Here is a 54,763-nt window from a genome sequence, read left to right as displayed (position 1 = left end):
CTATGAAGCCTCGCCGCTGCATGAGGCCGCAGCCCGCGAGCAGCTGGGCGCACGCTGGTGGCAGCCCGCGCGCTGGACCGGAGGCGCCACGCGCTTCGGCGAGCCCGAGCCTGCCGGCGTGGACATGCTGTGGGCCAACATGGCCCTGCACCAGCAGGCCGACCCGCAGGCGCTGATCACGCGCTGGCATCAGGCGCTGTCCGTGGACGGCTATGTGATGTTCTCCTGCCTGGGGCCCGATACGTTGCGCGAGCTGCACGCCATCTACGCCCAGCTCGGCTGGCCGCCCGCCGGCCAGGCCTTCACCGACATGCATGACTGGGGCGACATGCTGGTGCACGCAGGCTTCAGCGAGCCGGTGATGGACATGGAGCACATCACGCTGACCTTTGCCACGCCCGAGCGGCTGCTGCAGGAGCTGCGCGAGCTGGGCCGCAACTTCCATCCGCAGCGCTTTGCCGCGCTGCGCGGCCGCCGCTGGCAGCAGCGCCTGCACGATGCCCTGCGCGAGCGCCTGGCCGGCCCCGACGGGCAGCTGGCGCTGACCTTCGAGATCGTCTACGGCCACGCCTACAAGCCGCAGCCGCGCGTGCGCCTGGAGTCCAGCAGCGCCGTATCTCTGGAGGACATGCGCAGCATGCTGCGCCAGCCGCGCAACACGGGTTTGCGATAGCCCCAATGTCGCTTTCCGGTCATTGATCGAAAACAAAAACGTCTACACTTTTCCCGAGCTGACAGAGACAACAGCTTTTCCCTGGGCTCGCTTTCCCGGGCCGGGAAAAGACCAGCGGTCCGCAGGCCGAAAGGGGAGACGATTTGGTGTTTCGTTTTGCCACGGGAACGAGAACGGGCCGACCCATCCAGGAGCGGCCTGCCCACGAGTTTGATCATCACCGGCTGCAGCAGTGCCTCTTCCTCTGGGAGCGGGCACTGGTCTTTCTGTCCCTGCTGTCCCCTCTTCTGTGCCGCATGCCGGGCCGCATGCGCCCCTTTTTCCAATCCGCTCCCGGCCCCCATGGCACACATGCCCTGAATGGCCGGCGTGCGCGCATTCTTCCGTCCACCTTGCTGCTGTCCTCCGAATTCATGCGCCTGCAGGCGCAGGCGGGGATGGCTGTACGCCCGAATCCTGGTCCCACGTCCGAGCTGCCGTTGATGCCGGCTGGCACGCTATTGGTGATTGCGCGCAGGCACATCTGCGGCGCTTTCATGCATGCTCGGACAGTTGAGGCCGGGAGTTGCCCTTTGGGCAGGCGTTGAACGGTCTGGCTGCGCGGCCCCCACGCCGGCGCAGCGGAGCGAGTGGATAACCCGAGGCTTAGATGTAAGTGAAAACTATGAAAAGCATTTCCACCAAGCTGGTTCTCTGGGGCTTGATGAGTGTGGCAGGGGGAGGCTCCCTTGCGCATGCGACGACAGATCTGCCAGGCGGCCCGGCCGTCAATCAGCTCAACCTTCATCCGGCGGTCACGCGCATCGCGCATGAGCAGCATTACCTGCACTGGATGATGCTGATCATCTGCACGGTGATCTTCATCGGCGTGTTCGCCGTGATGTTCTATTCGATCTGGAAGCACCGCAAATCGCGCGGTGCCAAGGCGGCGAACTTCCACGAATCGGCCACGGTCGAGGTGGTCTGGACCATCGTGCCGTTCATCATCGTCGTGCTCATGGCGCTGCCGGCCACCAAGGTGCTGGTGGCGCAGAAGGACACCACCAATGCCGATGTCACCATCAAGGCCACGGGCTACCAGTGGAAATGGGGCTACGACTACATCAACGGCGAAGGCGAGGGCCTGAGCTTCATCTCCACGCTGGACAGCAGCCACCGCGCGCTGTCCGACAGCGGCGATGTCTCCAAGGCACCCAACGACTACCTGCTCAAGGTGGACAACCCGCTGGTCGTACCCGTGGACCGCAAGGTGCGCATCATCACCACGGCCAATGACGTGATCCACTCTTTCATGGTGCCGTCCTTCGGCATCAAGCAGGACGCGATCCCGGGCTTTGTGCGCGACACCTGGTTCCGTGCCGAAAAGACCGGCGACTACTACGGCCAGTGCGCCGAGCTGTGCGGCAAGGAGCATGCCTACATGCCCATCCACGTGAAGGTGCTGTCGAGCGACGGCTACAAGGCCTGGGTGGACGAGCAAAAGAAGATCGCCGCCGCCAAGAAGGACGACCCCAGCAAGGTCTGGAGCCTGCCCGACCTGATGGCACGCGGCGAGAAGGTCTATGCCGCCAACTGCGCGGCCTGCCACCAGGCCAACGGCAAGGGCGCCGGTCCCATCAAGCCGCTGGACGGCAGTCCCATCGTCCTGGGTCCCACGGCCGAGATGATGCATGTGGTGCTGGAAGGCCGTGCCAACGGCGCCATGCCCGCCTGGAAACAGCTGAGCGATACCGAGCTGGCCGCCGTGGTCACCTTTGCAAAGAACCACTGGTCCAACAAGACCGGCCAGCTGGTGCAGCCGGCCGAGTTCGTGGCCGCCCGCACCGGCAAGTTCCCCGGCCAGTGAGCCCGCAAGACAGATGAGCGATTGGAGATAACAGCATGAGCGCCGTACTTCCCCCCATCCACAGCCCTGCGGGCGAGGGCCACGAACATGCGCATGAGCACGAGCATGGACACGGGCATGACGACCATCACCACCACGCCACGCCCACGGGCTGGCGGCGCTGGATGTTCGCCACCAACCACAAGGACATCGGCACGCTGTACCTGCTGTTCTCGTTCACCATGCTGATGGTGGGCGGGGTGCTGGCGCTGCTGATCCGCGCCGAGCTGTTCCAGCCCGGGCTGCAGATCGTCAACCCCGAGCTATTCAACCAGCTGACCACCATGCACGGCCTGATCATGGTGTTCGGCGCCATCATGCCGGCGTTCGTGGGCTTTGCGAACTGGATGCTGCCGCTGCAGATCGGCGCCTCCGACATGGCCTTCGCGCGCATGAACAACTTCAGCTTCTGGCTGCTGATCCCGGCCGGCCTGATGCTGGTGGGCTCGTTCTTCATGCCCGGCGGCGCTCCGGCCGCGGGCTGGACGTTGTATGCGCCGCTGACGCTGCAGATGGGCCCGTCCATGGACACCTCCATCCTGGCCATGCACATCATGGGCGCCAGCTCCATCATGGGCGCCATCAACATCATCGTCACCGTGCTCAACATGCGCGCGCCCGGCATGACGCTGATGAAGATGCCCATGTTCGCCTGGACCTGGCTGATCACTGCCTACCTGCTGATCGCCGTCATGCCCGTGCTGGCCGGCGCCATCACCATGACGCTGACGGACCGCCATTTCGGCACCAGCTTCTTCAACCCCGCAGGCGGCGGCGACCCAGTGATGTACCAGCACATCTTCTGGTTCTTCGGCCACCCCGAGGTCTACATCATGATCTTGCCGGCCTTCGGCATCATCAGCCAGATCGTGCCGGCCTTCAGCCGCAAGAAGCTGTTCGGCTATGCCTCCATGGTGTATGCGACCTCGTCCATCGCCATCCTGTCCTTCATCGTGTGGGCGCACCACATGTTCACCACCGGCATGCCCGTCACGGGCCAGCTGTTCTTCATGTACGCCACCATGCTGATCTCGGTGCCCACGGCCGTGAAGATCTTCAACTGGGTGGCCACCATGTGGCGCGGCTCCATGACCTTCGAGACGCCCATGCTGTTCTCGGTGGGCTTCATCTTCGTGTTCACCATGGGCGGCTTCACGGGCCTGATCCTGTCGATGGCGCCCATCGACATCCAGCTGCAGGACACCTACTACGTGGTGGCCCACTTCCACTACGTGCTGGTGGCCGGATCGCTGTTCTCCATGTTCGCGGCCTACTACTACTGGGCCCCCAAGTGGACCGGCGTGATGTATTCGGAGACGCGCGGCCAGATCCACTTCTGGGGCTCGCTGATCTTCTTCAACGTCACCTTCTTCCCCATGCACTTCCTGGGCCTGGCCGGCATGCCGCGCCGCTATGCCGACTACCCCATGCAGTTCGCCGACTTCAACATGGTGGCCTCGCTGGGCGCGCTGGGCTTCGGCCTGATGCAGGTGTATTTCTTCCTCTTCGTCGTCGTGCCCGCCATGCGCGGCAAGGGCGAGAAGGCGCCGCAAAAGCCCTGGGAGGCCGCCGAGGGCCTGGAGTGGGAAGTGCCTTCGCCGGCGCCGTTCCATACCTTCGAGACGCCGCCCAAGCTCGATGCCACCGCCACCCGCATCATCGGTTGATGCAAGCCCCGAGGGAGATGCACATGGACGCACAGCAACGAAAAGCCAACCTGAGGCTGGCGCTGATCCTGGTATCGGTGGCGCTGGTCTTTCTGGCCGGCTTCGTGATCAAGATCACCGTGCTCCATTGAGGGCAGGCAACAGGAGGGACGTCCGTGAGCGTGCGCAGTGAAAACGCGAAGATGGTGGGCAAGCTGGCCGTGGTGGCGCTGGGCATGTTTGCCTTCGGCTACGTGCTGATTCCCATCTACAAGCACATCTGCGAGCTCACGGGCATCAACATCCTGTCGCTGTCCGAGCGCCAGGTGCCGGGCAACGGCACGGCCGGGCGCGATGTGAAGCTGCCCGCCAACTCGCAGGTGGACAAGAGCCGCACCATCACCGTGGAGTTCGACGCCAATGCGCGCGGGCCCTGGGACTTCAAGCCGGCGCAGCGCTCCATCCAGGTCCATCCGGGCGAGCTGGCCACGGTCATGTACGAGTTCCAGAATGTGCAGGACCGCCGCATGGCGGCCCAGGCGATACCGAGCTATGCGCCACGCCAGGCGGCCGCGCATTTCAACAAGCTGGAGTGCTTTTGCTTTTCGCAGTACACGCTGGAGCCCGGGGAAAAGCGCGAGTGGCCGGTGGCCTTCGTGATCGATCCGCGCATCTCCAAGGATGTGACCACGATCACGCTGTCCTATACCTTCTTCGAGGTGGGCGGCAGGACGCCGGCCGCACCCACGGGCGAGGCGCCGGTGGCGGCAGGGCCGAAGCAGGAGCCCGCCTCATGAATGCGCCGCAGCCACGGGAGCCGCGCCGCCCGCCCAGCGTGTGGCGCACGGTGCGCGCCGTGGCCTGGTCGCTCTTCGGCGTGCGCAGGGGAAGCGAGTACCAGCAGGACGGGGAGCGCATCACGCCGCTGCATGTGATTGCAGTGGGGCTGGCGGCCATCTTCGTGCTGGTGCTGGGATTGATCGCGCTGGTCAAGCTCGTGGTCTGAGCGGCGCGGCCATCGGGGACAGAGAGTGATAGACGGGAAACCGAGAACCAAGAATTTCAGGAGCTGAGCAATGAGTGCAACCACCCACGGCAAAACGCCTTACTACTACGTGCCGGCCGAGTCCAGCCACCCCGTCATGGCGGCGGCGGGGCTGTTCTTCGTGATTCTGGGCGCGGGCAACTGGATCAATGGGCATGAATGGGGCATGTACAGCCTGGGCCTTGGCCTGGTCTGGTGGCTGGCCGTGCTCTTTTTCTGGTTCCGGGAAGCCGCGCATGAAAGCGAGTCGGGCAAGTACGGGCGCAAGATCGATCTGTCCTTCCGCTGGAGCATGAGCTGGTTCATCTTCTCCGAGGTGATGTTCTTCGGCGCCTTCTTCACCGCCCTGTGGTGGGCGCGCTCGCATTCGGTGCCCGCGCTGGGCAGCCTGGACAACGCTTTGCTGTGGCCCGACTTCAAGGCCGTCTGGCCCAGCATGGCGGCCGGCGCCACGGCCTCGCCGGCCAACAGCGTCGAGCCCTTCCAGACCGTGGGCCCGTTCTGGCTGCCCACCATCAACACGGCGCTGCTGCTGACCTCGGGCGTGACGCTGACCATTGCCCACCATGCGCTGCAGGCCGGCCACCGCGCCCGCACCATCGCCTTCATGTGGATGACGGTGGTCCTGGGCTTCGTCTTCCTGTGCGTGCAGGGCTACGAGTACTACCACCTGTACACCGAGCTGAACCTCAAGCTGTCCTCGGGCGTGTTCGGCTCGACCTTCTTCCTGCTCACAGGATTCCACGGCTTCCACGTCTTCGTGGGCATGCTGATGCTGTTCTTCATCACCATGCGCCTGCATGCGGGGCACTTCACGTCCGAGCGGCATTTCGGCTTTGAGGGCGCGGCCTGGTACTGGCACTTCGTGGACGTGGTCTGGCTGTTCCTCTACGTCCTTGTGTACTGGATGTGAGGGTCTGCCCGCCCCATGCAAAAAGAAGCGCCTGGGCGCTTCTTTTTGTTTGCGGGGGCAGGGGGCTTGTCTATTGCCCGGCGGTCCAGCCCGTGGGATGGATGTAGCCCAGCTTGGCCGCCAGCAGCACGCACAGGAACAGCGCGATGGACAGGCCCACGCGCAGCGCCAGTGCGCGGAACATGGCGCGGCTGCGGCGCCTGTCGTCGCCCGCACCCTCCTGGTCTTCGGGATTGCGGCGCATCATGAAGAACAAGGCGCTGCCCAGACTGGCGACAATGGCCAGCAGGGCGAGAACGATCACGAATTTCATGGGTGGATTATCCGGTGCGTGTTTCCAGAATGCCAGACCGCTGGCGGTTTGTACTGATCACCTTGGCCGCGCTGATCGGCGTGGCCATCACACTGTCCCTGGGCCGCTGGCAACTGCAGCGCGCGGCCTACAAGCAGCAATTGTTCGATGCCGTGCAGCGCCAGCAGGGCCTGCCGCCGTTGGACAACGCGCAGCTGGCGCCCATGCAGCCCGGTGCTGCCCTGAACACCGAGGCGGCGCCCTGGCTGCACCGGCCCGTGCGACTGCAGGGCCACTGGATTGCCGGGCAGTCACTGTACCTGGACAACCGCCAGATGCAGGGCCAGCCGGGCTTCTTTGTGCTGACGCCGCTGCGGCTGGCCGCGCCGCATGAGGATGTGGTGATTGCCGTGCAGCGCGGCTGGGTGCCGCGCAACTTTCTGGACCGCACGGCCTTGCCCGAGGTGCAGACGCCCGAAGGCCTGGTGACTGTTGAGGGGCGCATGGAGGCCGCGCCGTCCCGGCTCTACGAATTCGGCCGTGCAGGGGCAGACCCTGATGGGCAAAAGTCGCGCATCCGACAGAATGTGGACATTGCCGAATGGGCCGTGGCCTCCGGGCTGCCGCTGCGCGAATGGAGCCTGCTGCAGACCGGCGAAGCCAGCGAAGGCCTGCGGCGCGACTGGCCCGTTGTGACGGCCGGTGTCGAGAAACACCATGGCTATGCGTTCCAATGGTTTGGACTTGCGGCCCTGATCACGCTTTTGTATGTCTGGTTCCAAATCGTCCGACGCTTTGTCCGCCCGCGCCATGCCCGCTCCTGAGACTCCCCTGGAGATGACCGTCCATGGCCTGCCACCCTTGCAGCCGGCCCTTGCCGGCGCGCAGCGCACGCGCAGCGGCCGCTGGAAGATGCTGGCCGTGTTCGCGGTCTGCGCCGCGCCCGTGGTGGCCTCCTATTTCACCTACTACGTGCTGCGGCCTGGCCAGCAGCGCAGCTTTGGCGAACTGATCGCGGCCCAGCCGGCCCTGCCTTCGGCCACGGCCACCACGCTGGACGGCGCGCCGCTGCCGCTGCAGTCGCTCAAGGGCCAGTGGCTGCTTCTCAGCGTGGCGGGCGGTGCCTGCGGCAGCGCCTGCGAAAGCCATCTCTATCTGCAGCGCCAGCTGCGCGAAACCCTGGGCCGCGAAAAGGACCGGCTGGACCGGGTCTGGCTCATCTCCGACGACGCACCCGTGCCCGCGCACCTGCGCCCCGCGCTGGCCCAGGCCACGGTGCTGCGCGTGCCCGAGGCCGTGCTGCGCGGCTGGCTGCAGCCGGCGCCCGGCCATGCGCTGCAGGACCACCTGTACGTGGTGGACCCGCAGGGCCACTGGATGATGCGCATGCCCGCAGGCCTGGGCATGGCCGATGCCGGCAAGGCCAAGCGCGACCTGGACCGGCTGCTGCGTGCATCGGCTTCCTGGGACACGGCAGGGCGCCCGGGCGATGGCGAGTAAGGCTGGTCAGTAGGCCCTGGCAGGCCCCGCGGCGCCGGGGTCTTGCGGTTATGGGTTATGGTTTGCGGCTGTGCGAAAGCGCCTTCAGCGGACGCTTTCGCCTTTTCCCTTTCCAGCCCGGGCCGGCGCGCAGCCTTTGCGGCCACGCAGCCTGAGGCAACTACCTTGTTGAGGAAGCATGAACAAACGGACAGCGCTGCGCGTTCTGGGCTTGACCGCCATGGCATGGGGCGCCCTGGCGCTGAGCGGATGCTCGCGCGAGGCAAAGACCAGTTTCCAGGGTGTCGATGTCACGGGCGCAGAGTACGCCAAGGACATTCCCCTGCGCGATGTGGACGGCAAGCAGCGCAGCATCAAGGACTATGCGGGCAAGGTCGTCGTGGTCTTCTTCGGCTACACGCAATGCCCCGATGTCTGCCCCACCACCCTGCAGGAGCTGGTCGAGGTCAAGCAGCAACTGGGCGCCGATGGCGACAGGCTGCAGGGCGTCTTCGTCACCCTGGACCCCGACCGCGACACGCCCGAGGTGCTCAAGGCCTACCTGGGCAATTTCGACCCCGGCTTCGTCGGCCTGCACGGCACGCCGGACGAGACGGCGGCCGTGGCCAAGGACTTCAAGCTCTTCTACAAGAAAGTGCCCGGCAAGACCGAAGGCACCTACACGCTGGACCATTCGGCCGGCAGCTATGTCTATGACACGGCCGGCCGCCTGCGCGTGTATGAGCGATACGGCGGCGGCCCGCAGGTGCTGGGCGCCGACGTCAAGGCCCTGTTGCAGGAAAAGCGTTCCTGATCCTGCGCGCGCCGCAGCCAATGTGACCCCCGTCACATTGACTGCGTTTAGGTGCGCTGCAGCACACCATCCCTGATGTGCATCGCCTCAGGACTGCTTAGAGTGGGCCCCGCCTGGGGGTGTCATGCCGACGCCCCGCCCATCTCCGAGAGACCTGATCCATGCGGCGAAACGTGTACGTCACCCAGCGTGAGTACCCTCTGAGCGAAGGAGAGACGCTTCTTTCCGTCACCGACCTGAAGGGGCGCATCGTCTATGCCAACGATGCCTTCATCCGCGTCAGCGGCTTCGAGGCCGCCGAGCTCTACGGCAAGGCCCACAGCATCGTGCGCCATCCCGACATGCCGGCTGCCGCCTTTGCCGACATGTGGTCCACCATCCAGCGCGGGCTGCCCTGGAGCGCCCTGGTCAAGAACCGGCGCAAGAACGGCGACCACTACTGGGTGCGCGCCAACGCCAGTCCCATACGCCATGCGGGCGCCGTGGTCGGCTACCTGTCCGTGCGCACCCGGCCCGAGCCGCGCGAGGTGCAGCAGCATGCGGCGCTCTATGAACAGATCAATGCCGGCGTGCGCTCACTTGGCCTGCACCGGGGCTTTCCCGTGGGGCGCGGCGCCGTGGGCGCACTGCAGCGGTGGTGGCGCTTTCGGCCACTGGCCTGGCGCGTGCAGGCCGTGGTGGCCGGCCTGTGGCTGCTGGGGTCGGCCGGACTGTGGTCACCCGCGCTGCAGGCATCGGCCGTGCCGCTGGCCCAGGTCTGGCCGGCCTGGCTGATCTGGAGCCTGGCCTGCGCGGCGTCCGGGCAGTGGCTGCGCCGCCGGCTGCTCATGCCCCTGGCGGCGCTGCGCGGCCAGGCCCAGGCCGTGGCCAGCGGGCAGCAGACCGATGCACGGTTCCTGCAGCGCACGGACGAGATCGGAGCCATCGGCAGTGCCGTGCGGCAGACCGGACTCAACCTGGTCTCCCTGGTCGGCGACATCCAGGGCAAGAGCGACCAGGTGCGCCGCTGCGCGCTGGCCGTGCAGCAGGGCAGCACCGAACTGAGCGACCGCACCGAAGCCGCGGCCGCAAGCCTGGAGCAGTCGGCCCAGGCCATGCAGGCCCTGGCCAGCGCCATCGAGCGCAGCAGCGCCCAGGCCGGCGAGGCCGCCGCCCGCGCGCGGCACGGCGTGGACATGGCAGGGCAGAGCAGCCGCATGGTCGTGCAACTGGACCAGGGCATGCGCGGCGTGGCCCAGACCAGCGACCAGGTGGGGCAGATCAGCTCGCTCATCGACGGCATCGCCTTCCAGACCAACCTGCTGGCGCTCAACGCCGCCGTGGAGGCCGCACGCGCGGGGGAACACGGCAAGGGCTTTGCCGTGGTGGCCGACGAGGTGCGCGGCCTGTCCCAGCGCAGCGCCCACGCCGCGCGCCAGATCAAGGCGTTGATCGAGGCATCGCAGCAGCAGGTGGCGCAAAGCTGTGCCATGGCGCGTGAAGTGGGCGAGGCCATGCTGGCCGTGCAGGCCGATATGCGCGAGCAACTGGTGCTGGCCGAAGGCATGCAGGCCGCCAGCCAGGCCCAGGCCGGCGGCGTGCAGCAGGTGCAGGCCGCCGTGCAGCAGCTCGAACAGATGACCCAACACAATGCCGCCCTGGCGCGCGACACCATCGGGCACGCACAGCTGCTGGCCGGACAGGCGCAGGCGCTGGAGGCGGCGGCATCGGTCTTTCACGGCAGCGGGGCGTCCGCATGATGGCGGCGGGCTGGAGCATGGTTGCCGGCGATCCCGCCGCACCGGGCGAGGCGCTGGACGAAGACCTCAAGCGCGTGGCCATGGAGGCCGCGCCCGACGGTATCTTGCTTGTGGACCGCAGCGGCCGCATCCTTCTGGCCAATCCCGCCATGCAGGCCATGAGCGGCTATGGCGCCGCTGAATTGCTGGGCCACTCGCTGCACATGCTGCTGCCGGCCGAGGCGCAGGCGGCCCACGGGCCGCAACTGCAGTCCTACTTCGCCCAGCCCGCGCGCCGGCCCATGGGCCAGGGGCGCGATCTGTGGCTGCTGCGCAAGGACGGCAAGCGCCTGTCGGTGGACATCGCCCTGGGCCACTCGCCGCACGGCAGTGGCGTGGCCGTGGCCTTTGTGCGCGACCTGTCGCAGCTGCGCCAGATGGAAGCCTGCATGCACTACCACGCCACCCACGACACGCTGACGGGCCTGCTCAACCGCTGGCAGTTCGGGCTGCAGGTGGAACAGGCGATCTCGCAGGCGCAGTCTGAATCGGGCGCCGGCCCCGCGTCCTTTGCGCTGCTGCTGCTCGACCTCGACAACTTCAAGGCCATCAACGACGGTTACGGCCACGACGTGGGCGACCAGGTCCTCAAGGAGGTGGCGCGCCGCCTGCAGGTCGCGCTGGGCGGCTCGGCCACGCTGGCGCGCATGGGGGGTGACGAGTTCACCGCCCTGCTGCAGCCCTGCAACGAGCCCGATCTGCGCCAGCGCATCGACGCGCTGCTGCACGAGCTGTGCCGGCCCTGCACCATAGGCCACTACGCGCTGAACTTCGGTGCCAGCGTGGGCGCAGCCTTCTATCCGCAGGACGCGGGCGATGCGGCCACCCTCATGCGCTATGCCGACATGGCCATGTACGACGCCAAGCAGCGCAGCCGCTCCTCCTATGCGCGCTATGCCAGCGCCATGGGCGAGGCCATGGCCGAGAAAGTGCTGCTGCACGAACGCCTCAAGCGTGCCCTGGACCGGGGTCTGCTGAGCCTGCACTTCCAGCCCCAGGTGCAGGTGCTGGGCGGCCAGGTCCAGGGCGTGGAAGCCCTGCTGCGCTGGAACGACGAGCAGATGGGCTGGGTCTCGCCCGAACGCTTCGTGCCCGTGGCCGAATCCACGGGGCTGATCCTGGCGCTGGGGGAATGGGTGATCGATGCTGCCTGCCGGCAGGCCGGCGACTGGCTGCGCGCAGGCATGCCGCTGCGCGTGGCGGTCAACCTCTCGGCCCAGCAACTGCGCCAGGCCGACCTGCAGCAGCGCCTCATGGCCAGCCTGGCCCGGCATGGCGTGCCGCCGCACCTGCTGGAGCTGGAGGTCACCGAGTCCGCCGCCATGACCGACCCGCTGCAGGCGCGCGAGCTGCTGGGCAGCCTGCTGGCGGCCGGCGTCTGCGTGGTGCTGGACGACTTCGGCACCGGCTACTCCTCGCTGGCCCACCTGCGCGATCTGCCCGTCTCGCGCGTGAAGATAGACCGCACCTTCATCGGCCCCATGCTCGACAGCCCGGCCGACGCCAAGATCGTCAAGGCCGTGATCGCGCTGGCCCGCACCCTGGGCCTGCAGGTGGTCGCCGAAGGCGTGGAAACGGCCGAGCAACTGCGCCTGCTGCGCATCCTGGACTGCGACGCCTACCAGGGCTGGCTCTTCGCCCGCGCCATGCCGGCAGAGCAGATTCCGCCTCTGTTGCAAAGGCCTGCAGAGGCGGTGTTGGTACAGTAAGCGGGTGATCCGAGTGTCAGGCTGCTGGCTGCTGCGATGCGGCAGGAGCGATGGTGAGCCTGAAGCCCATGGCCTGAATCACCTTGAACAGCGTCTCGGAACTGGGCGCCCGTTCGCCAGACAGGCTTTTGTAGAGGCTTTCCCGAGAAAGTCCGGTGTCGCGAGCGAGCTGAGTCATGCCGCGCGCGCGTGCGATGTCGCCCAGCGCCGCAGCCAGTTCGGCCGGATCGTTGTCTTCCAGCGCCTGGCGCAGGTACTCCACGATTTCCTCTTCGGTGCCGAGGTAGTTGGCCATGTCGAATGGCCGCATCTTGATGTTGCTCATAGCTTGATCTCCCTGGCCATCGCCCTGGCCGCAGCAATGTCCTGTGCCTGGCTGGACTTGTCTCCGCCGCCAAGCATCACGATCAGAACATGATCGCGTTGGATGTAGTACATGCGCCAACCTGGCCCGAAAAACTCGCGCATCTCCCATAGGCCCTCGCCAACGGATTTCACGTCTCCCAGGTTTCCGCGCATGGCTTTGCCCAGGCGACGACGCAGGCGGATACGAGTTGGCATGTCACGAATGCTGTCTACCCAATCAGCAAACGTCTCGGTTTCGATGACGCTGTACATGGTTGGATTGTAGCCAGTTGGCTACAAAAGAAGCCTGGTATGGGTGTTCAGCCTCCCATCCCCTGGTACTCCAAATCCTTCACCCCACCCCCACTGATCCTCAACAACACCGCAGGCTGCAGCACGCAGTGCCATCGATCCGGCCGCTCCAGCGCGCCGAGCTGCACCAGGCGCACAAGGCTGCGCGCAATGGTCTCGCGCGTGGTGGCCAGCAGGGCGGCCAGTGCGCCCTGGCTGGGCAGGCGCACGAGCAGGCTTGACTGCAGCACGGCCAGTTGCATCAGGGTGGCGGCCAGCTGGCGCAGCACGCCGGGGATGCGGACGATGTGGGCCCATTCCGCCAGCAGGGCGTTGTTGCAGGTGTAGCTGGTGGCCAGCGCGCGCACGAAGGCGGCATCGACCAGGCCGCGGCGCGTGATGGTGGCGATGTCCACGCAGCAGATGCGCCCCGGGCCCAGTGCCTCGAAGTGCATGGCCGAGGGCTGCTGCAGCCAGCCCGGGCTGCCCAGCGCGTGGCCGTTGCCGAACAGGGCCACGGGCCGCTGCACGCCGTCGCCGCCACGGCGGATGGCCAGGACGAAGCCGATCTTGATCACCTGGAATTCATGGGCGACGCTGCCCTGCGCCTGGAGCTTCTGGCCCTTGGCCAGGCCGCGTTCGCGGATGTGCGGCAGCCATTGCTGGAATGCGGGCTCGGGCAATTGGCCCAGCAGGCAATGGGACGAACGCATGCATTCGCTGCAGCGAACCGCTGAAGGCGTGGAGGACGACGATGGCATGGGGCACGCAGGCTAGGATGCGCCGCAGCCTGGGCGGGCAGACAGCCACCCAGGGCACCGGCAGTGGACCCGGGCGGCGCGCCCCGGGAGAAGCCGTGCAGGCTAGCGGGCTATGCCGTTGAATGCAACGCGATGTAACGCGTTTCGCGCGTGATGGCGGCCATCTGCCGCTGTTTCTTGACCTGGGTCAGACGGCGGCGGTGCTGTCGGCGTTGTTGGCGCTGCCGCTGCTGTCACTGCTGCCACTGCCGTCACTTCCGTGGGCGCGGGCCGCCTCGCGCATGCGTGCCAGCTCGCGGGCAGGCAGCGGGATGTCGCCGCTGGCGACCTTCATCAGCAGGCAGTGCAGCATTTCGGTAGACAGGCCGTGCAGCACCAGGCGGTGGCCGGCGCGCAGGGTGGACAGGGGCACCAGCGGGTGCTTGTTGTTGAGCATGACCAGGTGCTCGGGCGAGGCGAGGATCTTGGCCGCATAGATGGCCACGGTCTCGTCCAGCTGCAGCGAGTTGCTGGCGCGCCAGAAGTCGTTGTCGGTCAGCAGCAGCTGGTAGACGGGCGTGTAGACCTCGATGGCGCTTTGCAAGTCCAGCAGGTTCAGGCGCCCGCGCGGCATGTCCTCAAGGCGCAGGGGCGGGTTGCGCAGCATGGCGAAGTCGGGCTCGGCCACGGGCTGCAGTTCCTGGCCTGCGGCGCGCAGCGCGTTGTTCAGGCGGATGACGAAGTTGAACAGGTTCAGGTCGTGCCTGAGGAACAGGTCGTCCTTGATGTCGTCGATGCTGCCTGGCTCCAGCGGTGTGGTGGACACGGGCGTGGGCGCGTTGGCCGCGACAAAGGCCAGGATCTGCGAGCCCAGGTGGAAATGGCGCAGGATGAGCCAGTTGGCCTCGGGCGAGACGAAGCGGTTCATGCTGAAGGCCAGCAGCCGGTGCAGCAGCCTGGAGTGCGCCCAGTTGCGCGGCAGCAGCACCTTGAGGATCTGGATGAGCACGATGCTGGTGCGTGCCAGCGGCCGCAGGAAGGGCAGCAGGTACTGGCGCGAGCCGCTGCTGCAGTCACGCAGCCAGGCGGCCTTGACGTCGTCGGGCAGCGGCGTGCTCTGGTCCAGGTACAGCGCGCGCCAGGGGCTGGGGTCGCGCTCGTCGTGGGGCGGTTCGATGAAGTCTGGTGGTTGCATCAGTGCTCCTCGGGCAGGACATGCTCGAACTGCATCAGGTACAGCGCCGCCGTGTGGCGCGCGGTGCGCACGATGGCCTGCGCCGCCGTGCCCCCGCTGCCGTCTGTGCCGTCCAGCGCCATCACCATCTGCACGGCCATGAGCCAGCGCTCCAGGTGGTGTTCGTCGTTGGCGCCGTGGTATTCCAGGAAGCGGAAGGCATCGGGCGGCAGCGGCAGGCTGGCGCGCAGCAGCGGCAGCAGGCTGGGCACGATGCGCTGGCCCGTGCCTTCGATGATGTAGATGGCGCCCAGCAGGCCGATCGGATTGGGCGTGGCGGCCAGGCCGTGCAGGTAGGCGTTGAGCGCCTCGCCGCCGGGGTTGCGGCGCAGGCGGGTGAGGTCGGTCTCGGTGCCGCCGGCCTTGAGGTAGTCCTCGTGCAGGATGCGGAAGTCGTTCTGCTCCTCGCCCGCATGCACGTCGATCAGCGCGGCCAGCGCCGCGTGCTCGCCGGTCAGCGAGGCAGCGCCCTCGCGCATCCACAGGCTGCCCTCGCGCACCTGGGGAACCCAGTGGCTCATCCAGCGCACGTAGTCGGCGGTCTGCAGCCTGCCTGTGCGTATGCGCTGCAGCAGCGGCGTGCGCCACACGCGCGAGCGGTAGTCCTGCCAGAGGCTGGCCAGTTCGGTCAGCAGCGGCGCCAGCGTGGCCGGGGCCTGGTTCGGGTCGTGGGGCGGGGCGATGGTGGAGACATCGGGCAGCAGGTCCGGGGCAGCGGGAGCTTCGGCGGTGGCACTGCGTGCTGTGGCCTTGGCCGTGGCCGTGGCCGGGGTGGCGGTGGGAGCCTGGGCCGCATCCTCCACTTCCAGCAGCATGTAGCCGGCCGTGAAGCGGCCCGATTCGGGAATGAAGCACAGCACGGTATCGCCGTGCTTCAGGCGTGCCGATTGCGTGCGCAGGAACTCGGACAGCATCACGAAGATGGAGGCCGCGCCCGTGTTGCCACGCCAGGCCAGGTTGCTCCACCAGCGCTCGCGCGGGATGCCGAGCTGGGCCTTGCCCAGCAGCTCATCGACCACGGGGATGAAGCGCTCGGACGAGTAGTGGCACAGGAAATGGTCGATGCCGCGCCCGGGCACCCAGCCCGTGTGCGCCAGGTGGGCGTATTCGTGGATGCAGACATCGAACAGGTGCGGCAGCAGGCGGATGTCCTGGCGCAGCGACAGCGCGCCTGCGGCCTCGGCATCGCCCCAGGCGGCAAAGTCCAGGTGGCTGGTGGCGCGGTCGGGCGTCAGGCCCAGCTGCATGCAGACCGGGTAGTCGCCCGCAAAGCTGCGCAGGTGCGTCCAGCGCAGCTTCAGGCGCAGGCCGGGCGCCTGGGGCAGGGCCTGCGGGCCGCCCAGCAGCACGGCGCCTGCGCCATCGGACAGCATCCAGCGCAGGAAGTGGGCGTCGAAGTCCGTGTTGTATCCCTGGGCCGCGAAGCGCGAGCGCTTGAACAGGCGCGAGGGCATTTCGCTGGCCACGGCCAGGGCCAGCGAGTCGGGCGCACGGTCCACGGCCTGGGCCGCTGCCTGCAGCGCGCCCACGCTGGCGGCGCAGACGCCGTGCACGGACAGGGTCTCCATGGGCGGCGCGGCCATCTCGCCCTGGATCATGTTGGCAAAGCCGGGCATGAGCGCATCGCCGCCCGACGAGCCGCTGGCCAGGAAGCCGACATCGCCCAGCGCACGCCCGGCCTGCGCCAGGCAGTCATGGATGGCCTGGGCGGCCATGGCCGTGTTGCTGTGGACGGTGCGGCCTTCGGAGTCTATGGCGTAGTGGCGCTGGACAATGCCGTTCTCGGCCAGGATGCGGCGCTTGAGGCGCTCGGACAGGCGGTTGAGCGGCGCCACGTAGGCATCCATGCCTGCGTTGTCCACGGGTTCACCGGGCAGGAACATGCCTGCGGCATGCAGATAGACGTTGGAATAGGCGACGGGCATGGGTTCAGGGTCGTATCAGTCGTATGTTCCGGGAGGCATTTGCGCACGCGTGCGCGCCGGCGGCCAGACCGTGCCGAGCACGAAGACGCGGGCCATGTAGGGTAGCAGTCCGCCTTCGTTGAGCGCAGGGGCCACGCGCTGGCGGTAGTGTTCGCTGTGCAGGCGCGTGAGCTCGGACCAGTGGGCCTGGGGCCGCTCGTGGTGGGCCGTGTGCAGGCCGATGTTGAACAGCAGCGGATTGACCCAGCCCTCGAAATTGCGCGCGTAGTTCAGTGGCGTGGCGCTGTCCATCCGCTGGCCGCGCGTCAGCGGCCGGCCATCGGCATGGGCGTGCTGCAGGTAGTTGGTGGCCAGCAGCCAGTGCAGGCCATGCAGCTGGGGAACGATCACCAGCAGCAAGGCCTTTTGCCAATCCAGCGACAGCAGCAGTGCCCAGCTGCCCAGCCACAGCAGGTACTGGCCCATGCAGTAGCGAAAGGCGCCGGGCCAATGCCGCCGCAACTGGCCCAGCCAGCGCAGGAACAGCGGGTACAGCACCCAGCCGGCCTGCAGCGGGTGGAGCAGGTAGCCCAGCAGATGGTTGTGGTCGCCACCGAAGCGGTAGGTGCGTGCCATGTCGCGCGGGCCGTGGCGGAAGCGGTGGTGGTTGGCCACATGGGCGGGCCAGAACACAAAGGTCGGGTGGCCCTGCAGCAGGGTCAGCCAGTAGTCGGTGATGCGGTTGGCCCAGCGCCCGCGCCACATGCGCAAATGCGTGTGGTTGTGGTGGATGACGCCCACGCCCAGCGTGAGGAACAGCTCGATCCCGTAGAGCCACAGGTTCCAGCCGTGCTGCCACTGCCACCACACGATCAGCGGCAGCGCCACCAGATAGGCCAGCGACTGCAGGTCGCGCCAGTGGCGCAGCCGGGGCAGCCGGGGCAGCCGTGGCTGGACGTGGCGAGCAGGTGGTCGGCTCATTCCGTCCTGGGCCGGGCCGTGGCGGGCAGGGCCACGCGCGTGCGCATCAGCCGGTCCATGAAGGCCAGCGCAAAGCCGTAGTTGCCATTGGGCCGGGCATGGTGCAGATGGTGGCGCCGGCTGGCGGCCAGCGCATGCGTGTCGGACACCCCGGGAAAGAAGTCGTAGTTGGAGTGGCCTATGACGTTCAGCAGCAGGCTGAGTACCGGCACCGAGGCCAGCGACCAGAAGCTGAAGTCATGCACCACCATGGGCAGCAGGATGACGTTGCCCAGCATCAGCGCCTCGATGGGGTGAAAGCTGTAGGTGGACCACGGCGTGGTGACGATGGAGCGGTGGTGGTCTCCATGAAAGCGCCCCAGCAGCCGCGTATGCAGCAGGCGGTGGTTGATCCAGAAATGCACATCGTTCCAGATCAGCAGCACCACGATTTCGATGGCAATGCGCCAGGGGCCTGCATCGGGCTCCAGCCGCGCCCACCCCAATTGCAGAAGGCCCCAGGGCACGATCATGCCGATGCCGAAGATCAGCACCGAATGCAGCGACTGGCGCCATTCGCGGCGCAACTGGTCGGGCTTGAGCGGGCGCGTGTCCAGCACGCGGCCCACGCCGCGCCGCTGCAGCCAGCGCGTGAGCGCCGTCATGCCCCAGCCGCCGGCCGTGTACAGCACGCCGAAGAAGAGCAGGCCCCAGGCCATGACCTGCCAGGCGTTGAGTTCGGTGAAGGCTTGGGCAGCGGTCATGGCAGTGTGATCGAGCACGTCATTGCGCGTGGATTCCCTGTTCGCGGATGATGCGGCCCAGTGCCGTCACGTCCTGGCGTATGCGCAGGGCCAGGCCCTCGGGCGAGCTGCCGACAGCCTGCCAGCCCTGGGCGGCCAGGCGTGCACGCATCTCGGGCGAGCGCACGATCTCGCTGACCGCTTCGGCCAGCTTCTGCACATGGGCGGCGGGCATGGCCTTGGGCGCGGCCACGGCGTTCCAGATCTCCAGATCGAAATCCCCCACGCCCAGCTCCTTGAGGCTGGGCAGTCCCGGCGCCAGCGGGCTGCGCGCGGCCGAGGTCACGGCCACGCCGCGCAGCTTGCCGGCCTGCACCTGGGCCATGGCCAGCGCGGGCGGCAGCATGGACAGCTGCAGGTCGCCGCCCTGGATGGCGTTGAACACCTGCGGATAGCCGGGGTAGGGAATGTGTTCGGGCCTGAGCGCGGAGCGGCTCTTGAGCAGCTCCATGCCCAGGTGGCCCACCGTGCCCACGCCGGGCGAGCCGTAGCTCCAGCGGCTGCCGGCCTGGGCAGCGGCCTCCAGGAAGGCCCGGCCCTCGGGCGCGCCGGCCGGCGCCACCAGCACCAGGGGCGCCACGCCGATCAGGCTGACGGGCTGCAGGTCCTTGACAGGGTCGTAGCGCACGGCGGGGTTGAGCAGGCGGGCAATCGTCAGGTTGCCGTTGATCATCACGCTGAAGGTATGGCCGTCGCGCGCACGGGCCACCTGCTCGCCTGCGATGTTGCCGCCTGCGCCCACCTTGTTCTCGACGATGACGGGCTGGCCCAGGCGCTTTTCCAGCGGCTCGGCCAGTGCGCGCGCCGTGAGGTCCGGGGAAGATCCTGCGGGAAAGCCGACGATCAGGTGCAGCGGCTTGCTGGGCCAGTTGTCGCCCGCCACGGCAGCGCAAGGCAGCAGGGCCGAAGCCAGGGCGGTGGCCAAGGCATTGGCGAAGAGGCGGCGTAGTGGCGAGATGGCGCTGGCGGGCATGGGGTGCGTGGGGGCCGCAAAGGCTGCGGGCAATAAAAAACCCGGAGATTATCCGGGTTTGTCGTGAAGCGGCCTGTCAGCCCAGGCCGTCAGGCCATCAGGCGAACTCGGCCAGGGCCTTCTTCATCTTCTTCATGGCAGCCACCTCGATCTGGCGGATGCGCTCGGCGCTGACACCGTAGACGGCGGCCAGCTCATGCAGCGTCATGCCGCCCGAGCCGTCGTCGTTGACCTTGAGCCAGCGCTCCTCGACGATGCGGCGGCTGCGGTCGTCCAGCGATTCCAGCGCCATGGCAATGCCGTCGGTGGCCAGGTGGTCACGCTGGCGCGACTCGATCATGGCCGTGGGTTCGTGTGCGCCATCGGCCAGGTAGGCGATGGGGCCGAAGGCCTGCTCGCCATCGTCGCTGGGCGAGGGGTCCAGCAGCACGTCGCCACCGGCCAGGCGCGTTTCCATCTCCATGACTTCTTCGCGCTTGACGTTGAGCTTCTCTGCCACGGCGTCGATCTCGCCCGAGGTCAGCGTGTCACGCAGCATGGCGCCGTCCTCGGCCATGGCGGCGTCGGACTTCAGGCCCTGCTTCATGGAACGCAGGTTGAAGAACAGCTTGCGCTGGGCCTTGGTCGTGGCGACCTTGACCATGCGCCAGTTCTTGAGGATGTACTCGTGGATCTCGGCCTTGATCCAGTGCATGGCGTAGCTCACCAAGCGCACGTTCTGATCGGGGTCGAAGCGCTTGACGGCCTTCATCAGGCCCACGTTGCCTTCCTGGATCAGGTCGCCGTGCGGCAGGCCGTAGCCCAGGTACTGGCGCGAGATGGACACCACCAGACGCAGGTGGGACATCACCAGACGCCCTGCGGCGTCCAGATCGCTGTGTTCTTTGAGCTTGCGGGCGTAGTCCTGCTCTTCCTCAAGGGTGAGCATGGGCAGGCGGTTGACCGCGGAAATGTAGGCATCCAGATTGCCCAGAGGCGGCACCAGGGCCCAGGGGTTAGCGGGTGCCAAGGTGGTCGCAATGGAGCCGGAGGCGTTTGTCATTGCAGAGTTCCTTTCTTCCATTCCTTCATATTAGCACTCGTTATGACCGAGTGCTAAAGCCAAAGTTCCGTGGGTTTTTCAGACGGTTGCACTCATTTTTGGAGTGCCAAAAGTCGTTTGTGCCTAGTCTGAGCGATTTTTGGAAACCCTGCTTGCCAGCGGTGGGCGCATATTGCTGGGAGAGCATTACAGTTTTTCCAGCAGGCTTTCAATCTGCCGGCCCAGTTGCAGCAAGGCCGGGTGCAGCTCCTGCACGATGGCCGGCAAAGGCTCCGTGGTGGAGACGCTGCAGTTCAGGACATAGATGGCATCGGGTGTCACCAGCGGCGTGGCCAGCGCAACCACTTCCGGCTGCCACGATGCGGCGCAGAAGCCTTGGCTTTTCACGGACTTGATCGCCGCCTGGATCTGCTGCTCCAGCGCAGGCCATTGGGCGCCCCTCTTGAGCCTGAAGCTGTCGAGCAAGGCCTTGCGCCTGGCCGATGGCGCCGCCGCCAGGTAGGCACGCCCCAGTGATGTCAGTTCCATGGGAACGCGCTGGCCCGAGACCACATGCCTGAGCACGATCCGGCGGTTGTAGCGGATGGATTCCAGGTAGACCATCTCGTCCCTGTCGGGACATGCCAGGCCCACGTTGATCCTGCGTGTCTCGGCGAGTGTGCGCATCAGGGGCGCCGCAATCGACAGCACCGTCGAGCCCGTGCGCATGGCGTGCGCCAGGCTCAGGACCGCCGGGGCCAGGCGAAAGGCCCGGCTTGGTTGGTCGGCCTGCAGCATGCCGCAGCCCACCAGGGTCTGCGTCAGCCGGGTGACCGTGGCCTTGGACAGGCCGGTGCGTTCCGCCAGGTCGCTGTTGCCCAGCAGCTCCGAGCCGGGCCTGAACGCACGGAGTATTTCGACGCCTCTTTCCAGGGAGCGGTTGCTCGGGGACTGTCCCGGCTTGTCATGGAGGATGGGGGATCGCCTGTTCGTCATGCTGCTGCCGCTGGTGGGAGAACGCGCTTGCCCCGGTGTCGAAAGCTGTGTTCTTCCTGCCCGGGTACGGGCGCCTGATGGAAGCCAAGTATTCCACCGAATGCAAGGGAAATGCAGCCGCAGGCTCTGGCGCGCCCGCTTTGGAATTTCACTGGTTGGAATATGGGGGGTCACAAGCGCGGTGCGTTTCCCTAAGCTTTCACAAGCCAGTCGCCAGCGTCATCGCAACGCTGGCGCAGTGACCGGACCTCTGTCCATAGAACCAGGAGACACACCATGCCCAGTTTCGCCGCCCGCCGTTGTGCAAGGGCCATTGCGTTCATTGCCGTGCTCGCGACTGTCTGCAGCGCAGCATCTGCAGCCTTCCCGGAAAAGCCCGTGCGCCTCGTCGTGCCCTTTGCGCCAGGCGGTGGAACGGACCTGATCGCCCGCACGCTGGGGGCCGAGATGGCCAAGGACCTGGGCCAGCCCGTCATCGTGGACAACAAGCCCGGTGCCGGCACGATCATCGGCACCGACAACGTTGCCAAGAGTGCGCCGGACGGATATTCCTTGGTCGTGGCTTCGTTCGCGCACGCCGTCAATCCGGCGTTGCAGGCCAAGCTGCCGTACGGGAGCAACAAGGCCTTTGCTCCGGTGATCCTGATCGGCCGCGGCCCCAACGTGCTGGTGGTGCCCGCCGCCAGCCCGTACAAGACGGTGGCGGACGTGATGGCCGCCGCCAAGGCCAGTCCCGACAAGCTGACCTATGCCTCGCAGGGCGCCGGGACTTCGGCGCATCTGGCGGGTGAGCTGTTCGCCAATCTTGCCAAGGTCCGGCTCACCCATGTGCCCTACCGCGGCGCAGGCCCGGCGCTCACCGATCTCATGGGCGGGCAGGTGGACATGATGTTTGCCACGGCGGCGGCGGTATCCACCTTCATCGACAACGGCAAGCTGCGTGTGCTGGGGGTCACCACGGCCGAGCCGTCTGCGGCATTCAAGAACGTGCCACCCATCGCCGTCACCGTCCCGGGCTACCGCGTCGAGAGCTGGTACGGCCTGTACGCGCCGGCAGCCACACCTGCCGCCGTGATCGATCGCCTGAACGCCGCGGCCCGCAAGGCGGCCCGCTCGCCGGACTTCGTTCGCAAGCTGGAGCACGAGGGCCTGATGGTCAATGCCGGACCTGCGGCGGAACTGGACACCTATGTGCAGGCCGAGGAAAAGCGCTGGGCGCAGATCGTCAAGCAAAACAACATCCATCCCGATTGATCGCACTGGCTGCGATCGTTTTCAAAGCACGCCATGAACTACGAACTGATCCAACTGAATGTCGCCGATGCGGTGGCAACCGTGACCCTGAACCGCCCCGACAAGCGCAACGCCATGAGTGACGACATGCGCACCGAGTTCATCGATGCCCTGGAGCGCGTGGCGGCAGACAAGGCCATCAAGGCCCTGGTGCTGACGGGCGCGGGCAAGGGATTCTGCGCAGGCGGTGACATCGCCGGAATGCAAAGGCGCATGAATGCTCCCGCGGGCGAGGTGGGCTTCAACGGCTGGCAGCGTCAGCAGCGCGTGCACCATGTCCAGGCCCTGCTGCACACCATGCCCAAGCCCGTGATCGCTGCCGTCAACGGCGCGGCCTCGGGCCTGGGGGCAGACACGGCGCTGGCCTGCGACTTCGTGATCGCCAGCGAATGGGCCAGCTTCGCGTGGAGCTATGTGCTGCGCGGCATCATCCCGGACGGCGGCGGCATGTACTTCCTGCCGCGCCGCGTGGGCCTGGCCAAGGCCAAGGAGCTGATATTCACGGGCCGCCAGGTCAAGCTGCCGGAAGCCCTGGCGCTGGGCATCGTGGACCGCCAGGCCAGTGCCGAGACCTTGGTGGCAGACGCCCAGGCCTGGGCACGCGAGCTGTCCTCGGCTTCTTCCACCGCGCTGGCATTGACCAAGACCATCCTGAACCAGAGCTTCGAGCTGTCTTCGCACGATGTCTTCGCCCAGGGCAGCCAGGCCCAGGGCATCTGCTACACCAGCAGTGAACACCGCGCATCGGTGGAGGCCTTCCTGGCCAAGACGGCCGGCAAGGAGTGATGCCATGAGCGAAGCCATTGCCAAGCTGCTTTCGCCGCGCAGCGTCGCCGTCATAGGCGCCTCTGCCGACCTGAAAAAGACCACGGGCCGCCCGGTGGCCTACCTGCAAAAGCACGGGTTTGCCGGCCGCATTCTTCCCGTCAATCCGCGCGTGGAACGCATCGGCGATCTGGCCTGCTATCCCGATGTGGCCTCGTTGCCTGAAGTGCCTGATGTGGCCGTGGTGCTGCTGGGCGCCGAGCGTGCGCACCAGGCCGTCAGGGAGCTGTCGGCGCTGGGCTGTGCGGCAGCCATCGTGCTGGCCAGCGGCTATACGGAAACGGGCGAGGACGGGGCGCACCGCCAGCGGCAGCTGATCGAGGCGGCCGGCAGCATGCGCCTGCTGGGGCCCAACACCATCGGGCTGGTCAACCTGACCGACCGGATCGTGCTGTCGCCCTCGGGCGCGCTGGAGATGGACGAGTTCCCCGTCGGAGGCATCGGCGTCGTCTCGCAAAGCGGCGGCATCCTGGGTTCGCTGCTGTCGCGCGCCGCCGCGCGTGGCATCGGCCTGTCCAAGCTCATCTCCACCAGCAACGAAGTGGATCTGGAACTGGCCGACTTCATAGACCATCTGGCCGATGACCCGGCCACCAAGGTGATCGCGCTGTATGTGGAGACGGTGCGCCATCCCGCCAGGTTCCGTGCAGCCTGCCTGAAGGCCGCGCGTGCCGGCAAGCCCGTGGTGGCCTTCAAGATCGGCCGCTCCGAGGCCGGCGCCAAGGCCGCCGTATCGCACACGGGCGCCATGGCCGGTGCGGATCGCATGTACGACGCGCTGTTCCGGCAGGTCGGCGTGATTCGTGCGCAAAGCTTTTCCGACCTGCTGGACGTGCCCGCTGCGCTGGCCACGGGCCGCAGGCTGCGCGGCAAGCGCATCGCCATCCTGACGTCCACCGGCGGTGCGGGCACCCTGGTGTCGGACGATCTGGGCGTGGCCGGATTCGACACGCCGGCCCCTGACCAGGCGACCGCCGATGCACTGCGCGCGCTGCAGACCGGCAGCGAGGCCGTGCTGGACCGCAACCCCATCGACGTGACCCTGGCGGGCCTGCGTCCCGACCTGCTGCGCGGCGCCATCAATGCCTTGCTGGCAAGCCCCAGCTACGACGCGCTGGTGATCATCGTCGGCTCCTCCAGCCTGGCCATGCCCGAGCTGCTGGCCGGTGCCATCCAGGACTGCCTGCCCCACTCCGACAAGCCGGTGCTGGCCTACGTCAGCCCGCATGCGCCGGAAATCGGCGCGCTGCTCACGCAACGCGGCGTGCCGGCCTTCGCTGCGGCGGAAAGCTGCACGGCCGCACTGGCGGGCATGCTGCGCGTCAACGGCTTCCAGGGTGCGCCTTCCGAGCTGGTCGTCGGCAAGGACACCCTGCAGGAACTGGACCTGCCCGTCGGCTGCCTCGATGAAGCGCAGGCCAAGGCCGTTTTCCGCCGTTTCGGCGTGCCGTGCGCGGCCGAGCGTGTGGTGCGCACCGCCGAAGAGGCCGAAGCCGCCGCGCGCGAACTGGGCGGCCGGGTGGTGCTCAAGATCCTTTCGTCCCGGATCACGCACAAGAGCGATGTGGGCGGTGTCGCCGTCGGCCTGACGGCGGAAACCATAGGTGCCCGGTGGGGCGTGATGGTGGCCGACGTGCAGGCCAGGGCGGGCGTGCGCCCGGACCGGTTCCTGGTGCAGCAGATGGTGGCCGGTGGCACCGAGCTGATTCTTGGCCTGCACAAGGATGCGCTGGGCACTGCCGTGATGCTGGGCATGGGAGGCGTGACGGCCGAGCTGTTCCAGGACACCACGCTGCGGTTGCTGCCGGACGACGGCTCTCAGCTGGGTGTGCTGAGCCTGTCTGACGCCCTGGAGATGGCCAGGGAGCTCAAGACCTGGCCGCTGCTGGACGGCTTTCGCGGCCGGCCCAGGGCCGATGTCGATGCGCTGGCCCATGCCATCGTCGCGTTCTCTGCGATGGCCGCCCGGCTTGGCGACCGCGTGATCGAAGCGGAGATCAACCCGGTGTTCGTGCTGCCGCAGGGCCAGGGCGTGTGCGCTGCCGATGGTGTGCTGGTTCTGGCCTGAGGGCGCCAGGTACTGCACATTTCTTCCAAAAAAAAGACGGCCTCATTGAGGGCCAATCCAAGGAGACCACGAATGCATGCGACCGAAGTGTTCGGGCAGTTTGCCGCTCAATACGACCGTACCGAGCTTCCCGAAGCCGTCATCCACCATGCCAAGCGTGCCGTGATCGACTGGTATGCCGCTTTGTTCCCGGGGCTGGGCGCGGCCCCTCTTGCACAGTTGGAGCAGGTGCTTGCCGAGGACCTGGACCGCGGGTCCTGCCGGCTTGGAAACGGCCGCATGGCCACGGCGCGGGCGGCGGCACTGTTCAACGGTTCGGCGGCCCATGCCGCCGAGGTGGACGACAGCTTCCGCGATGCCATGTACCACCCCGGGGCCGCAACCATTGCGGCGGCGCTGGCGGCAAGCCAGCAGGCAGGGGCCAGTGGCCTGGACTTCCTGCGTGCCGTGGTGCTGGGCTATGAGGTTTCCACCCGCATCGGCGTGACCCTGGGCCGGGCCCACTACCGCTTCTGGCACAACACCGGCACCGTGGGCGTCTTCGGGGCAGCGGCAGCCGCAGGGTATGCGCTGCGGCTGGATGCAGGGCAATTTGCCCATGCACTGGCCACGGCGGCCACCTTCTCTGCCGGGTTGCAGCAGGCATTTCGCATGGATTCGATGTCCAAGCCCCTGCATGCCGGGCGCGCAGCGGAGGCCGGCCTGCTGGCCGCGCAGCTTGCGCACCAGGGGGTGACGGGATCGCTGGACGTGCTGGATGGAGAACTGGGCCTGGGCCGCGCAGTCAGCGATGGACCCGACTGGTCAGACATCGGTGCGACGTTGGGCAGCGACTTTCACATCACCCGGCTCACCTTCAAGAACCACGTCGGCTGCGGCCATACGTTCGCCGCCATCGACGCCGCGCTGGCCTTGCGCAGCCAGCATGCCCTGCGGGCGGACGACATCTGCAGCGTGGCCGTGGCCACCTATGGCCCGGCCCTGGATATCGCCTGCTACACCGATCCTGCGACGGAAAACGAAGCCCGCTTCAGTCTTCGTTTCGTGGTGGCCACGGCCCTGGTCCATGGCAGCGTGCGGCTTTCGGCGTACACCCCGGAGCGCCTGGCCGATCCCGCCGTTCGCGCAATGCTTGGGCGCGTCCAGGTTGCGGTGGACCCGCAAATCGACCGGGCCTTCCCTGGCAAGAGATCGGCACGCGTGGAGATCGTCACCAGGGATGGCCGCTGCCATGGCTGGTTCCAGCCGGACCGCAAGGGCGATCCCGAGCTGCCGTTGTCGGATGGGGAGCTGGAGGACAAGTTCATCGAGCTTGCCGCGCCCGTCGCTGGCGAGGGACGTGCCCGGCAACTGCTTTCCAACATCTGGGAGCTTGAACGGGCGGGCTGCCTTGCAGGCCTCGCGGCCTGACAGGGCTGCATCGCTTGTGGATTGCAGCCTGGCCTTCAGCAGGCCTGTGACAGCTGCTCCAGGATCGCCGGGTTATCCAGGGTGGAGGTGTCCTGCACGATGGGCTCGCCGCGTGCAATGCTGCGCAGCAATCGCCGCATGATCTTGCCGCTGCGGGTCTTGGGCAGGTTGTCGCCGAACCGGATGTCCCTGGGCTTGGCGATCGGCCCGATCTCCTTGGCCACCCACTCCCGCAGCAGCCTGGCGATGTCGGCCGCCTCGGCGCCGCTGGGCCGCGAACGCTTGAGGACGACGAAGGCGCATATGGCCTCTCCCGTCGTGTCATCGGGCCGCCCCACGACGGCGGCCTCCGCCACCAGGTCGGTCATGGCCACCAGGGCGGACTCGATCTCCATCGTGCCCATGCGGTGGCCGCTGACGTTGAGCACATCGTCGATGCGGCCGGTGATGGTGAAGTAGCCGGTGCGCGCATCGCGAACCGCGCCGTCTCCCGCCAGGTAGTAGCGGCCCTTGAACTCTTCGGGAAAGTAGCTGGCGACAAACCGCTCGGGATGGCCCCAGATGTTCCTGATCATGGAGGGCCAGGGGCGCTTGATCACCAGGATGCCGCTGTCGCCCCAGGGCAGCTCGTTGCCGGCCTCGTCCACCACGGCGGCGGCAATGCCCGGGAAGGCCAGCGTGCAGGAGCCGGGCACGAGGTCCGTGGCTCCGGGCAGCGGCGTGATCATGTGCCCGCCCGTCTCCGTCTGCCAGAACGTATCGACGATGGGGCAGCGGCCCCCGCCCACCTGCTCGTGGTACCAGTGCCAGGCGGCGGGATTGATCGGCTCGCCCACGGACCCCAGGATGCGCAGGCTGCCCAGGTCGTAGCGCGCGGGGTGCACCTGCGCATCGGCGTCGGCAGCCTTGATCAGCGAGCGAATGGCCGTGGGCGCCGTGTAGAAGACCGTCACCCCGTGGGCCTCGATCATTTTCCAGAAGCGTCCCGCGTCCGGGTAGGTGGGCACGCCCTCGAACACCACCTGCGTGGCGCCCAGCGCCAGCGGGCCGTAGGCGATATAGGTATGGCCGGTCACCCATCCGATGTCCGCCGTACACCAGAAGACATCACAGGGCTGCAGGTCGAAGGTCCAGGCGCAGGTCACGGCGGCATGCAGCAGATAGCCTCCCGTGGCGTGCTGGACGCCCTTGGGGGTTCCGGTGGAGCCCGAGGTGTAGAGCAGGAACAGCGGATGCTCGGCCTGCACCCATTCCGGTTCGCAGACATCGCTCTGGGCTGCGGTGATTTCTTCAAGCCACAGGTCCCGGGGCGGGTGCATGGCGATGGCGCCACCCGTGCGCCGTGCCACCAGCACGTGGCGGACCTGCTCGCAGCCGGGCTGGGCCAGGGCCTCGTCCACGATGCTCTTGAGGGGCAATTGCCGTCCTCCCCGCACTTGCTGGTCTGCCGTGATGACGGCGCAGGCCCCCGTGTCCGCGATGCGGTCGCGCAGCGCCGTGGCGGAGAAGCCGCCGAACACCACGCAGTGAATGGCGCCTATGCGTGCACAGGCCTGCATGGCGGCCACGCCGTCAATCGACATGGCCATGTAGATGACGACGCGGTCGCCCTTGCCGACGCCCAGGCTGCGCAGGGCGTTGGCCAGGCGATTGACCCTGGCGAGAAGCTGCGCATAGGTCACCTGCGTCACCGCGCCGTCATCGGCTTCGAAGATGAGGGCCGTGCGCTCGCCCAGCCCCCGCTGGATGTTGCGCTCCAGGCAGTTCCAGCTGGCGTTGAGCGTGCCGTCATTGAACCATTCGTAGAACGGGGCGCGACTTTCATCGAGCACGCGCGTGAACGGGCGCTTCCACGCGACGAACTCGCGTGCGAGCCGGCCCCAGAACGCCTGGGGATCGGCGTCCGCCTCCGCGACGAGCCGGTCATAGGCGGCGCGCCCGCTCACGCGCGCATTGCGGGCCAGCTCTGCAGATGGGGGATAGGACGGTGCAAGGTCTTGGCTCATGGTGGTTGTCTCCTGGGTCTAGAAATCAAGGGGGTCACGAAGCCGGCGCAAAGGCTCAGGCGCAAGGCCCCGGGGCGTCAGTCCCCGCAGTGCCGGCCTATCCAGCCGGCAATGGCCGCCGCGCTGCGGAAGTCGTCGCAGGAGCGGGCCGGAATGTCCGGATGGCGCTGGTTCCACAGGCGTGCCAGCGCCTGGCCGGGGCCGATTTCCAGAACGCACCGCACCTGGCGTGCGGCAATGCTGTCCATGCAGTCGTCCCAGTGCACCGTGCCCGCTATCTGCTCGGACAGCGCCGTCCGGGCGCCTGCGGCGTCACGCACCCGCCGGGCCGTGTTGCTGAACAGCGCCACGGCGGGCGCGTGCACGGCCACCTGGCCCAGGTCCTGTGCGAAGGCCTGGGCGGCCTGGCGCATCCAGGGGGTGTGGGACGCCACCTGCACGCGCAGCCGGGTGGCATGCGCGCCCTGGCGCACTGCCAGCGCCTGCGCCTGCTCCAGCGCCGCATGGGAGCCGCCCAGGATGAGGTTCTCTGGGCCGTTGCGTATGGCCACGGCCAGCCCGGTCGTCTCCAGCAGGGCGGCCATGCGTGCGGGCGGCAGGCCGCTGACGGCCAGCAGCCCGCCGCCGGGCATCTGCTGCGCGCAGCGGTCCATGGCCGCCGCGCGGCGCGCGGCCAGGGCGACGATGTCGCAGGCATCCAGCGCGCCCGCGGCACCGAATGCGGGCAGTTCCCCCACGCTGTAGCCCGCCACGGCCGAAGGCGCGGGCAGTTGCGGGGACAACTGCATCCACGCGGCCATGGCCAGGCCCGCCAGCAGGGGCTGGGCCACGGCGTTGGACTCGGACCACGGCGCATCCGCCAACCTGTCGCGCCAGTGCGCAACCTGCAGCTGTTCGCAGACTGCCTGTGTCCATGCATCGTCCGCCAGCCAGGGGAGCATGGCGGGATGCTGCGTACCCTGGCCCGAAAACAGCAGTGCAAAGCTCATGGCCGCTCGCAGACACGCAGCACCCAGCAGGCCGCCGCCAGGGTATCGGCCGCGCCGCCCGGCGAAAGGCGGCGCGCCACGAAATCGTCGCAAATGGCCTGCGCCCTGGACAGGCCTTCGGGATGCGCGCAGCCGCCCGCCTGGAGAAAGCGCCGCGCGGCATCCTGGCCATGGCGCAGCCCCTGCATGCCCGCGCGGTGGGCGAGGTTGCAGTCGTCCAGCACCGCCATGATGTGGAACAGGGCCTGCAGCCGCGCCAAGGGAGCGGGCAGCCCGCTGGCATGCGCTCTGGCCAGCGCCGGCACGGCGGTGTCGAACAGGATGGGGAAACCCAGGGCCGCCTCCTGCGAGGCGCCCCGCAGGCCGTGGCGGCGCGCGGCGATGCCGCCGGGCAGGGCGGAGGCCCGCAGGCTGCGCTGGTGCAGCGCCTCCCCCCAGTGGCGGCACAGGGCCTCGCGCAGCCATGCGGCGCCGGGAATGCAGGCCTGCGCGGCCAGCACCGCGCCGCCGGCCGCGCACAGCAGACCCAGCATGAAGACGGCGCCACGGTGGGTGTTGATGCCGCCGGTGGCGGCCAGCATGCGCTGCTCCGCCTCGATGCCCAGGCGCTCCAGCACGGGAAACGATGCGCCCTGGCTGCCTGCCTGGGCCATTTTGGGGAAGTAGCTGCGCAGCGCGAACAGGCTGCGCATGAAGCTGTGGGCATCCATGTCGTCATGGCTGCCGCGGTCCACCAGGGTCACCAGGCCGGGCTTGGGCGTCAGCGACAGCTCGTCGTAGAGGGCCAGCGTGGCCGCGCGGCCGATATGCCCGGTCGATGGCAAGGCCCGGGCCGGGTGGAGAAGGGCAGGTTTCATGCAGGAACTCCAGGCGCCGCAGCCGACGCACACCATTCATGGTCTTCACGCAGTGCCACCCCGTGCAGGCCCTTGACCAGGACCGATCGCACCCTGCCTGCACGCCAGGCGGCCCATTCGCGCCAGGCCACGGCCCAGCCGCCGGGAAACACCAGCTCGGCATCCACGCGCGGGCCGTCCTGCGGCATGGCCTGCAGCAGGCTGGCCAGCCGATCGCCCTGTTCGGCGCCATCGACCGGAACCCAGAGGTCGATGTCCGAGCCTGGCCGCAGATAGGGCAGGCCCGTGATGCACTGCCACCCGTGGCTGCCGAAGACAAAGCCCGTCGCGCCGGCAGCGCGCAGGCAGTGCTGCAAGGCGCCGTATGTGGCGAGGGGCGAGGCCGAGTACGAGATCGTGTGCGAGGCCATCAGCCCATCCAGCGAGGGAAATTCGCGGGTGCCCATGGCCGCGCCGCGCGCCACATCGAAGCCCATGCGCCGCCGCTGCCAGCGCCCGGGCGCAGGCAGGCCCAACGCCATCAGGCCGGCGGCGGCATGGTCGGCCGACTGCCGCGCGACCACCAGCGGCAGTGCATGGTCGCGCCAGTGCGTGAGGATCTCGCGCGCCTGCGCATCCCAGGGGCGCTCCAGCAGGTCCGCCCAGGCCTGCGGGCCCAGGTCCACCAGCTGGTGGCGGTGCAGGGTGTCCAGCATGCTGCGGCCTGCCTTCATCCAGCGGCCAGGACGCGCTGCACCACCTCGGCGGCCAGCTTGCGGCCGCCGCGCTCGGCACCGTCCAGTGCGCGCATGTCCTCGCGCGGGCTGTGGGCCAGGGCGTCGCGCAGCGCCGCCTGCAGATCGCCTTGCCACAGGCCGCGCACGCCGCCCATGGCCACGTAGTTGCCCACGCCGGGCGCGAACACCGGGTTGGACTCGGACAAGGCATTGAGCAGGGACTCGGGCAGCTTGGTGATGCGCGACATGGCGGGGATGCGCATCACGCGGATCTCGGCCTCGGGCAGGGCGTAGCAGGCATCGGCGATCAGGCCCGAGGTGATGAAGCCGCCCGACAGCGCCTGGTCATAGACCAGGCCGATGACGCGGTGGCCCCGGCGCCGTGCCAGGTCGATGCAGGTGCCCAGGTGGGCCATGGCACGGTTGATGCCCAGCAGCTCGTCATGGCGGCGCAGTTGCTGGCCCTGCGTGTCGATCAGCAGCACGATGGGGCGGCCAGGGTGCGCGCCGACCGTCTCCAGCACCACCCGGGCCTGGGCCAGGGCCAGCCGCACGCCGATGGGCGCGTGGCCCGTGGTGCCGACGATGGTGAGGGGCTGGCCATCGAACACTGCGTGGCCTTCGAGGAAATCGCCGTTGGCGTGAATCTGGTGGCCCGGGCCGAACAGGTGCTCGGCAAGTGTGTTCCATTGCATGGCGGCTACTCCTGTGAAATGCCCGTGGCGGGCGTCGTGCGCAAGGCCCGCACGGCGGCGGCGTCCAGGTCGGGCACGCGCCAGGCGTCGGGCACGCCCAGGGCCTGCCACAGGCGCATGGCCTCGTCCTGCGGGCCGATGGCGCTGTCCGCCTTGAGGGCATCCAGGGTGTCCAGCCGCGCGCGCAGCAGCGCATGCTCCTGCAGCATTCCTTCAAGGGTGACCGGGCGGGAGTGGTCCAGCGCGGCGATGGCGGCGGTGCGGAAGGCCTCGACATCGTCGGCCACCAGCGCATCGCAGTCGCCGCACAGCCAGCGGTGCTTGCCGCCCGTGGTGCGCCAGACCAGGGCGCGGTCGCGCGCATCGAATTCATCGACGCCGTGCGAGGCCTCGATCACCTCCGGTCCCGACATGGCCAGGCGGCCGATGTCGCTCATCACCACCTGGTCGGCGCAGCGCGCCACGATGCCCATGCCGCCGAAGCAGCCGTTGGCCCCGCCGATGAGGACCACCACAGGGATGCCCGAGGCGCGCACGTCCAGCAGGGCGCGCATGACCTCCGACACCGCGATCAGCCCGGCATTGGCCTCATGCAGCCGAACGCCGCCCGACTCGGCCAGCAGCAGCACGGCCGCGGGCCGCTCCAGCAGGGCGCGGCGCAGCAGGCCCACGAGCTTGGCGCCATGCACCTCGCCCACGCCGCCACCCATGAATTCGCCCTCCTGCGCGGCCACGAACACCGTGCGCCCGCCCAGCAGGCCCCGGCCGATGGCCACGCCGTCGTCAAAGGCGCTGGGCACGCCCAGCTGTGCCAGATGCGGGCTGGTCAGACGCTCGGAGGGCGGCAGCCATTCATGGAAGCTGCCGGCATCCAGCAGCTTCGCCAGGCGCTCGCGCGCCGTGCATTCCGCGTAGCTGATCATGGCTGGCCTCCCTGCAGTTCGGCCAGGGCCTGGTCCAGCCGCAGGCTGACCACGGCCGGCGTGGCCCCCATGTCGTTGATGGACACGCGCACGCCGCTCACGGGGTGGCGTTCGCGGAAATCCTCCACCACGGCCTGCCAGATGGCGCCGAAGCCGTGTGCCGAGGTCTGCACCTGCACTTCGCAGCCATCGCCGCCCGTGCTCTCCAGCATCACCTCCAGGTTGCCCGAGCCGACCACGCCGACCAGGACGGGGGCAAAGGCGCCGGCCGGCCGGCCGCCTGCGAAGCAATAGCTCAGGGACTCCAGCCCTGCGGGTATCTCGCTCATATCGTCTCTCCTACCAGTTCCTGAATCGGCGGGGAGGCTGGTACAGCCCGCCCGAGGCCTGGGCCAGATCGCGCATGCTGCGCGCGGCCAGCAGATTGCGCGTGGCCTGGCGCGGGTCGATGCCCAGGTCCTGCGGACGGCGGATCACCCCGCGGTCACGCAGGTTCTCCACCATGCGACGGTCGCGCGCCAGGCCCACGGCCGTGTAGCCGGCCACGCCGCGGATGGCCTGCTCGCGCTCTTCGTCGCTGCGGCACAGCAGCAGGTTGGCAATGCCTTCCTCCGTCAGGATGTGGGTCACGTCCTCGCCGTAGATCATGATGGGCGGCAGGTCCATGCCGGCCTGCTCCTGCAGCGTCCAGGCATCGAGCCGCTCCACGAAGGCGGGCTGCATGTGCTCGCGGAAGGTCTCCACCATCTGCACCACCAGCTTTTGCCCGCGCGGCGTGCCTGCCGCGCCGCTGCGGCCCGTCCGCGCCTCGCGCCCGGCCTTGAGCCAGGCGGCGCTGGCGTGGCGCCGGCCGCGCGCGTCCGCGCCCATGTTGGGGGCGCCGCCGAAGCCGGCAATGCGCCCCAGCGTCGCGGTGGAGCTGTTGCCGTCCAGGTCGATCTGCAGCGTCGAGCCGATGAACAGGTCGCAGGCATAGTGGCCCGCCGCCTGGCAGAAGGCGCGGTTGCTGCGCAGGCTGCCGTCGGCGCCGGTGAAGAACACGTCCGAGCGCGCCCGGATGTAGTCCTCCATGCCCAGCTCGGAGCCGAACGAATGGATGGACTCCACCCAGCCGGCCTCGATGGCCGGTATCAGCGCCGGATGCGGGTTCAGCGCCCAGTGCCGCGCAATGCGGCCCTTCAGCCCCAGCGATTCGCCATAGGTCGGCAGCAGCAGCTCGATGGCCGCCGTGTCGAAGCCGATGCCGTGGTTCAGGCGCTGGACCTCGTACTCGGCGTAGATGCCCTTGATGGCCATCATGGCCATCAGCACCTGGATTTCGCTGATCTGGGCCGGGTCGCGCGTGAACAGCGGCTCGATGACGTTGGGCCGGGGCGCCTGCACGACGAAATGCACCCAGTCCGAGGGAATGTCCACGCGCGGCAGCGCCGTGGTGGTGCCATCCACCATCTCGTTGACCTGGGCGATGACGATGCCGCCCGAAAAGGCCGTGGCCTCGACGATGGCGGGCGTGTCCTCGGTGTTGGGGCCGGTGTACAGGTTGCCCTGGGCATCGGCCGCGTGGGCCGCCACCAGGGCCACCTTGGGCGTCAGGTCCACGAAGTAGCGCGCGAACAGCTCCAGGTAGGTGTGGATGGCCCCGATCTCCAGCTGCCTGGCCGAGACCAGCTTGGCCAGCCGCGCCCCTTGCGGGCCGGAGAAGCTGAAGTCCAGCCGCCGCGCGATGCCGTTTTCAAACACATCCAGGTGCTCCGGCAGCGCCAGCACCGACTGCACCATGTGCAGGTCGTGCACCTGCTGCGGATCGAGCTGGACCAGGGCGCGGGCCAGGAAGTCGGCCTGCTTCTGGTTGTTGCCTTCGAGGCAGACGCGGTCGCCGGGCGCCAGCACGGCGTGCAGCAGCTCGGTGATGGCGCCGGCATCGACGCGCTTGCCGGCCAGGCGCGGCCCGAGGGCGGCCCGGGCGCGCGCCAGCCTGGCGGCGCGCTCCCCGGCTTTGAGGTTCCAGGAGGGGTCAGTCATGGGATATCAGGGGTTGGCGTGACATGGAGGGGGCAGGGGGCGGGCGTTCCGTCGAAGTGCCTGGCTAGAGGACCACGAACAGCAGCCACACGAGCAGCGGCGCCACCAGGGTGACAAGGCCGCCGTAGACCATCAGCTGGCGGAAGAAGCGGTCGCGGTCCACGCCCTTGGCATTGGCCAGGACGAGGGCGCCGTTGGTCGAGAAGGGGCTGACATCCACGATGGTCGAGGACACGGCCATGGCCGCGATGAAGCCGACGGCGCTCACATCGGAGCCACCCTGCAGGAAGGGCACAGCCAGCGGAATCAGCGAGCCCAGCACCGCCGTCGAGGAGGCGAAGGCCGACACCACGGCGCCCACGAAGCACAGCAGCAAGGCCGCCACCAGGGGCGAGGTCAGCTGCGCCACGCTGTGGCCTACGAAGTCGATGGTGCCCATCTTGTCCATCACGCCCACATAGGTGCTGACACCCACGATGAGCATGATCTCGGGCCAGGACACCTGGCCCAGCGCGCGTTTTTGCAGGTTGGGCGCCATCAGCGTCAGCACCAGGCCGATGGTGATGGAGACAAAGCCGATGTCCTGCTTGAAGAACAGGGTGAGGACCGCGAGCGCCAGCAGGCCGACCACGGTGGCCACCTGGTAGCTGCGCGATTGCGGGGCGGCGTCCTGTTCAGGGGCGGCGCGCATCAGCGAGTCGCTGGAGCGTGCAGCCGTGTTGCGCTCCTCGGACAGGGCCTCGCCTTCGGCGTCGCCATACACCTGGGCGCCGCCCTGGGCATGCGAGACGCGCGGCGTGGCGGGCACGCTGCCATCGGCATCGGCCTTCATGCGCATCAGCCGGGCGCCGCCCATCAGGAAGAACAGCAGCACGGCCACGGCCAGGTTGACCCCCATGCTGGCCAGCATGGTGGCCATCTCGTTGAGCGGCAGGCCCGCCTTGGCCACGATCTTGTTGGTGATGCCGCCGTAGATGCTGATGGGCGAGAAGCCGCCGCCCTGCGCGCCATGGATCACCAGCAGACCCATCATCAGCGGATTGATGCCGTACTTGGCGGCAAAGCCCAGGGCAATGGGCGCGATGATGGCCACGGCCGCAGGGCTGACGGCGCCCACCGCCGTCAGCAGGGCCGCAATGAAGAACATGATCCACGGTATGGCGGCAATGCGCCCGCGCACGGCGCGCACCGCCATGCGGACCAGCCAGTCGATGGTTCCGTTGTTCTGCGCCAGCGCGAACAGGTAGGTGATGCCCGCCAGCGTCAGAAACAGGTCGGCGGGAAAGCCGCCAATGATGGCCTTGGTCCCCATGCCGGCCACCAGGGTGCCGACCAGGAAGGCCCCGACAAAGGCCAGCAGGCCCATGTTGATGGGCAGTGCCGTCGCCAGGACGAACATGCCTATCAACGCGCCAATCGATATCCAATGGGAATTCATGCGATGTCTCCGGTTTTTTATGCGCCTGCAATACGTGTGCATGCTGGTATGCACGGTACGCGGCGGCCCGGAGCGCATCAATAAAGCGCGAGCGCCAACAATTACGCAGAGAGAAACAATGAAGGGTTAACCCGGCGAAGCGGGGCTGTCGCCCCCGGCACGGCGGGTCAGCCGAGCTGCCCGTCCGCGAGCCGGCACACGCTGAGCAGGGCCAGCAGGTTGGGGTCGCGTTCGCGGGAGCGCAAAAAGGTCAGCACGATGGTCTGGCGCATCAGGTACCTGGCCTGCAGCGGTATCAGCTGCACCTTCTGCGGCATCACGCCGCGCACCCGCCCGGGCAGCAGCGTGTAGCCGACGCCGCCGCTGACCAGGTTCATCAGCGAGAAGATGTCATCCGTCTTCATCACCACGTTGGGCGTGAAGCCGGCCACCCGGAAGGACTCGATGAAGCCGCCATAGGTCGCAAAGCCTTCGCCCAGGCTCACGAAGTTCTCGCGCGCCATGGCGCCCAGATCGACCTCGGCCAGATGCGCATAGGGCGAGCCCACGGGCGCGGCAAAGAAAATGTCGTCCTCGAACAGCAGCTGCGTCTGCATGTCGGCGGCGTTGTCCGGCATGGCCATCAGCGCCGCGTCCAGCGTTCCGTTGCGCAGCCGCTCCAGCAGGCCGGCGTTCGAGCCCAGCACCAGTTCGGTCTGCAGATCGGGGCGGCGCAGCTTCAGCGCCATCACCAGCGCCGGCACGGTGCGGTTGGTCAGGGAGTACAGCGAGCCGATGCGGATGCGGTCCGCCGAGTAGCCTGCCACCTCGCGCGTGGCGCGTATGCCCTCGGACATGGTGGCCAGCACTTCCCTGGCGACATCGGCCAGGGTCTGCGCTGCCTCGGTGGGCTTGAGGTTGCGCCCCTCGTGCCGGAACAGGGCGCAGCGCATGCCGGCCTCCAGCGCGTGCAGGGCGCGGTGCACGCTGACCGAGCTGGTCTCCAGCCGTTCCGCCGTCTTGGCGAGATTGCCTGTCTCCAGGAAGGCGAGCAGCACCTCGAGTCTGCGGAAGGTTATTTCGTCATCGATTCTCAGGCTCATGGCAACGTCACGCTCTCATCGTGGGGGACGGGCGGATTGTGGCGTTGATCGCGTTGCGTGCACAGACTCCGGTCTGTCCGGGGGCCGGGGCCCCGGGCGGCTCACGATGCGGATTGGCTGCGCTGGATGCTGCGGATGTCGAAGGCGCCGCCGGTCTGGGCCTGGTCGCTGGTGGTGACGGCCCGCTTGCCGAGCAGGGGGAAGACCAGCTCGGCAAAGCGGATGGATTCCTCCAGGTGCGGGTAGCCCGAGAGCACGAAGCTGTCCGCGCCCAGCGCGGCGTACTCGCGCAGGCGCTCGGCCACGGTGGCGGCATCGCCGACCAGGGCCGTGCCCGCGCCGCCGCGCACCAGGCCCACGCCGGCCCAGAGGTTGGGCGCCACCTCCAGCCGGTCGCGCCGCCCGCCGTGCAGCGCGGCCATGCGCGACTGGCCCACGGAGTCCATGCGCGCATAGCCGGCCTGGGCGCGGGCGATGTCCTCGTCGGTGAGCTTGCTGATCAGGCGCTCGGCATCGGCCCAGGCCTCCTCGTTGGTCTCGCGCACGATGACGTGCAGCCGCACGCCCAGGCGGACCTGGCGGCCCTGCTGCGCGGCGCGGCGGCGGATGTCGGCGAACTTTTCGGCCACGGCGGCGGGGGGCTCGCCCCAGGTGAGGTAGGCGTCCACCTGGCGCGCGGCCAGGTCGTGGGCGGCGTCCGAGGAGCCGCCGAAGTACAGCGGCGGATGCGGCTTTTGCACCGGGGGAAAGAAGTTGCGGCCCTGCTTGACCTTGAAGTATTTGCCGTCGAAATCCACGGCCTCGCCGGCGAGCAGGCGGCGCCAGATGGTGAGGAACTCATCGGCATAGGCATAGCGTTCGTCGTGGGCCAGGAAGATGCCGTCGGCCTCCAGCTCGGTGGCATCGCCCCCTGGCACCACGTTGAGCAGCAGGCGCCCGCCCAGGGCCTGGTCCAGCGTGGCGGCCTGGCGCGCGCTGGACACGGGCGCGCCCAGCGAGGTGCGCAGGGCCACCAGCAGCTTGATGCGCTGCGTGACGGGCACCAGGCTGGAGGCGACCACCCAGGGGTCCAGGCAGGAACTGCCGGTGGGAATCAGCAGGCCGTCGTAGCCCAGCTCCTCGGCCGTGACGGCGATCTGGCGCATGTAGGCGTTGGTGGGGGCGCGGCCGAAGTCGGAGGTGCCGAGGTAGCGCGTGTCGCCCGAGGTGGGCAGGAACCAGAAGATGTCTGGCGATGCGTGGGGGTCTTGGCTCATGGGATCTCCGGGGACGATGGAAAAGACGGTGGCGCGGCCTCGCCCGGCACCTGGCCCAGGCGCTGCAGCCGCGCGCGCACCACGCTGCGGCTGATGCCCAGCTGGCGCGCGGTCTGCACCTGGTTGCCGCGGTTGCGCTGCCAGGCCTTGAGCAGCAGGGCGCCCAGCACGTGCTGCTCCAGGCCTTCGGCATGCACGTCGCACAGGCTGTCCAGCGCTTCGCCCAGGGCCAGTTCGGCGGCGGCGGCCTGGGCGCCGTGTTCGGCCTCGCGTGTGGGGACGGGATCGGGCTCGCCCTGGCTGCTGGCGATGTGCAGGTCGCCCGCGCCGATGTGCATGCCCTGGGTCAGCAGCAGGCTGCGGTGGATGACGTTCTCCAGCTCGCGGCTGTTGCCGGGCCAGTCGTGTTCCAGCAGCTTGCGCTGCGCGTCCTGGCTCAGTGCCATGGGCGCGTAGCGCATGCGCTGGCAGTAGCTCGCGATGAAGTGGCGCGCCAGCGGCAGGATGTCGGCCGGGCGCTGGCGCAGCGGCAGCACGGTGAGGGTGACGACATCGAGCAGGTAGTACAGGTCTTCGCGAAAGCGCCGCGCCGCCACCTTGGTGTGCAGCGGCGCGCTGCTGGCCGCGAGCACGCGCACATCGGCCGGCGTGCGCTGGCTGGCGCCGATGCGGGTGACCGCCTTGTCCTGCAGCACGCGCACCAGCTTGCTCTGGATGTGCAGGGGCAGGTCGTCGATCTCGTCCAGCAGCAGGGTGCCGCCGTGGGCGTCCTCGAAGCGGCCGGGCAGGTTGCCGAAGGCACCCGTCAGCGCACCGCTTTCGTGGCCGAAGAGCTCGGCGTTGATCAGGGCCTCGGACAGCGCGCCGCAGTTGACGGCGACAAAGGGGCCGTGGCGGCGCGGGCTCAGGCGGTGGATGTGGCGGGCCACCATTTCCTTGTCGGCGCCGCTGTCGCCCAGGATGAGGACGCCGGCCTCGCTGGCGGCCACCTGTCCCATGGTCTTGAGCAGGGCCTGCGAGGCCGGGTCTTGCAGTATCCACGGCGCGGGCGCGGCGCCGTCATCGTGCGCGGCAGAGGTTGCGGGCGCAGGCACGGTTGCAGGTACGGGCGCAGGTGTTGCCGAGGACTTGCCGGGCGGCCAGGTGGGCAGACGGGTGTTCATGGCGCGGCGTCACGAGTAGAAGCTGGGCTGCGGATGGGTTCCGTTGAGCACCCAGTCGCCCAGCTCCTGCAGCTTGTAGTGCAGCGGGTCGTGCAGCGTCTGCGTGCGCAGGTTGCGCCAGAAGCGGTCAAAGCGCAGCGCCGCGTGCGTGGCGCGCGCGCCCGTGGCCTCGAAGATGCGGCTGGACAGGTCCAGCCCCGAGCGCGTGGTGGCAATCTTGGCGGCCGTCACGGCCACGGCGACTTCGCCGCGCTCGTGGGCGGTCAGCGCCGGGCCACGGCGCCAGGCGGCGTCAAAGCGCTGCGCGGCCTGCAGGGTCAGCAGGCGCGCGCCTTCCAGCGCGGCCCACAGCTCGCCATACAGCGCCTGGATGTGGGGGTCTGCGCCGGCCGCATCGGCAGGGGACTTGAACCAGGGCCGCGCCTCGTTCAGCGTGTAGCCGCGCGCCTGCTCCAGCGCACCCTGGGCAATGCCCAGGAACAGATGGGCCAGGATGAGCTGGGCCAGCAGCGGGCGCAGCGCGGCATGCGGCGTGGACAGCGGGCCGGGGTCCAGCAGCAGCTCTGCCGCTTCCACGCGCACGCGCTCGAACAGGGCCGAGCCGCTGTCGGTCTGGCGCTGGCCCATGTTGTCCCAGTCGCGCAGCAAGGTGATGCCCGTGCGCTCCGTGGGCACCACGCCGATCAGCAGCTGGCCGCTGTCGGCATCGATGGCCGAGGCCACCAGCATCTGCGAGTCCAGCGCGCCCGAGGTAAAGCTTTTCTTGCCCGAGAACTCCCAGTGGCCGGGCTGGCGCGTGGCCGTGGTGCGGCGGTCCAGAGGGTTCAGCGTATTGCCCCAGAACCAGCGGTGGCGTGCCGTCTGCAGCAGCCAGGGCCGCCACTGGGCGGGCTGGCCGAACAGCTGCACGGTGGCCAGGTGCAGGTGCTGGAAGCCGTAGACATGGGCCAGCGAGCCGTCTGCCGTGGCCAGGATGCGCACCGTCTCCAGCGTCTGCACCCAGTCCGCGCCCAGGCCGCCCAGCTCGCGCGGAATGCTCAGTGCCAGCAGGCCGCTGGCGCGCAGCGCATCGCGCTCGGCCTTGGGCGTGCCGCCTGCAGCATCGCGCCGGGCCGCCGTGGCGGCAAGGCGCTGCGCCAGATCCTGCGCAGTGGCTATCGGGTCCGCAGGGACGGCCTCTGCCTGGCTCACGCGGGCTGCCCGGCCAGGGCCAGGTCGGCGGCTTCGGGAACAGGCGGCTGTGCCTGGGCCTGGGCCTGCACCAGCTGCTGCAGCGCACCGCGCAGCACCGGGGCCGACAGCTGCACGGTCAGCTCGATGCGCTGGCGCAGCGATTCGCTGTGGACCTGGCCGTCCTGGATGTCCTCGGGCGTGGAGTACACGCCAATGGGCAGGGTGAGGGCCGAGAAAAAGCCGAACAGCGGACGCAGCTGGTGGTCCAGGATGAGGGCGTGGCGCGGGCTGCCGCCGGTGGCGGCCAGCAGCACGGGCGTGCCCTGCAGCGCGTCCAGGTCGATCAGGTCGAACAGGTGCTTGAGCAGGCCAGGCAGGCTGGCGCGGAAGACCGGCGCGCCGACGATCAGGAAGTCGGCCTGCTCGATGGCTTCGATGGCCTGCAGCGTGGCCGGCGGCAGGTCGTTCTTGGACAGGGCCGCGCCCAGGTGGGGCTGCAGGTCCAGCAGGTCGATGACCTGTGCCTGCAGCGGCAGCTCCTGGCCCAGGCGGGCATGCAGGGCGTCCAGCAGGACACGGGTGCGGGAGGGGCGGCTCAGGCTGCCATTGACGATGACAGTCTTCAGCGATCGGCTCATGGAAACTCCTTGGCGTGGGTTCCAGGAGGCAGCGCGGCATGCGGTTTGCGAAGACTGCCAGCCCGGACGAGGTGGGATGGATGCCTTCATTACAGGGCCGAACGCCGGTATGGCGAAAGAAACTTAACGCATTTGCTTATCGGTTTGGGTGCCTTGGCAAGTGCTTGTTTCTGAAAGGGATTTTGTGGCGCATGGCATGTGCTAATGCGTTCTGGCGATATGCGCACGGCCGCTGCGCCTGTCCCTGCGCAGCGCGGCCGTGCAAGGGCCTTCAGCCCGCCACGCCCGTCACGCCCGTCACGCCCACGTGCCAGTAGTAGATGGGGTCGGCGCCGTTGAGCAGGATGTCGCCCGCCGAGCGGGCCTTGTACAGCACGGGGTTGTGCGAGGCCAGGGTGCGCGCATTGCGCCAGTGGCGGTCCAGTGCCAGGTCTTCGGACAGGGCGCTGGAGCCGCCCACCTCGAACAGCCGCGCGGCCGCCTGCAGCACGGGATCGACCACGGCCACCTGGGCCTGGGCCGTGCGCAGCTCCAGGGCGTGCAGCTGCTGCAGCGGCACCTCGCGCCCGGCCTCGCGCTCGCGCGCGATGCGGCCCAGTTCGGCGGCCACGTCGGCCACGGCCAGTCCTGCGATGTAGGCCGTGCCGGCCAGCTGGCCGACGATGTGCTGCACCAGCGGATCGTCCTTGGGCAGGGTGGCGCTGCCGTGGCTGAACACGCGGCGGCGCGCCTGCACATAGGCGATGGCATCGCGCTGCAAGGCCCGGGCAATGCCGGCCAGGGTGGCCAGGTGGGCCAGCTGGAAATAGGCCACCAGGGGCGTGGGCTGGGCGCGCGGGAAGCGGATCACGGCGTCGTCGGGCACGCGCACCTGGCTGAGCACGGTGGTGCCCGAGCCGGTCAGGCGCTGGCCAAAGCCGCGCCAGTCATCGAAGCGCTGCACGCCGGCCTCCGAGGTGGGCACGACGGCGTGCACGGTCTGGTCCTCCTTGCCCGGCTCCACCGCGCGCGCCACCACGGTCACCCAGTCGGCATACAGCGTGCCCGTGCTGTAGAACTTGCGCCCGTCCAGCCGCCACCAGCCGGGCTGCGCATCGGGCACCAGGGTGGTCTGCAGCGTGCCCAGGGTGCCCGTGCCCACCTCGGTGGTGGCATTGCCGAACACGGCGCCGCGCGCGGCCAGCGGCAGCCAGCGGGCCTGGGTGGCGGCATCGCGGTCGATGAGCACGCGGTCCAGAAAGCCGAAGTGCGGGCGCAGGATCTGGGCGACGTTGGAGTCGGCCTCGGCCAGCTCGGTCCACAGCGCGAACAGCTGCTCCACGCTGGCGCCGGCCCCGCCAAGGCGGCGCGGCACGCGCAGCGCGGTGAAGCCGCTGTCACGCAGCCAGGCGATGGGTTCATGGGCCAGGCTGCGCGTGCGTTCGCGCTCGGCCGCACCCTGGGCGATGCGGTCGAACACCGGGCGAAAGCGCGCCTGCAGGGATGGCAGCGAGGGCGCGTCGGGATCGGCCGGGCCGTCTGTGGTTGGGCCGGGCGCCGCGTAGGCCGCAGGCTCGGTGGCGCAGGGGAGGGTGGTGGTCATGGCTTTGCAAATTCAAAGGCCCGCCAACCCGGCCTGCCTGCAAGGCAGGGCCGGGCCACGGGCCGGTGGGGGAGGGTGGCTAAGGACTTCAACGCCGCCAGCGCGCGGCGGCGTGGCTGGCGGGCAGGCGGTCGCCCTGGCCGAACAGGCGCTGGCGCAGCGTGGCGTCCTCGCCGTAGCTGGTGCGGTAGCGGCCCCGGTTCTGCAGCTCGGGTACGACCAGGCGGGCGAAGTCTTCCCAGGTCTCGGGCGCGACGATGCGGGTCAGGTTGAAGCCGTCGATCTCGCCCACGTCGATCCAGCGCTCCAGCTCGTCGGCCACCTGGGACGGGTCGCCCACGATGGTGGCGTAGCGGCTGCCCAGCGTGAACTGCTCCAGCAGCTTGCGCCGCGTGGTCCAGCCCTGCTTCTGCGCGGCCTGGGCCGCCGACTGGATGGCGTTGGTGTTGCCGAAGGAGATGGGGTCGTCCAGCCCGTACTGCGCAAAGTCCACGCCGGTGCTGGCGGCAAAGTGGGCCAGCCCGCTTTCCGCGCTGGCGTGGGCCAGGTAGTCGGCGTATTTCTCGCGCGCCTCGGCCTCGGTGCGGCCGGGCACCACGGCCACGCCGGCGTAGATCTTGATGTCCTCGGGACGCCGGCCCGCGTCCACGGCGGCCTGGCGCAGCTGGCGCGAGGCCTCGCGCGCGGCCTCGGGCGTGCGCGCGCCGATGAAGATGCCCTCGGCATGCCGGCCCGCAAAGCGCAGCCCGCGCGGCGAGGTGCCGGCCTGGAACAGCACGGGCGTGCGCTGGGGCGAAGGCGCGCTCATGTGGATGGCGTTGGCACGGTAGAACGGCCCCTCGTGCACCACCGGGTGCACCTTGCCGGGCAGGGCGTGGATGCGCCGCGCCTTGTCGGCGATCACGGCACCCTCTTCCCAGCTGCCTTCCCAGAGCTTGTAGGAAAGCTCCAGGAAGTCGTCGGCGCGGTCGTAGCGGCTGTCGTGCTCGGCCAGGCCGTCCTGGCCCAGTCCGCGCGCGCCGCTGTCCACATAACCGGTGACGATGTTCCAGCCGATGCGGCCGTTGGTCAGCTGGTCCAGCGTGGTCACGTCGCGCGCGAAGGTATAGGGCTGGTGCGCGCCCACGGTGGCCGTGAGGCCGAAGCCGATGTGCCGCGTCACCGCCGCCATGGCCGAGACCAGCAGCCAGGGGTTGTTGACGGGCAGCTGTATGCCTTCGCGCAGGGTCAGGTCCACGCCGCCCTGGTAGACGTCGTAGTAGCCGACCACGTCGGCGATGAAGATGCCGTCGAACAGGCCTTCCTCCAGCACCCTGGCGATGTGGGTCCAGTAGGCCAGCGTGCCGTACTCGGTGGAGCGGTCGCGCGGATGGGTCCACAGGCCGTGGTGTATGTGGCCCACGCAGTTCATGTTGAAGGCGTTGACGTGGATGTGGCGCTTGGCTTGCGTCATGGGGCGGGTCCTGCAGTCCGTTGCGTCAGTTCTTCAACCAGGCCAGGCGGTAGAGCTTCTGGTCGTTCAGGTAGAAGGCGTGGATGGTCTTGCGCACCACGTCGGAGTTTTTGTAGATGTCCAGGAAGCGGGCGATGCGCGGGTCGGCCGCGCGGTCGCTGCGGGCCACGAACTGGATGGCCCAGGAGTCGTCCTCGTAGCTGGTGTAGGCCAGGCCCTTGCTGGCATCGAAGGCCTTGGAGGCGATGATGAAATACGGAAAGCCCTGGGCCAGATCCACGTCGGGCGTGGTGCGCGCCAGCTGCGGGCCCTCGATCTCCACGAACTGCAGCTTCCTGGGATTGGAGACGATGTCCGCCTGGGTGCCCAGCAGCCCGGTGTCGGGGCGCAGCGTGATCAGGCCCGCGTGCTGCAGCAGGCGCAGGCCGCGGCCCACGTTGACGGGGTCGCTGGCAATGGCCACCTTGGCGCCCGTGGGCAGGTCGGCCAGGGATTTGTGGCGCGTGGAGTACAGGCCCAGATAGGACAGGATGCCCGCCTGCACGCTGGTGAACTTGAAGCCCTTGCTGCGCGCTGCATTGGCCAGGTAGTTGCTGTTCTGGTAGTAGTTGAGGTCGATGTCGCCCGCGTCCAGCGCCACGTTGGGCGTGGCCCAGTCGGTGAATTCCACCACCTGCACGTCCAGGCCCTGCTTCTTGGCTTCCTTGGCGGCGGCTTCCACCGAGTCCGCGAAGATGCCCGGCACCACGCCGATCTTCAGGGGCGCGGCCAGGGCGCTGCCCGCGAGCAGGGCAGCGCCCAGGAAGGCGGCCAGCCGGGGCCAGAGTGTGGGGGAGGTCGTTGTCATCATTGCATTCCTGTGTCGTTGATAAAGGTCAGAGCGCGCCATGGCGCGGCGGGCGTATGCCGTTGAGCACGTAGTTGCCCACGGCGTGGTATTTCCAGCGCACGGGGTCGTGCAGGGTGTGGGTGCGCGCGTTGCGCCAGAAGCGGTCCAGGCCCTGTCCCGCCAGGGTGGAGGCCGTGCCCGCCAGCTCGAACAGCTTGCTGCCCGCCAGCAGGCTGGCGCTGGTGCTCAGCGCCTTGGCCTGGGCCACGGCCACCGAGGCGGCGGCCACGCTGTCGTCCGTGGGCGCGCGCTGGGCGGCGTCCACGGCCAGGGCCGCGCGGGCCACCAGGGCATCGGCGGCGCGCAGGCGCACGTGGACATTGCCCAGTTGCTGCAGCAGCAGCGGGTCCTGCGTGGCGCTGGCCACGCCCGCGTCCACCCAGGGCCGCGCATGCTCGCGGATGAAGGGCAGGGCGGCCTGCAGCGCGCCGTGGCCAATGCCCGCGTCCAGGGCGGCATGGATGATCTGGGCGAAGGGGCCGATGGTGGTGGGCCGCTCGAAGGAACTGGTGAAGGGCACCACCCATTCGGGCTCCACGCGCACGCGGTCGAACTGCACCGAGCCGCTGCCCGTCACGCGCTGGCCGAAGCCATCCCAGTCGTCGGTGACGGTGACGCCGGCCGCATCGCGCGGGATGAAGACCAGATACATGCGCTCGCCTTGCCCCGGCGCCTCTTCCTGCGCGCTGACCAGGGTGGGAATCCAGTGCGCGAACAGGGCGCCCGTGCAATAGAACTTGCGCCCCTGCACGAACCATCCGCCGCTCTCGCGCAGCAGCCGGGTGCGGCGCTGGAAGTCGCGGTGGCCGATCTCGGCCAGCGCATTGCCCAGGCGCTCGCCGCGCAGCACACGGTCATAGAAGAAGGCCTTTTGCGCGGGCGATCCGCCCACGCGCAGCACTTCCAGCGAGTAGTAGTGGTTCTGCGGAATGTGGCCGAAGTTGCCATCGGCCGCCGCAATCAGGGCAATGGCCCGCGCCAGCGTGGCTGTGGACACGCCCGCGCCGCCGTACTCCCGGGGAATGGTGATGCCCCACAGGCCGCTCTGGCTGAACTGCTCCACCTCCTGCCAGGGCAGCAGGCGGTCGCGGTCGCGCGCCAGGGCGCCGGGGGCGATGAGGGCGGCAAAACTGCGGGCCGCTTCCAGGGCCTCGGTCTCGCTGCCGATGATGTGGGCGGGCCGGGCGGGAGGCGCTGCGGGAGCGGGCTGGCTGCCCGGTGTGGAGGCCAGGGCCTGCAGCTCTTGGGTCGATGTCTGTGTCATGGCGGTCAGTTCCACTGGTGGCGGCGCGGCAGGGCGCCGTTGAGCAGGTAGTTGCCCAGCAGGTGGTATTTCCAGCGCACGGGGTCGTGCAGCGTGTGCACGCGGGCGTTGCGCCAGTGGCGGTCCAGGCGGTGGGCAGCGCGGCTGGCCGAGGAGCCGGCCAGCGCGAACAGGTGCTCGCCGGCCTGCAGCGCGGCCTCGGTGGTGAGGATCTTGGCCTCGGCCACGGCCACCGAGGCCTGGGCGCTGGCCTGCTCGTCCACCGCGCCACCCGCCGCTGCAGCCAGCGCATCCAGCGTGCGCGCGGCCTCCAGCAGCACGGCATAGGCCGCGTCCACCTCGATCTGCAGCTGGCCGACCTCGTGGATGAGGTGGGGATCGTCGCTGGCACGCGCCACGCCGGAGTCCATCCAGGGCCGGCTCTTGTCGCGCACGAAGTCCACCGCGTCGCGCAGCGCGCCCTGGGCAATGCCCGCGTCGATGGAAGCCTGGATCAGCTGCGACACCGGGCCGGACAGCGAGGGCGTGGCCTCGAACTGCCAGGCAGGCACCACGTCCTCGGGCTGTACCTGCACCTGATCCAGCTGCACGCTGCCGCTGGCCGTGGTGCGCTGGCCGAAGGAGTCCCAGTCGTCGAACACGGTCACGCCTGGCGCATCGCGCCGCACCCAGACCTGCACGATGCGGCCTTCCTCGTCCTGGGCGCGAAACGGCACCCAGTGCGCGAAGGCCGAGCCCGTGGAGTAAAAGCGAGTGCCGCTGACGCGCAGGCCGCCTGCCGCATCGCGCGACAGGCGCGCCGTGGCCTCCAGCACATGGGCCGCGCGGCCCTTGCGCTCCGGCCCGGCATTGCCCAGGCGGTGGCCGGCCAGCACGTCGGCGAACCATCGGCGCTTCTGGGGCTCGCTGCCCATGTCCCGCAGGTTCTGCAGCACGGCGAAATGGTTCTGCGGAATCTGGCCCAGCGAAGGGTCGGCCGCGCACAGCGTGACGAAGACCTGGGCCAGCGTCTCGTACGAGGCGCCCAGGCCGCCGTAGGCGCGGGGCACGGTGATGGCGCCCAGCCCGCTGGCCGTGTGGCGCTCGATTTCCTGCCAGGGCAGGCGCCGCTCGTGGTCGCGGGCGGCTGCGTCCACGCGCCATTCATCGGCCAGGGCCTGGGCGGCTTGCAGGGCCTCGGCCTCGCTGGTGATGCGGTGCGGAGGGGAGGGCGGCAGGGGCAGGCGCCGCAGCGCCCCGCCCGGGGTGTGGTGTGTGTTGCCGGGCAAGGCTGCGCCCAGGGCATCCGGTGTGGTCATTCCGTGCCTCGTTGCTGAGTCGGTGGGGAGAGGGCCGCCAGGCGGCGGCCCCGGAGGGAAAGGCGTGGTGCCTGTTTTCAGCGTCAGCGGCTGCGCAGCCGGCGCACGTAGCGGTCGCCCAGCACCTGGACCACGGTGACCAGCGCGATCAGCACGGCAATCACCAGCAGCATCACCTGGGTGTCGAAGCGCTGGTAGCCGTAGCGGATGGCCAGGTCGCCCAGGCCGCCCGCGCCCACGGCGCCGGCCATGGCCGAGGAGCTGATCAGCGCCACCAGGGTGATGGTGAAGCCGCCCACGATGCCGGGCAGGGCCTCGGGCAGGTAGACGTGGCGCACGATGTCCCACTTGCGGCAGCCCATGGCCTGGGCGGCTTCGATGAGGCCGGGATCGACCTCGCGCAGGCTGACCTCGACGATGCGCGCAAAGAACGGCGTGGCGCTGATGGCCAGCGGCACGATGGCCGCCCACACGCCGATGGTGGTGCCCGTCACCAGCCGCGTGAACGGGATCAGCGCCACCAGCAGCACGATGAAGGGTGTGGCACGGAAGCCGTTGATCACGCTGCCCAGCGCACGGTGCGTGCGCGGCGAGGCCAGGAAGCCGCCGGGCGCGGTGACGATGAGCAGCACCGCCAGCGGAATGCCCGCCGCCAGCGCGATGCCGCCCGAGACGCCGACCATCATCAGCGTGTCGGCCAGCGCGTTGCCATAGCGCTCAATGGGAATGGACAGATTCAGCGACATATCCGAGATCCTTGATGTCATGCGCAATGGCCGCCGGGCCCTGCGTCAATGTGTGCCAGTCATGCGCGGCCGTGCCGCCGCCCAGCGCGATCAGCAGCTGCCCCTGGGCATGGCCCTGGATGCGGTCCACGCCGCCATGCAGCAGGCGCACTCGGCCGCCCAGGGCCTGGGCGATGCGCGGGAAGTCGGGCTCCAGCCCGTCCTCGCCGCGGTAGGTCAGCTGCAGGATGCGTTCGTGGCGGCCTGCGGGCGCGGTGCTCAGCAGGCGCTGGCGCAGGTCGTCGGGCAGGCCGTGCTGCAGCGGTGCCAGCAGGGCGCGCGTGGCCGGGTGCTGCGGGTTGCCGAAGACCTTCCAGACCTCGCCCAGCTCGGCGATGCGGCCCTGCTCCAGCACCAGCACGCGGTCGGCGATCTCGCGGATCACGCTCATCTCGTGCGTGATCAGGACGATGGTGATGCCCAGCTTGCGGTTGATGGTGCGCAGCAGCTCCAGGATGGACTGCGTGGTCTCGGGGTCCAGGGCGGAGGTGGCCTCGTCGCACAGCAGGATCTCGGGGTCGGTGGCCAGGGCGCGGGCAATGCCCACGCGCTGCTTTTGCCCGCCCGACAGCCGGCTCGGATAGGTGTCTGCCTTCTCCTGCAGGCCCACCAGGGCCAGCAGCTCATTGACCCGCGCATTGATGCGTGCGCGCGGCAGGCCCGCCACCTGCAGGGGCAGGGCCACGTTGTCATGCACCGTCTTGGCCGACAGCAGGTTGAAGTGCTGGAAGATCATGCCGATGCGCCGGCGCAGCTGCACCAGTTGCGATTCGTCCAGCGTGCCGATGTCCACGCCATCGACCCGCACCTGGCCGCTGCTGGGCTGCTCCAGCCGGTTGATGGTGCGCAGCAGGCTGGACTTGCCCGCGCCGCTGCGCCCGATGATGCCGAAGATGCTGCCCGGCGCGATCTCCAGGCTGATCGCGTCCAGCGCCTGTACGGGCCCGGCCGAAGACTGGTAGGTCTTGGCCACGCCGCTGAAGGCCACGGCGCCGGGTCCACGGATGGATTCCCGCGTGGTGCCGGCCGCTGCCGATGAGCGCCTGCCCGCGTCATGGGCCGGCCTGTCCGCCTCGTGGGCCGGCCTGTCCGCCAGGGGCTGCCTGGCTGCAATGCTGGTTGACATGGCTGAAGTCCTCCCCTGCCGCTCAGGGCTTGACCCAGGCCAGGTTGTACAGGCGCTTGTCGTTGGAGAAGGCGCGCTGGGCTTCGGCCTTCACCGCATCGGAGTTCTGGTAGATGCGGATGAACTTCTGCACCACGGGGTCCTGCGTGCGGTTGGCCTTGACCACGAACTGGATGGAAAAGCGCGCATCCTCGATGCCCGAATATGCAAGCCCGCTGGACGGATCGAAGGCCTTGGCCGCCACGATGAAGTGCGGGTAGCCCTGGGCGATGTCCACATCGCCCGTGATGCGCACCAGCTGCGGCCCCTCGACCTCGACGAAGCTGAGCTTCTTGGGGTTCTCGACGATGTCGTCCAGGCTGCCCAGGTAGCCCACGCCGGGCTTGAGCTTGATCAGCCCCACCTTCTGCAGCAGCAGCAGGCCGCGCCCCTGGTTCACGGGGTCGTTGGCAATGCCCACCTTGCCGCCCTGCGGCACCTGGGCGATGGCCTTGTGCTTGAGCGAGTACAGGCCCACGTTGGCCAGGATGCCCGTGCCCGCGCTGGCCAGCTTGTAGCCGTTCTTCTGGATGGCGTTGTCCAGGAAGGGCTGGTGCTGGAAGTAGTTGATGTCCAGGTCGCCCGAGTCCACGGCCACGTTGGGCGTGGTCCAGTCGGTGAACTCCACCACCTGCACATCGATGCCCTGGGCCTTGGCCTCCTTGGCGGCCACGGCCACCGAGTCGGCGTAGGCGCCGGGCACCACGCCGATGCGTAGCTTGTCGGCAGCGTGGGCGGAGAACAGGGCCAGGGCGGCCAGCGGGGCGATCAGGGCACGGGAAAGCTTCATCGGGATCTCCGGAAAAAAAGGTTCGAAAAAGGCAGGAAGGGGCCGCGTCACGGCTTGCGCCACGGCAGGCTGTACAGCCTGTCGTTGGCGGCGAATGACTTGTGGATCTGCGCCTGCACGGCGCCCGAGGTCTGGTAGATGCGCACGAACTGCGCAATGCGCGGGTCCCGGGCGTTGTCCTGGCGCGAGACGAAGCGGATGGCGTAGTACAGGTCGTCAATGCCCGAATACAGCAGCGCATTGCCGGCCACCTGCGGCCGCCCGGCGTTGACGAAGTGGGCCGGGTAGCCCTGGGCCAGGTCCACATCGTCCAGCGCGCGCACCAGCTGCGGCCCTTCGATCTCGACAAAGCGCAGCCTGCGCGGGTTGGACACGATGTCGTCCAGCCCCGCGCGCGGGCCCTTGCCTTCGCGCAGCTGGATCAGGCCGGCCTTCTCCAGCAGCAGCAGGCCGCGCCCCTGGTTGACGGGGTCGTTGGCCACGCCGACGCGCGCACCCTCTTTCAGATCGGCAAAGCGCTGGGTCTTGAGCGAGTACAGGCCGATGTTGGGCAGCAGGCCCGTGGCCACGCTGGTGAAGGCATAGCCGCGCTCGCGGATGGCGTTGTCCAGGAAGGCCTGGTGCTGGAAGTAGTTGAGGTCGATGTCGCCGGCCGCCAGCGCCGTGTTGGGCGTGGTCCAGTCGGTGAACTCGATGACCTGCACGTCCAGCCCCTGGGCGCGCGCCTCCTTGGCGGCGACCTCCACGGAGTCGGCCAGCGAACCGGGCGTGACGCCTATCTTCAGCGCGGCGGCCGCCGCAAGGCCGGGCAGCGCCAGCGTGGCGGCAAGCGACCAGAGCAATGTGTTTCTGCGCGTGGGCAAGGCGTGGTTCCTCCAGCTCGGCCAGGCCCGGCGCCGGCGCCCACATGGCGCCTGCCGGCATGGCCTCTGAAGGCATTGCAACACCCGGCCCCGGCGCGCACCACGACGGAATTCACATTTCCTTATAGCGAGCCATGCGCGGCGCAAGGCATTGATCGCAAAGGAAATTTTGCACAAGCAAGATTGAGCTTATGCCCGCGCGAAATATGGCACCGTGCCGGCTGCGCAGGCTTGCGGCAGCCAGGGCGGCCTGCCGCGCTCCCAGGATCAAACGCCCTGCTGCGCCTTCATCCTCGTCCAGGCCTTGAAGAGGATGGACTGCAGGCTGGCACGCTCGCCCTCGTCCAGGTAGTCGACCAGCGATTCGCACATGCGCCAGAAGGCCGGCAGCGCGCGGGCCAGCACCTCGCGGCCCTGGTCGGTGAGCGCCAGGTCGAAGCTGCGGCGGTCTTCCTGGCTGAGGCTGCGCGCCAGCAGTGAGCGCTTTTCCAGCCAGTCCAGCAGGCCCGTCACCGACGAGCGCGTCACGCCGACGTAGCTGGCGATATAGGACGGTGTGACCACCGTGTCGCCCAGCAGCCCGCGCTCGGCCAGGCCGAAGATCATGAGCACGTCGAGCTTGCTCTCGGACAGGCCGAACGCCTGCAGCGATGCGTTGGCGCGCTGCTCCACATCATCGGCCAGCCACAGCAGCAGCAGGCCCAGGCCGGCGGCCGGCGTGTCGGTGCCGGGCTGCGCGGTCTGGGCCATCAGGGCCAGGTGCGGGCGCAGCGCTTCGGGGGCGTTGGCGAGGGGGGTGGATTCGGGGGCCGGTGCGGCAGCGGTCTTGCGCGGACTCATGGGAGTGGATGAAAGCGGGTGAAACCGGGTTGAAGGCGGGTTGAAGGCGGGTTGAAGGCGGGTTGAAGCCGGGAGAAGAAAGGGCGGTTGATTTTACGGCTTTCATATATTACGCTTTGTGTATAGTACGTTAAGCGTATTATTTGGCGGCACACAAATCTGCAAGGACATCCCATGCCCATCAAAGTTCTGGAACTCCACCATGTCGGATTCGGCGTCAACCACGCCCAGGCCGACGCCATGCTCGACTTCTACCGCGAAGTGCTGAACCTGCCCCAGGACGCCGCGCGCTGGAAGATCCCCGGCATCTACGGCTCCTGGATCAACCTGCCCAACGGCAGCCAGTTGCACATCCTCGGCAGCGAGGGGCCGTCGCGCTATGCGCAGGGCCCGGGCAGGGACCCCGTGTCCAACCACATCGCGCTGGCCGTGGACGACATCCTCGGCGCCGAGCAGGAGCTGCAGGCGCGCGGCGTCGATTACTTCACGCTGGACAACGTGGCATCGCCCAGCCTCAAGCAGCTGTTCCTGCGCGACCCGGCCGGCAACCTGGTGGAACTGCACCAGTCCAATGCGCGCGCCCCCGGCATCGCCCAGGCCGAGCAGGACGCGGCGCGCGCCGGCAACGAGTGACGCGACGCCCTCCCTTTTTCCCTTTCCCTCCGGAATCCCATGTACTTTGAAATGCAATCGCTCAACAGCGAGCAGCGCAGCAACATCCTGCACTCCCTGGTTCTGCCCCGTCCCATCGCCTGGATCAGCTCGGTGGACGGGGACGGCACGGTCAACGTCGCGCCGTTTTCCTTCTTCAACGCCATGTCGGGCGATCCGCCGCTGCTGTGCGTGTGCATCGGCTCGCGCCAGGGCGTGCTCAAGGACACGGCGCGCAACATCGCGGCCACGGGCGAGTTCGTGGTGAACCTGGTGTCCGAGCCGCTGGCGCGCCGCATGGCGGTGACGGCCATAGAGTTCGGCCCGCAGGTGGACGAGTCGGCGCAGGCCGGCCTGGTCCTGGGCGATGCACGGCGGGTGAAGGCGCCGCGCATCGTGGACAGCCCTGCGTCCTTCGAGTGCCGCGTGCGCCAGATCATCGATATCGACGGCGTGCGCAGCCTGGTGCTGGCCGACGTGCTGGCCGCCCATGTCATGGATGCGGCCGTGGTCGATGGCGAGCTCATGTACTTCGACCCCGCGCCCATGGAGCTGATCGCGCGGCTGCAGAACCCCGGCTGGTATGGCCGCGTGGGCGATGCCTTCCAGATGCCCACGCCTTCGGTGGCGCAGTGGGATGCCATGCAGCGCCAGGGCGTGTCCGACAGCTACCTGGCCTGGGCCGACGATGGCGCCGCCGCGCGCTGAAGGGGCGCCCATGCTTGCGCAACACACCATAGACAGCCTGGCGGCCGAGCTGCACGCCAGCGAAAAAAGCCGGGTGCAGGTCCGGCACTTTTCCCGCCGCCATCCGGACATGACGGTGCAGGACGGCTACGCCATCTCGCGCGCCTGGATGCGGCTCAAGCGCGCCGAGGGCCGCACGGTCAGGGGCCACAAGATCGGCCTGACCTCGCGTGCCATGCAGCAGGCCGTGCAGATCACCGAGCCCGACTACGGCACCCTGCTGGACGACATGTTCTTCGAGCCCGGCGGCGACATTCCCTTTGCGCGCTTCATCGCTCCGCGCGTGGAGGTGGAGCTGGCCTTCGTGCTGGGCCGCGCGCTCAAGGGGCCGGGCGTCACCCTGTGCGATGTGCTGGCCGCCACCGACTGGGTGGTGCCCGC

General features: G+C 68.7%; 54 protein-coding genes (2 of these 54 only partly in view). 19 read left to right on the top strand and 35 right to left on the bottom strand.

Annotation, left to right across the window (positions count from 1 at the left end):
• The 7 genes from IAE24_RS08260 to IAE24_RS08235 all read left to right on the top strand — a co-directional run.
• On the top strand, window positions 1-673 hold the 3' portion of the coding sequence (locus IAE24_RS08260) for a class I SAM-dependent methyltransferase (protein WP_012203600.1). It extends 230 nt beyond the left edge of the window; only the last 673 of its 903 coding nucleotides appear in the window; its start codon lies off the left edge, out of view; the stop codon is at window positions 671-673.
• Window positions 674-1,337: 664 nt separating this feature from the next.
• Window positions 1,338-2,519, top strand: a complete 1,182-nt coding sequence (gene coxB / locus IAE24_RS08255; protein WP_013803986.1) for a cytochrome c oxidase subunit II — start codon at window positions 1,338-1,340, stop codon at window positions 2,517-2,519.
• A gap of 35 nt (window positions 2,520-2,554) precedes the next feature.
• A complete protein-coding gene (gene ctaD, locus IAE24_RS08250; protein ID WP_012203603.1) occupies window positions 2,555-4,225 on the top strand; it encodes a cytochrome c oxidase subunit I in 1,671 nt (556 codons plus the stop codon).
• Between the two features lie 23 nt (window positions 4,226-4,248).
• On the top strand, window positions 4,249-4,356 hold the full coding sequence (locus IAE24_RS30235; RefSeq protein ID WP_012203604.1) for a cytochrome oxidase small assembly protein: 108 nt from the start codon (window positions 4,249-4,251) through the stop codon (window positions 4,354-4,356).
• Between the two features lie 24 nt (window positions 4,357-4,380).
• Window positions 4,381-5,001 (top strand): cytochrome c oxidase assembly protein, encoded by a 621-nt coding sequence (locus IAE24_RS08245; RefSeq protein ID WP_013803985.1) that lies wholly within the window; start codon window positions 4,381-4,383, stop codon window positions 4,999-5,001.
• Window positions 4,998-5,210: a DUF2970 domain-containing protein gene (locus tag IAE24_RS08240; RefSeq protein WP_013803984.1), complete on the top strand. Its 213-nt coding sequence runs from the start codon at window positions 4,998-5,000 to the stop codon at window positions 5,208-5,210. Before IAE24_RS08245 ends, IAE24_RS08240 begins: the two co-directional genes overlap by 4 nt.
• Window positions 5,211-5,280: 70 nt before the next feature.
• Window positions 5,281-6,162, top strand: a complete 882-nt coding sequence (locus tag IAE24_RS08235; protein ID WP_012203607.1) for a cytochrome c oxidase subunit 3 — start codon at window positions 5,281-5,283, stop codon at window positions 6,160-6,162.
• A gap of 70 nt (window positions 6,163-6,232) precedes the next feature.
• On the opposite strand, the gene IAE24_RS08230 is transcribed toward IAE24_RS08235, so the two are convergent.
• Window positions 6,233-6,475: a twin transmembrane helix small protein gene (locus IAE24_RS08230; RefSeq protein ID WP_088166203.1), complete on the bottom strand. Its 243-nt coding sequence runs from the start codon at window positions 6,473-6,475 to the stop codon at window positions 6,233-6,235.
• A gap of 29 nt (window positions 6,476-6,504) precedes the next feature.
• On the opposite strand from IAE24_RS08230, the gene IAE24_RS08225 reads away from it, so the two are divergent.
• From IAE24_RS08225 to IAE24_RS08205, 5 genes are all read left to right on the top strand, one after another.
• Window positions 6,505-7,278 carry an SURF1 family protein gene (locus IAE24_RS08225; protein WP_012203609.1) on the top strand — a complete coding sequence of 258 codons (774 nt, stop codon included), beginning with the start codon at window positions 6,505-6,507 and terminating at the stop codon, window positions 7,276-7,278.
• A complete protein-coding gene (locus tag IAE24_RS08220; RefSeq protein ID WP_043783264.1) occupies window positions 7,265-7,954 on the top strand; it encodes an SCO family protein in 690 nt (229 codons plus the stop codon). The genes IAE24_RS08225 and IAE24_RS08220 overlap by 14 nt, the downstream gene beginning before the upstream one ends.
• 178 nt (window positions 7,955-8,132) lie before the next feature.
• A complete protein-coding gene (locus IAE24_RS08215; RefSeq protein WP_199960169.1) occupies window positions 8,133-8,747 on the top strand; it encodes an SCO family protein in 615 nt (204 codons plus the stop codon).
• A 161-nt stretch (window positions 8,748-8,908) separates the two neighbouring features.
• Window positions 8,909-10,486 carry a methyl-accepting chemotaxis protein gene (locus IAE24_RS08210; protein ID WP_199960168.1) on the top strand — a complete coding sequence of 526 codons (1,578 nt, stop codon included), beginning with the start codon at window positions 8,909-8,911 and terminating at the stop codon, window positions 10,484-10,486.
• 17 nt (window positions 10,487-10,503) lie between these two features.
• Window positions 10,504-12,234 carry a putative bifunctional diguanylate cyclase/phosphodiesterase gene (locus IAE24_RS08205; RefSeq protein WP_442778727.1) on the top strand — a complete coding sequence of 577 codons (1,731 nt, stop codon included), beginning with the start codon at window positions 10,504-10,506 and terminating at the stop codon, window positions 12,232-12,234.
• Window positions 12,235-12,250: 16 nt separating this feature from the next.
• On the opposite strand, the gene IAE24_RS08200 is transcribed toward IAE24_RS08205, so the two are convergent.
• The 10 genes from IAE24_RS08200 to IAE24_RS08155 all read right to left on the bottom strand — a co-directional run bounded on the left by IAE24_RS08200 (window position 12,251) and on the right by IAE24_RS08155 (window position 21,501).
• A complete protein-coding gene (locus IAE24_RS08200; protein WP_063327131.1) occupies window positions 12,251-12,559 on the bottom strand; it encodes an addiction module antidote protein in 309 nt (102 codons plus the stop codon).
• Complete coding sequence (locus tag IAE24_RS08195) at window positions 12,556-12,852, bottom strand: type II toxin-antitoxin system RelE/ParE family toxin (RefSeq protein WP_199960166.1); 297 nt, start codon at window positions 12,850-12,852, stop codon at window positions 12,556-12,558. The genes IAE24_RS08200 and IAE24_RS08195 overlap by 4 nt, the downstream gene beginning before the upstream one ends.
• 47 nt (window positions 12,853-12,899) lie before the next feature.
• Complete coding sequence (locus tag IAE24_RS08190; RefSeq protein WP_071954480.1) at window positions 12,900-13,583, bottom strand: Crp/Fnr family transcriptional regulator; 684 nt, start codon at window positions 13,581-13,583, stop codon at window positions 12,900-12,902.
• A gap of 235 nt (window positions 13,584-13,818) precedes the next feature.
• Window positions 13,819-14,805 (bottom strand): DUF6999 family protein, encoded by a 987-nt coding sequence (locus IAE24_RS08185; protein WP_099752396.1) that lies wholly within the window; start codon window positions 14,803-14,805, stop codon window positions 13,819-13,821.
• Window positions 14,805-16,769 carry a 3-oxoacyl-[acyl-carrier-protein] synthase III C-terminal domain-containing protein gene (locus IAE24_RS08180; protein ID WP_199960165.1) on the bottom strand — a complete coding sequence of 655 codons (1,965 nt, stop codon included), beginning with the start codon at window positions 16,767-16,769 and terminating at the stop codon, window positions 14,805-14,807. Before IAE24_RS08180 ends, IAE24_RS08185 begins: the two co-directional genes overlap by 1 nt.
• 15 nt (window positions 16,770-16,784) lie before the next feature.
• Window positions 16,785-17,729, bottom strand: coding sequence for a fatty acid desaturase (locus IAE24_RS08175; protein ID WP_199960164.1), 945 nt, complete (start codon window positions 17,727-17,729; stop codon window positions 16,785-16,787).
• Window positions 17,726-18,472 (bottom strand): sterol desaturase family protein, encoded by a 747-nt coding sequence (locus IAE24_RS08170; protein WP_012203620.1) that lies wholly within the window; start codon window positions 18,470-18,472, stop codon window positions 17,726-17,728. Before IAE24_RS08170 ends, IAE24_RS08175 begins: the two co-directional genes overlap by 4 nt.
• Window positions 18,473-18,491: 19 nt before the next feature.
• Entirely contained in the window at window positions 18,492-19,484 is a 993-nt protein-coding gene (locus IAE24_RS08165) for a Bug family tripartite tricarboxylate transporter substrate binding protein (RefSeq protein ID WP_034390683.1), read from the bottom strand.
• Between the two features lie 97 nt (window positions 19,485-19,581).
• Window positions 19,582-20,526, bottom strand: coding sequence for an RNA polymerase sigma factor RpoH (rpoH, locus tag IAE24_RS08160; protein ID WP_199960163.1), 945 nt, complete (start codon window positions 20,524-20,526; stop codon window positions 19,582-19,584).
• A gap of 186 nt (window positions 20,527-20,712) precedes the next feature.
• Complete coding sequence (locus tag IAE24_RS08155) at window positions 20,713-21,501, bottom strand: IclR family transcriptional regulator (RefSeq protein ID WP_063327124.1); 789 nt, start codon at window positions 21,499-21,501, stop codon at window positions 20,713-20,715.
• 276 nt (window positions 21,502-21,777) lie between these two features.
• Here IAE24_RS08155 and IAE24_RS08150 point away from each other — a divergent pair, with 276 nt between their 5' ends.
• The 4 genes from IAE24_RS08150 to IAE24_RS08135 all read left to right on the top strand — a co-directional run bounded on the left by IAE24_RS08150 (window position 21,778) and on the right by IAE24_RS08135 (window position 27,097).
• Window positions 21,778-22,755 (top strand): tripartite tricarboxylate transporter substrate binding protein, encoded by a 978-nt coding sequence (locus IAE24_RS08150; protein ID WP_198818881.1) that lies wholly within the window; start codon window positions 21,778-21,780, stop codon window positions 22,753-22,755.
• 33 nt (window positions 22,756-22,788) lie between these two features.
• Window positions 22,789-23,580: an enoyl-CoA hydratase/isomerase family protein gene (locus tag IAE24_RS08145; RefSeq protein WP_043824655.1), complete on the top strand. Its 792-nt coding sequence runs from the start codon at window positions 22,789-22,791 to the stop codon at window positions 23,578-23,580.
• Window positions 23,581-23,584: 4 nt separating this feature from the next.
• Entirely contained in the window at window positions 23,585-25,687 is a 2,103-nt protein-coding gene (locus tag IAE24_RS08140) for an acetate--CoA ligase family protein (RefSeq protein WP_199960162.1), read from the top strand.
• A gap of 72 nt (window positions 25,688-25,759) precedes the next feature.
• Window positions 25,760-27,097 (top strand): MmgE/PrpD family protein, encoded by a 1,338-nt coding sequence (locus tag IAE24_RS08135; protein ID WP_199960161.1) that lies wholly within the window; start codon window positions 25,760-25,762, stop codon window positions 27,095-27,097.
• A 35-nt stretch (window positions 27,098-27,132) separates the two neighbouring features.
• Here IAE24_RS08135 and acs read toward each other — a convergent pair whose 3' ends face one another.
• From acs to IAE24_RS08015, 24 genes are all read right to left on the bottom strand, one after another.
• Complete coding sequence (gene acs, locus IAE24_RS08130; protein ID WP_199960160.1) at window positions 27,133-29,103, bottom strand: acetate--CoA ligase; 1,971 nt, start codon at window positions 29,101-29,103, stop codon at window positions 27,133-27,135.
• A gap of 77 nt (window positions 29,104-29,180) precedes the next feature.
• Window positions 29,181-30,092 carry an acyltransferase domain-containing protein gene (locus IAE24_RS08125; RefSeq protein WP_199960159.1) on the bottom strand — a complete coding sequence of 304 codons (912 nt, stop codon included), beginning with the start codon at window positions 30,090-30,092 and terminating at the stop codon, window positions 29,181-29,183.
• Window positions 30,089-30,949, bottom strand: coding sequence for a triphosphoribosyl-dephospho-CoA synthase MdcB (mdcB, locus tag IAE24_RS08120; protein ID WP_199960158.1), 861 nt, complete (start codon window positions 30,947-30,949; stop codon window positions 30,089-30,091). The genes IAE24_RS08125 and mdcB overlap by 4 nt, the downstream gene beginning before the upstream one ends.
• Window positions 30,946-31,644 (bottom strand): malonate decarboxylase holo-[acyl-carrier-protein] synthase, encoded by a 699-nt coding sequence (gene mdcG, locus IAE24_RS08115; RefSeq protein ID WP_233626138.1) that lies wholly within the window; start codon window positions 31,642-31,644, stop codon window positions 30,946-30,948. The genes mdcB and mdcG overlap by 4 nt, the downstream gene beginning before the upstream one ends.
• Before the next feature lie 14 nt (window positions 31,645-31,658).
• Complete coding sequence (locus tag IAE24_RS08110) at window positions 31,659-32,360, bottom strand: biotin-independent malonate decarboxylase subunit gamma (RefSeq protein WP_097203377.1); 702 nt, start codon at window positions 32,358-32,360, stop codon at window positions 31,659-31,661.
• Window positions 32,361-32,365: 5 nt separating this feature from the next.
• Complete coding sequence (locus IAE24_RS08105; RefSeq protein ID WP_199960156.1) at window positions 32,366-33,283, bottom strand: biotin-independent malonate decarboxylase subunit beta; 918 nt, start codon at window positions 33,281-33,283, stop codon at window positions 32,366-32,368.
• On the bottom strand, window positions 33,280-33,612 hold the full coding sequence (mdcC, locus tag IAE24_RS08100) for a malonate decarboxylase acyl carrier protein (protein ID WP_199960155.1): 333 nt from the start codon (window positions 33,610-33,612) through the stop codon (window positions 33,280-33,282). The genes IAE24_RS08105 and mdcC overlap by 4 nt, the downstream gene beginning before the upstream one ends.
• A 10-nt stretch (window positions 33,613-33,622) precedes the next feature.
• Window positions 33,623-35,305, bottom strand: a complete 1,683-nt coding sequence (gene mdcA / locus IAE24_RS08095; protein WP_199960154.1) for a malonate decarboxylase subunit alpha — start codon at window positions 35,303-35,305, stop codon at window positions 33,623-33,625.
• A 64-nt stretch (window positions 35,306-35,369) separates the two neighbouring features.
• Complete coding sequence (locus IAE24_RS08090) at window positions 35,370-36,743, bottom strand: SLC13 family permease (RefSeq protein ID WP_012203696.1); 1,374 nt, start codon at window positions 36,741-36,743, stop codon at window positions 35,370-35,372.
• Between the two features lie 167 nt (window positions 36,744-36,910).
• Window positions 36,911-37,825, bottom strand: a complete 915-nt coding sequence (locus IAE24_RS08085; protein WP_012203697.1) for a LysR family transcriptional regulator — start codon at window positions 37,823-37,825, stop codon at window positions 36,911-36,913.
• A gap of 101 nt (window positions 37,826-37,926) precedes the next feature.
• Window positions 37,927-39,081 (bottom strand): FMNH2-dependent alkanesulfonate monooxygenase, encoded by a 1,155-nt coding sequence (ssuD, locus tag IAE24_RS08080; RefSeq protein WP_012203698.1) that lies wholly within the window; start codon window positions 39,079-39,081, stop codon window positions 37,927-37,929.
• Window positions 39,078-40,244 (bottom strand): sigma-54 interaction domain-containing protein, encoded by a 1,167-nt coding sequence (locus IAE24_RS08075; RefSeq protein WP_199960153.1) that lies wholly within the window; start codon window positions 40,242-40,244, stop codon window positions 39,078-39,080. The genes ssuD and IAE24_RS08075 overlap by 4 nt, the downstream gene beginning before the upstream one ends.
• Window positions 40,245-40,253: 9 nt before the next feature.
• A complete protein-coding gene (locus IAE24_RS08070; protein WP_012203700.1) occupies window positions 40,254-41,435 on the bottom strand; it encodes an acyl-CoA dehydrogenase family protein in 1,182 nt (393 codons plus the stop codon).
• Window positions 41,432-42,055, bottom strand: coding sequence for an FMN reductase (gene msuE / locus IAE24_RS08065; RefSeq protein ID WP_123692857.1), 624 nt, complete (start codon window positions 42,053-42,055; stop codon window positions 41,432-41,434). Before msuE ends, IAE24_RS08070 begins: the two co-directional genes overlap by 4 nt.
• A 271-nt stretch (window positions 42,056-42,326) precedes the next feature.
• Entirely contained in the window at window positions 42,327-43,637 is a 1,311-nt protein-coding gene (locus IAE24_RS08060; RefSeq protein WP_199960152.1) for an acyl-CoA dehydrogenase family protein, read from the bottom strand.
• 88 nt (window positions 43,638-43,725) lie between these two features.
• Window positions 43,726-45,090 carry an LLM class flavin-dependent oxidoreductase gene (locus IAE24_RS08055; RefSeq protein ID WP_013803957.1) on the bottom strand — a complete coding sequence of 455 codons (1,365 nt, stop codon included), beginning with the start codon at window positions 45,088-45,090 and terminating at the stop codon, window positions 43,726-43,728.
• A gap of 25 nt (window positions 45,091-45,115) precedes the next feature.
• A complete protein-coding gene (locus IAE24_RS08050; RefSeq protein ID WP_012203704.1) occupies window positions 45,116-45,940 on the bottom strand; it encodes a MetQ/NlpA family ABC transporter substrate-binding protein in 825 nt (274 codons plus the stop codon).
• Between the two features lie 25 nt (window positions 45,941-45,965).
• The gene (locus IAE24_RS08045; protein ID WP_199960151.1) at window positions 45,966-47,243 is read right to left on the bottom strand and encodes an SfnB family sulfur acquisition oxidoreductase; all 1,278 of its coding nucleotides are present in this window, start codon (window positions 47,241-47,243) and stop codon (window positions 45,966-45,968) included.
• Between the two features lie 5 nt (window positions 47,244-47,248).
• Complete coding sequence (locus IAE24_RS08040) at window positions 47,249-48,541, bottom strand: SfnB family sulfur acquisition oxidoreductase (protein WP_199960150.1); 1,293 nt, start codon at window positions 48,539-48,541, stop codon at window positions 47,249-47,251.
• An 83-nt stretch (window positions 48,542-48,624) separates the two neighbouring features.
• The gene (locus IAE24_RS08035) at window positions 48,625-49,287 is read right to left on the bottom strand and encodes a methionine ABC transporter permease (protein ID WP_012203707.1); all 663 of its coding nucleotides are present in this window, start codon (window positions 49,285-49,287) and stop codon (window positions 48,625-48,627) included.
• On the bottom strand, window positions 49,259-50,452 hold the full coding sequence (locus tag IAE24_RS08030; protein WP_199960149.1) for a methionine ABC transporter ATP-binding protein: 1,194 nt from the start codon (window positions 50,450-50,452) through the stop codon (window positions 49,259-49,261). Before IAE24_RS08030 ends, IAE24_RS08035 begins: the two co-directional genes overlap by 29 nt.
• 22 nt (window positions 50,453-50,474) lie before the next feature.
• Window positions 50,475-51,281 (bottom strand): MetQ/NlpA family ABC transporter substrate-binding protein, encoded by an 807-nt coding sequence (locus IAE24_RS08025; protein WP_013803953.1) that lies wholly within the window; start codon window positions 51,279-51,281, stop codon window positions 50,475-50,477.
• A gap of 47 nt (window positions 51,282-51,328) precedes the next feature.
• Window positions 51,329-52,144 carry a MetQ/NlpA family ABC transporter substrate-binding protein gene (locus IAE24_RS08020; protein WP_016449091.1) on the bottom strand — a complete coding sequence of 272 codons (816 nt, stop codon included), beginning with the start codon at window positions 52,142-52,144 and terminating at the stop codon, window positions 51,329-51,331.
• A 267-nt stretch (window positions 52,145-52,411) separates the two neighbouring features.
• Entirely contained in the window at window positions 52,412-52,984 is a 573-nt protein-coding gene (locus IAE24_RS08015; protein WP_013803951.1) for a MarR family winged helix-turn-helix transcriptional regulator, read from the bottom strand.
• Between the two features lie 174 nt (window positions 52,985-53,158).
• On the opposite strand from IAE24_RS08015, the gene IAE24_RS08010 reads away from it, so the two are divergent.
• The 3 genes in view from IAE24_RS08010 to hpaH are tightly spaced (at most 39 nt apart) and all read left to right on the top strand, a layout consistent with a single transcriptional unit that may run on beyond the window.
• Window positions 53,159-53,617 carry a VOC family protein gene (locus IAE24_RS08010; RefSeq protein ID WP_013803950.1) on the top strand — a complete coding sequence of 153 codons (459 nt, stop codon included), beginning with the start codon at window positions 53,159-53,161 and terminating at the stop codon, window positions 53,615-53,617.
• A gap of 39 nt (window positions 53,618-53,656) precedes the next feature.
• Entirely contained in the window at window positions 53,657-54,343 is a 687-nt protein-coding gene (locus tag IAE24_RS08005) for a flavin reductase family protein (RefSeq protein WP_199960148.1), read from the top strand.
• 10 nt (window positions 54,344-54,353) lie between these two features.
• A protein-coding gene (gene hpaH, locus IAE24_RS08000; RefSeq protein ID WP_016449088.1) for a 2-oxo-hept-4-ene-1,7-dioate hydratase crosses the window boundary here: on the top strand, window positions 54,354-54,763 show its 5' portion. It continues 394 nt past the right edge of the window; the window shows 410 of its 804 coding nt (coding positions 1-410); its start codon is at window positions 54,354-54,356; its stop codon lies off the right edge, out of view.

It is taken from the genome of Delftia sp. S65 (assembly GCF_016516495.1).
Lineage (GTDB): Bacteria > Pseudomonadota > Gammaproteobacteria > Burkholderiales > Burkholderiaceae_C > Comamonas > Comamonas acidovorans.
The sequence above is the reverse complement of the archived record's forward strand: the minus strand, read 5'-3'. Positions and strand labels throughout refer to the sequence as shown.

Coding starts and splice junctions, on each gene's coding strand:
- coxB (WP_013803986.1), top strand. CDS start 1,338: ATGAAAAGCATTTCCACCAAGCTGGTTCTCTGGGGCTTGATGAGTGTG.
- ctaD (WP_012203603.1), top strand. CDS start 2,555: ATGAGCGCCGTACTTCCCCCCATCCACAGCCCTGCGGGCGAGGGCCAC.
- IAE24_RS30235 (WP_012203604.1), top strand. CDS start 4,249: ATGGACGCACAGCAACGAAAAGCCAACCTGAGGCTGGCGCTGATCCTG.
- IAE24_RS08240 (WP_013803984.1), top strand. CDS start 4,998: ATGAATGCGCCGCAGCCACGGGAGCCGCGCCGCCCGCCCAGCGTGTGG.
- IAE24_RS08235 (WP_012203607.1), top strand. CDS start 5,281: ATGAGTGCAACCACCCACGGCAAAACGCCTTACTACTACGTGCCGGCC.
- IAE24_RS08230 (WP_088166203.1), bottom strand. CDS start 6,475: ATGAAATTCGTGATCGTTCTCGCCCTGCTGGCCATTGTCGCCAGTCTG.
- IAE24_RS08225 (WP_012203609.1), top strand. CDS start 6,505: ATGCCAGACCGCTGGCGGTTTGTACTGATCACCTTGGCCGCGCTGATC.
- IAE24_RS08220 (WP_043783264.1), top strand. CDS start 7,265: ATGCCCGCTCCTGAGACTCCCCTGGAGATGACCGTCCATGGCCTGCCA.
- IAE24_RS08215 (WP_199960169.1), top strand. CDS start 8,133: ATGAACAAACGGACAGCGCTGCGCGTTCTGGGCTTGACCGCCATGGCA.
- IAE24_RS08210 (WP_199960168.1), top strand. CDS start 8,909: ATGCGGCGAAACGTGTACGTCACCCAGCGTGAGTACCCTCTGAGCGAA.
- IAE24_RS08205 (WP_442778727.1), top strand. CDS start 10,504: ATGGTTGCCGGCGATCCCGCCGCACCGGGCGAGGCGCTGGACGAAGAC.
- IAE24_RS08200 (WP_063327131.1), bottom strand. CDS start 12,559: ATGAGCAACATCAAGATGCGGCCATTCGACATGGCCAACTACCTCGGC.
- IAE24_RS08195 (WP_199960166.1), bottom strand. CDS start 12,852: ATGTACAGCGTCATCGAAACCGAGACGTTTGCTGATTGGGTAGACAGC.
- IAE24_RS08190 (WP_071954480.1), bottom strand. CDS start 13,583: ATGCGTTCGTCCCATTGCCTGCTGGGCCAATTGCCCGAGCCCGCATTC.
- IAE24_RS08185 (WP_099752396.1), bottom strand. CDS start 14,805: ATGCAACCACCAGACTTCATCGAACCGCCCCACGACGAGCGCGACCCC.
- IAE24_RS08180 (WP_199960165.1), bottom strand. CDS start 16,769: ATGCCCGTCGCCTATTCCAACGTCTATCTGCATGCCGCAGGCATGTTC.
- IAE24_RS08175 (WP_199960164.1), bottom strand. CDS start 17,729: ATGAGCCGACCACCTGCTCGCCACGTCCAGCCACGGCTGCCCCGGCTG.
- IAE24_RS08170 (WP_012203620.1), bottom strand. CDS start 18,472: ATGACCGCTGCCCAAGCCTTCACCGAACTCAACGCCTGGCAGGTCATG.
- IAE24_RS08165 (WP_034390683.1), bottom strand. CDS start 19,484: ATGCCCGCCAGCGCCATCTCGCCACTACGCCGCCTCTTCGCCAATGCC.
- rpoH (WP_199960163.1), bottom strand. CDS start 20,526: ATGACAAACGCCTCCGGCTCCATTGCGACCACCTTGGCACCCGCTAAC.
- IAE24_RS08155 (WP_063327124.1), bottom strand. CDS start 21,501: ATGACGAACAGGCGATCCCCCATCCTCCATGACAAGCCGGGACAGTCC.
- IAE24_RS08150 (WP_198818881.1), top strand. CDS start 21,778: ATGCCCAGTTTCGCCGCCCGCCGTTGTGCAAGGGCCATTGCGTTCATT.
- IAE24_RS08145 (WP_043824655.1), top strand. CDS start 22,789: ATGAACTACGAACTGATCCAACTGAATGTCGCCGATGCGGTGGCAACC.
- IAE24_RS08140 (WP_199960162.1), top strand. CDS start 23,585: ATGAGCGAAGCCATTGCCAAGCTGCTTTCGCCGCGCAGCGTCGCCGTC.
- IAE24_RS08135 (WP_199960161.1), top strand. CDS start 25,760: ATGCATGCGACCGAAGTGTTCGGGCAGTTTGCCGCTCAATACGACCGT.
- acs (WP_199960160.1), bottom strand. CDS start 29,103: ATGAGCCAAGACCTTGCACCGTCCTATCCCCCATCTGCAGAGCTGGCC.
- IAE24_RS08125 (WP_199960159.1), bottom strand. CDS start 30,092: ATGAGCTTTGCACTGCTGTTTTCGGGCCAGGGTACGCAGCATCCCGCC.
- mdcB (WP_199960158.1), bottom strand. CDS start 30,949: ATGAAACCTGCCCTTCTCCACCCGGCCCGGGCCTTGCCATCGACCGGG.
- mdcG (WP_233626138.1), bottom strand. CDS start 31,644: ATGCTGGACACCCTGCACCGCCACCAGCTGGTGGACCTGGGCCCGCAG.
- IAE24_RS08110 (WP_097203377.1), bottom strand. CDS start 32,360: ATGCAATGGAACACACTTGCCGAGCACCTGTTCGGCCCGGGCCACCAG.
- IAE24_RS08105 (WP_199960156.1), bottom strand. CDS start 33,283: ATGATCAGCTACGCGGAATGCACGGCGCGCGAGCGCCTGGCGAAGCTG.
- mdcC (WP_199960155.1), bottom strand. CDS start 33,612: ATGAGCGAGATACCCGCAGGGCTGGAGTCCCTGAGCTATTGCTTCGCA.
- mdcA (WP_199960154.1), bottom strand. CDS start 35,305: ATGACTGACCCCTCCTGGAACCTCAAAGCCGGGGAGCGCGCCGCCAGG.
- IAE24_RS08090 (WP_012203696.1), bottom strand. CDS start 36,743: ATGAATTCCCATTGGATATCGATTGGCGCGTTGATAGGCATGTTCGTC.
- IAE24_RS08085 (WP_012203697.1), bottom strand. CDS start 37,825: ATGAGCCTGAGAATCGATGACGAAATAACCTTCCGCAGACTCGAGGTG.
- ssuD (WP_012203698.1), bottom strand. CDS start 39,081: ATGAGCCAAGACCCCCACGCATCGCCAGACATCTTCTGGTTCCTGCCC.
- IAE24_RS08075 (WP_199960153.1), bottom strand. CDS start 40,244: ATGAACACCCGTCTGCCCACCTGGCCGCCCGGCAAGTCCTCGGCAACA.
- msuE (WP_123692857.1), bottom strand. CDS start 42,055: ATGAGCCGATCGCTGAAGACTGTCATCGTCAATGGCAGCCTGAGCCGC.
- IAE24_RS08060 (WP_199960152.1), bottom strand. CDS start 43,637: ATGACCACCACCCTCCCCTGCGCCACCGAGCCTGCGGCCTACGCGGCG.
- IAE24_RS08055 (WP_013803957.1), bottom strand. CDS start 45,090: ATGACGCAAGCCAAGCGCCACATCCACGTCAACGCCTTCAACATGAAC.
- IAE24_RS08050 (WP_012203704.1), bottom strand. CDS start 45,940: ATGATGACAACGACCTCCCCCACACTCTGGCCCCGGCTGGCCGCCTTC.
- IAE24_RS08045 (WP_199960151.1), bottom strand. CDS start 47,243: ATGACACAGACATCGACCCAAGAGCTGCAGGCCCTGGCCTCCACACCG.
- IAE24_RS08040 (WP_199960150.1), bottom strand. CDS start 48,541: ATGACCACACCGGATGCCCTGGGCGCAGCCTTGCCCGGCAACACACAC.
- IAE24_RS08035 (WP_012203707.1), bottom strand. CDS start 49,287: ATGTCGCTGAATCTGTCCATTCCCATTGAGCGCTATGGCAACGCGCTG.
- IAE24_RS08030 (WP_199960149.1), bottom strand. CDS start 50,452: ATGTCAACCAGCATTGCAGCCAGGCAGCCCCTGGCGGACAGGCCGGCC.
- IAE24_RS08025 (WP_013803953.1), bottom strand. CDS start 51,281: ATGAAGCTTTCCCGTGCCCTGATCGCCCCGCTGGCCGCCCTGGCCCTG.
- IAE24_RS08015 (WP_013803951.1), bottom strand. CDS start 52,984: ATGAGTCCGCGCAAGACCGCTGCCGCACCGGCCCCCGAATCCACCCCC.
- IAE24_RS08010 (WP_013803950.1), top strand. CDS start 53,159: ATGCCCATCAAAGTTCTGGAACTCCACCATGTCGGATTCGGCGTCAAC.
- IAE24_RS08005 (WP_199960148.1), top strand. CDS start 53,657: ATGTACTTTGAAATGCAATCGCTCAACAGCGAGCAGCGCAGCAACATC.